The organism is Magnetofaba australis IT-1 (assembly GCF_002109495.1).
Classification (GTDB): domain Bacteria; phylum Pseudomonadota; class Magnetococcia; order Magnetococcales; family Magnetococcaceae; genus Magnetofaba; species Magnetofaba australis.
This window is the reverse complement of record NZ_LVJN01000021.1, coordinates 402,752-460,422: the sequence shown is the minus strand read 5'-3', so window position 1 is coordinate 460,422 and position 57,671 is coordinate 402,752. Positions and strand designations below refer to the sequence as shown.

The 57,671-nt window shown below is 62.0% G+C and carries 47 protein-coding genes, 3 tRNA genes and 1 CRISPR repeat array (1 of these 51 cut by a window edge); of the genes, 40 read left to right on the top strand and 10 right to left on the bottom strand.

From position 1 onward, the window contains the following. Nucleotides 1–216: 216 nt before the first annotated feature. Nucleotides 217–1,203, top strand: coding sequence for an SEL1-like repeat protein (locus tag MAIT1_RS20655; RefSeq protein ID WP_143814991.1), 987 nt, complete (start codon nucleotides 217–219; stop codon nucleotides 1,201–1,203). Nucleotides 1,204–1,611: 408 nt separating this feature from the next. On the opposite strand, the gene argB is transcribed toward MAIT1_RS20655, so the two are convergent. Next, nucleotides 1,612–2,496 (bottom strand): acetylglutamate kinase, encoded by an 885-nt coding sequence (gene argB / locus MAIT1_RS20650; protein WP_085446964.1) that lies wholly within the window; start codon nucleotides 2,494–2,496, stop codon nucleotides 1,612–1,614. Nucleotides 2,497–2,683: 187 nt separating this feature from the next. Here argB and MAIT1_RS20645 point away from each other — a divergent pair, with 187 nt between their 5' ends. From MAIT1_RS20645 to lon, 10 genes are all read left to right on the top strand, one after another. Beyond that, nucleotides 2,684–3,376 carry a TIGR04211 family SH3 domain-containing protein gene (locus MAIT1_RS20645; protein ID WP_085446962.1) on the top strand — a complete coding sequence of 231 codons (693 nt, stop codon included), beginning with the start codon at nucleotides 2,684–2,686 and terminating at the stop codon, nucleotides 3,374–3,376. A 4-nt stretch (nucleotides 3,377–3,380) separates the two neighbouring features. Next, nucleotides 3,381–4,142: a DUF1538 domain-containing protein gene (locus tag MAIT1_RS20640; RefSeq protein ID WP_085446960.1), complete on the top strand. Its 762-nt coding sequence runs from the start codon at nucleotides 3,381–3,383 to the stop codon at nucleotides 4,140–4,142. 1 nt (nucleotide 4,143) lies between these two features. Then, entirely contained in the window at nucleotides 4,144–4,914 is a 771-nt protein-coding gene (locus MAIT1_RS20635; RefSeq protein ID WP_085446958.1) for a DUF1538 domain-containing protein, read from the top strand. A 227-nt stretch (nucleotides 4,915–5,141) separates the two neighbouring features. Further along, nucleotides 5,142–5,486 (top strand): P-II family nitrogen regulator, encoded by a 345-nt coding sequence (locus MAIT1_RS20630; protein ID WP_085446956.1) that lies wholly within the window; start codon nucleotides 5,142–5,144, stop codon nucleotides 5,484–5,486. A gap of 157 nt (nucleotides 5,487–5,643) precedes the next feature. After that, nucleotides 5,644–5,719, top strand: a tRNA-His gene (locus MAIT1_RS20625). Between the two features lie 113 nt (nucleotides 5,720–5,832). Then, nucleotides 5,833–5,917: transfer RNA gene (locus tag MAIT1_RS20620), tRNA-Leu, on the top strand. A 90-nt stretch (nucleotides 5,918–6,007) separates the two neighbouring features. Beyond that, the gene (gene tig, locus MAIT1_RS20615) at nucleotides 6,008–7,345 is read left to right on the top strand and encodes a trigger factor (protein ID WP_085446954.1); all 1,338 of its coding nucleotides are present in this window, start codon (nucleotides 6,008–6,010) and stop codon (nucleotides 7,343–7,345) included. 430 nt (nucleotides 7,346–7,775) lie between these two features. Next, nucleotides 7,776–8,384: an ATP-dependent Clp endopeptidase proteolytic subunit ClpP gene (gene clpP, locus MAIT1_RS20610; RefSeq protein WP_085446952.1), complete on the top strand. Its 609-nt coding sequence runs from the start codon at nucleotides 7,776–7,778 to the stop codon at nucleotides 8,382–8,384. Between the two features lie 90 nt (nucleotides 8,385–8,474). Next, nucleotides 8,475–9,746, top strand: a complete 1,272-nt coding sequence (clpX, locus tag MAIT1_RS20605; protein WP_085446950.1) for an ATP-dependent Clp protease ATP-binding subunit ClpX — start codon at nucleotides 8,475–8,477, stop codon at nucleotides 9,744–9,746. A gap of 102 nt (nucleotides 9,747–9,848) precedes the next feature. Further along, the gene (gene lon / locus MAIT1_RS20600) at nucleotides 9,849–12,290 is read left to right on the top strand and encodes an endopeptidase La (RefSeq protein ID WP_085446948.1); all 2,442 of its coding nucleotides are present in this window, start codon (nucleotides 9,849–9,851) and stop codon (nucleotides 12,288–12,290) included. Nucleotides 12,291–12,681: 391 nt separating this feature from the next. Here the strand turns inward: lon and MAIT1_RS20595 are convergent, their stop codons facing one another. Both MAIT1_RS20595 and MAIT1_RS20590 read right to left on the bottom strand, forming a co-directional pair. Further along, nucleotides 12,682–13,665: an IS3 family transposase gene (locus tag MAIT1_RS20595; protein ID WP_085441294.1), complete on the bottom strand. Its 984-nt coding sequence runs from the start codon at nucleotides 13,663–13,665 to the stop codon at nucleotides 12,682–12,684. An 11-nt stretch (nucleotides 13,666–13,676) separates the two neighbouring features. Then, nucleotides 13,677–13,979 carry a transposase gene (locus tag MAIT1_RS20590; RefSeq protein ID WP_085440078.1) on the bottom strand — a complete coding sequence of 101 codons (303 nt, stop codon included), beginning with the start codon at nucleotides 13,977–13,979 and terminating at the stop codon, nucleotides 13,677–13,679. A 71-nt stretch (nucleotides 13,980–14,050) separates the two neighbouring features. Here MAIT1_RS20590 and MAIT1_RS20585 point away from each other — a divergent pair, with 71 nt between their 5' ends. The 17 genes from MAIT1_RS20585 to cas6e all read left to right on the top strand — a co-directional run bounded on the left by MAIT1_RS20585 (nucleotide 14,051) and on the right by cas6e (nucleotide 33,947). Next, complete coding sequence (locus MAIT1_RS20585) at nucleotides 14,051–14,302, top strand: HU family DNA-binding protein (protein ID WP_275531653.1); 252 nt, start codon at nucleotides 14,051–14,053, stop codon at nucleotides 14,300–14,302. 94 nt (nucleotides 14,303–14,396) lie between these two features. Further along, nucleotides 14,397–14,472 (top strand) — tRNA-Val (locus tag MAIT1_RS20580). 252 nt (nucleotides 14,473–14,724) lie between these two features. Further along, the gene (locus MAIT1_RS20575) at nucleotides 14,725–15,993 is read left to right on the top strand and encodes a hypothetical protein (protein ID WP_085446944.1); all 1,269 of its coding nucleotides are present in this window, start codon (nucleotides 14,725–14,727) and stop codon (nucleotides 15,991–15,993) included. Next, nucleotides 15,990–17,999, top strand: coding sequence for an AAA family ATPase (locus tag MAIT1_RS20570; protein WP_085446942.1), 2,010 nt, complete (start codon nucleotides 15,990–15,992; stop codon nucleotides 17,997–17,999). Before MAIT1_RS20575 ends, MAIT1_RS20570 begins: the two co-directional genes overlap by 4 nt. Next, complete coding sequence (locus MAIT1_RS20565) at nucleotides 17,996–18,664, top strand: 4Fe-4S single cluster domain-containing protein (protein ID WP_085446940.1); 669 nt, start codon at nucleotides 17,996–17,998, stop codon at nucleotides 18,662–18,664. The genes MAIT1_RS20570 and MAIT1_RS20565 overlap by 4 nt, the downstream gene beginning before the upstream one ends. 161 nt (nucleotides 18,665–18,825) lie before the next feature. Continuing rightward, on the top strand, nucleotides 18,826–19,443 hold the full coding sequence (locus MAIT1_RS20560; RefSeq protein ID WP_085446938.1) for an FHA domain-containing protein: 618 nt from the start codon (nucleotides 18,826–18,828) through the stop codon (nucleotides 19,441–19,443). Further along, nucleotides 19,443–20,252, top strand: a complete 810-nt coding sequence (locus MAIT1_RS20555) for a PP2C family protein-serine/threonine phosphatase (protein ID WP_085446936.1) — start codon at nucleotides 19,443–19,445, stop codon at nucleotides 20,250–20,252. Before MAIT1_RS20560 ends, MAIT1_RS20555 begins: the two co-directional genes overlap by 1 nt. Nucleotides 20,253–20,796: 544 nt before the next feature. Then, nucleotides 20,797–23,436 (top strand): serine/threonine protein kinase, encoded by a 2,640-nt coding sequence (locus tag MAIT1_RS20550; RefSeq protein ID WP_085446934.1) that lies wholly within the window; start codon nucleotides 20,797–20,799, stop codon nucleotides 23,434–23,436. A 3-nt stretch (nucleotides 23,437–23,439) separates the two neighbouring features. Continuing rightward, nucleotides 23,440–24,804 (top strand): formylglycine-generating enzyme family protein, encoded by a 1,365-nt coding sequence (locus MAIT1_RS20545; protein WP_085446932.1) that lies wholly within the window; start codon nucleotides 23,440–23,442, stop codon nucleotides 24,802–24,804. Beyond that, nucleotides 24,801–26,108 (top strand): formylglycine-generating enzyme family protein, encoded by a 1,308-nt coding sequence (locus tag MAIT1_RS20540; protein WP_085446930.1) that lies wholly within the window; start codon nucleotides 24,801–24,803, stop codon nucleotides 26,106–26,108. Before MAIT1_RS20545 ends, MAIT1_RS20540 begins: the two co-directional genes overlap by 4 nt. 150 nt (nucleotides 26,109–26,258) lie before the next feature. Then, nucleotides 26,259–26,753 (top strand): CRISPR-associated endonuclease Cas3'', encoded by a 495-nt coding sequence (locus tag MAIT1_RS20535; RefSeq protein WP_085446928.1) that lies wholly within the window; start codon nucleotides 26,259–26,261, stop codon nucleotides 26,751–26,753. Next, nucleotides 26,714–28,843: a CRISPR-associated helicase Cas3' gene (gene cas3 / locus MAIT1_RS20530; RefSeq protein ID WP_158089660.1), complete on the top strand. Its 2,130-nt coding sequence runs from the start codon at nucleotides 26,714–26,716 to the stop codon at nucleotides 28,841–28,843. The genes MAIT1_RS20535 and cas3 overlap by 40 nt, the downstream gene beginning before the upstream one ends. A 113-nt stretch (nucleotides 28,844–28,956) precedes the next feature. Next, entirely contained in the window at nucleotides 28,957–30,492 is a 1,536-nt protein-coding gene (locus MAIT1_RS20525; RefSeq protein ID WP_143814989.1) for a hypothetical protein, read from the top strand. Further along, on the top strand, nucleotides 30,485–31,057 hold the full coding sequence (casB, locus tag MAIT1_RS20520) for a type I-E CRISPR-associated protein Cse2/CasB (RefSeq protein ID WP_085446922.1): 573 nt from the start codon (nucleotides 30,485–30,487) through the stop codon (nucleotides 31,055–31,057). Before MAIT1_RS20525 ends, casB begins: the two co-directional genes overlap by 8 nt. A 22-nt stretch (nucleotides 31,058–31,079) precedes the next feature. Then, a complete protein-coding gene (gene cas7e / locus MAIT1_RS20515; RefSeq protein ID WP_085446921.1) occupies nucleotides 31,080–32,294 on the top strand; it encodes a type I-E CRISPR-associated protein Cas7/Cse4/CasC in 1,215 nt (404 codons plus the stop codon). Between the two features lie 17 nt (nucleotides 32,295–32,311). Further along, complete coding sequence (gene cas5e / locus MAIT1_RS20510; RefSeq protein WP_085446918.1) at nucleotides 32,312–33,028, top strand: type I-E CRISPR-associated protein Cas5/CasD; 717 nt, start codon at nucleotides 32,312–32,314, stop codon at nucleotides 33,026–33,028. 184 nt (nucleotides 33,029–33,212) lie between these two features. Continuing rightward, entirely contained in the window at nucleotides 33,213–33,947 is a 735-nt protein-coding gene (gene cas6e, locus MAIT1_RS20505) for a type I-E CRISPR-associated protein Cas6/Cse3/CasE (protein ID WP_085446916.1), read from the top strand. A 15-nt stretch (nucleotides 33,948–33,962) separates the two neighbouring features. Here cas6e and MAIT1_RS21965 read toward each other — a convergent pair whose 3' ends face one another. Further along, nucleotides 33,963–34,139, bottom strand: a complete 177-nt coding sequence (locus MAIT1_RS21965; protein ID WP_158089659.1) for a hypothetical protein — start codon at nucleotides 34,137–34,139, stop codon at nucleotides 33,963–33,965. A 59-nt stretch (nucleotides 34,140–34,198) separates the two neighbouring features. Here MAIT1_RS21965 and cas1e point away from each other — a divergent pair, with 59 nt between their 5' ends. The 3 genes from cas1e (at nucleotide 34,199) to MAIT1_RS20490 (ending at nucleotide 41,833) form a co-directional block, all read left to right on the top strand. Further along, nucleotides 34,199–35,083, top strand: coding sequence for a type I-E CRISPR-associated endonuclease Cas1e (gene cas1e, locus MAIT1_RS20500; protein ID WP_085446914.1), 885 nt, complete (start codon nucleotides 34,199–34,201; stop codon nucleotides 35,081–35,083). Further along, nucleotides 35,055–35,375, top strand: a complete 321-nt coding sequence (gene cas2e / locus MAIT1_RS20495; RefSeq protein WP_085446912.1) for a type I-E CRISPR-associated endoribonuclease Cas2e — start codon at nucleotides 35,055–35,057, stop codon at nucleotides 35,373–35,375. Before cas1e ends, cas2e begins: the two co-directional genes overlap by 29 nt. Nucleotides 35,376–35,446: 71 nt before the next feature. After that, nucleotides 35,447–40,298: a CRISPR direct-repeat array (repeat unit 28 nt; unit sequence GTTTCCCCCGCCCACGCGGGGATCGACC). Between the two features lie 407 nt (nucleotides 40,299–40,705). Then, nucleotides 40,706–41,833: a PP2C family protein-serine/threonine phosphatase gene (locus MAIT1_RS20490; protein WP_158089658.1), complete on the top strand. Its 1,128-nt coding sequence runs from the start codon at nucleotides 40,706–40,708 to the stop codon at nucleotides 41,831–41,833. Nucleotides 41,834–42,505: 672 nt separating this feature from the next. Here MAIT1_RS20490 and MAIT1_RS22130 read toward each other — a convergent pair. Beyond that, nucleotides 42,506–46,981 carry a zinc-ribbon domain-containing protein gene (locus tag MAIT1_RS22130; RefSeq protein ID WP_198947972.1) on the bottom strand — a complete coding sequence of 1,492 codons (4,476 nt, stop codon included), beginning with the start codon at nucleotides 46,979–46,981 and terminating at the stop codon, nucleotides 42,506–42,508. A gap of 550 nt (nucleotides 46,982–47,531) precedes the next feature. On the opposite strand from MAIT1_RS22130, the gene ftsE reads away from it, so the two are divergent. From ftsE to gcvH, 3 genes are all read left to right on the top strand, one after another. Beyond that, complete coding sequence (gene ftsE / locus MAIT1_RS20470; protein WP_085446908.1) at nucleotides 47,532–48,227, top strand: cell division ATP-binding protein FtsE; 696 nt, start codon at nucleotides 47,532–47,534, stop codon at nucleotides 48,225–48,227. Next, a complete protein-coding gene (ftsX, locus tag MAIT1_RS20465; RefSeq protein WP_085446906.1) occupies nucleotides 48,221–49,252 on the top strand; it encodes a permease-like cell division protein FtsX in 1,032 nt (343 codons plus the stop codon). Before ftsE ends, ftsX begins: the two co-directional genes overlap by 7 nt. A 268-nt stretch (nucleotides 49,253–49,520) precedes the next feature. Further along, on the top strand, nucleotides 49,521–49,898 hold the full coding sequence (gene gcvH / locus MAIT1_RS20460; RefSeq protein WP_085447213.1) for a glycine cleavage system protein GcvH: 378 nt from the start codon (nucleotides 49,521–49,523) through the stop codon (nucleotides 49,896–49,898). Nucleotides 49,899–50,246: 348 nt separating this feature from the next. Here gcvH and larE read toward each other — a convergent pair whose 3' ends face one another. Then, nucleotides 50,247–51,065, bottom strand: a complete 819-nt coding sequence (larE, locus tag MAIT1_RS20455) for an ATP-dependent sacrificial sulfur transferase LarE (RefSeq protein WP_085446904.1) — start codon at nucleotides 51,063–51,065, stop codon at nucleotides 50,247–50,249. 395 nt (nucleotides 51,066–51,460) lie between these two features. After that, nucleotides 51,461–51,862: a M67 family metallopeptidase gene (locus MAIT1_RS20450; RefSeq protein ID WP_085446902.1), complete on the bottom strand. Its 402-nt coding sequence runs from the start codon at nucleotides 51,860–51,862 to the stop codon at nucleotides 51,461–51,463. A gap of 153 nt (nucleotides 51,863–52,015) precedes the next feature. On the opposite strand from MAIT1_RS20450, the gene MAIT1_RS20445 reads away from it, so the two are divergent. The 3 genes from MAIT1_RS20445 (at nucleotide 52,016) to MAIT1_RS20435 (ending at nucleotide 54,047) form a co-directional block, all read left to right on the top strand. Then, nucleotides 52,016–52,285 (top strand): WGR domain-containing protein, encoded by a 270-nt coding sequence (locus MAIT1_RS20445; RefSeq protein ID WP_085446900.1) that lies wholly within the window; start codon nucleotides 52,016–52,018, stop codon nucleotides 52,283–52,285. Nucleotides 52,286–52,749: 464 nt separating this feature from the next. After that, nucleotides 52,750–53,052 (top strand): transposase, encoded by a 303-nt coding sequence (locus tag MAIT1_RS20440; protein ID WP_085440078.1) that lies wholly within the window; start codon nucleotides 52,750–52,752, stop codon nucleotides 53,050–53,052. Between the two features lie 11 nt (nucleotides 53,053–53,063). Next, complete coding sequence (locus tag MAIT1_RS20435; RefSeq protein WP_085441294.1) at nucleotides 53,064–54,047, top strand: IS3 family transposase; 984 nt, start codon at nucleotides 53,064–53,066, stop codon at nucleotides 54,045–54,047. 222 nt (nucleotides 54,048–54,269) lie between these two features. Here the strand turns inward: MAIT1_RS20435 and MAIT1_RS20430 are convergent, their stop codons facing one another. Beyond that, nucleotides 54,270–54,920 (bottom strand): hypothetical protein, encoded by a 651-nt coding sequence (locus MAIT1_RS20430; RefSeq protein WP_085446898.1) that lies wholly within the window; start codon nucleotides 54,918–54,920, stop codon nucleotides 54,270–54,272. Nucleotides 54,921–55,117: 197 nt separating this feature from the next. Here MAIT1_RS20430 and MAIT1_RS20425 point away from each other — a divergent pair, with 197 nt between their 5' ends. The 3 genes from MAIT1_RS20425 to MAIT1_RS20415 all read left to right on the top strand — a co-directional run bounded on the left by MAIT1_RS20425 (nucleotide 55,118) and on the right by MAIT1_RS20415 (nucleotide 56,189). Beyond that, on the top strand, nucleotides 55,118–55,306 hold the full coding sequence (locus MAIT1_RS20425) for a hypothetical protein (RefSeq protein WP_085446896.1): 189 nt from the start codon (nucleotides 55,118–55,120) through the stop codon (nucleotides 55,304–55,306). Nucleotides 55,307–55,627: 321 nt separating this feature from the next. After that, entirely contained in the window at nucleotides 55,628–55,921 is a 294-nt protein-coding gene (locus MAIT1_RS20420; RefSeq protein WP_143814988.1) for a hypothetical protein, read from the top strand. Nucleotides 55,922–55,973: 52 nt separating this feature from the next. Next, entirely contained in the window at nucleotides 55,974–56,189 is a 216-nt protein-coding gene (locus MAIT1_RS20415; protein WP_143814987.1) for a hypothetical protein, read from the top strand. Nucleotides 56,190–56,376: 187 nt separating this feature from the next. Here the strand turns inward: MAIT1_RS20415 and MAIT1_RS20410 are convergent, their stop codons facing one another. Both MAIT1_RS20410 and MAIT1_RS20405 read right to left on the bottom strand, forming a co-directional pair. Beyond that, nucleotides 56,377–56,949, bottom strand: a complete 573-nt coding sequence (locus tag MAIT1_RS20410; protein ID WP_085446890.1) for a hemerythrin domain-containing protein — start codon at nucleotides 56,947–56,949, stop codon at nucleotides 56,377–56,379. Nucleotides 56,950–57,103: 154 nt separating this feature from the next. Then, on the bottom strand, nucleotides 57,104–57,671 hold the 3' portion of the coding sequence (locus tag MAIT1_RS20405) for an NUDIX domain-containing protein (RefSeq protein ID WP_085446888.1). The gene runs 53 nt beyond the window's last position; only the last 568 of its 621 coding nucleotides appear in the window; the start codon falls outside the window, past its right edge — the gene reads right to left on this strand; its stop codon occupies nucleotides 57,104–57,106.

Here is a 57,671-nt window from a genome sequence, read left to right as displayed (position 1 = left end):
TTGGCGGCTCTGTGCTCTCTCCTGCGCTCTGGATAGATACTCTACCAATTCTGATGAGGAATCCTGATCCCCACGGCGGTCTGTGGGCGCGATCTGGCGTTCCAGAGTTGATTTTTCCCCGTCAAACAGGGTGAAATCAAGATGCTGGCGCAGTCATTGCACGGAATTTGTTGTTGGTAACTGTTTGAACATGCAATCTTGCGATTTGGAAAGCTGATGACGTTTGCGGCTCGTTGGACATGGATACTCATGATGTTGGGGGTGCTGCTGGCCCCTCTGCTGGCCCATGGGCAGTCGCTGCATGACCTGACCCATGCCGACGCCGCCTTTGCCCGCGGCGTGCAGGCGTTCCGCGCCCAGGATTGGCCGCGCGCAGCAGCCAGTTTCGATATCGCCGCCGGACAGGGCCACCCCCAGGCGCAATTGACCCTGGGCGCCATGTACGCCACCGGACGCGGCGTCACCCGCGACCCGGTGCGCGCCCATGTGCTGTTCACCCTGGCGGAACGTCTGGCCACCCGCGATGCGCTGCGCAACAAGGCGCGCGCCAATCGTGAGGCCATCGCCAAAACCATGACTCGGGATCAACTCACCGTGGCGCAACGCCGCGCCGCCAATTGGATTCCCGATTTCGACGCCATGGATCTGGATGGCGTGCGTCTGAGCGACATGCGCGATAAGAACACGGCGCCGACTGACGCGCATGAAGAGGGGCCTCCCGCCACGCCCGCCAGAAGCAGGCCTGAGGCGGAGAACACGCCCGAGCCCATGGCGCCGGTGCACGAAGATGAGGCGCATGTTGCGGCGTTGGCTGATACGGCGGCGGATGACGGCGCTTCTTCTTATGTGGCGCAGCAGTTGGCCAAAGGGCGGGAGATGCTCAAACGCAATCGGTTGATGTGGCCAAAGGATGAGAACGCTTGGCTGCACTTCTCCAATGCGCTCAAACGCGACCCCCACAACGCCGAGGCGGTGGCGGGTCTGGAGGAGATCGCCAAGCGTTATATGGATCTGGCGGAGGAGAAGATCGCCTTGAGTCGCAAGAATCCGCACCATGCGGAGAAACACAACGCCCCGGCCAACGCCTTTTTGGGCAATGTGCGGCGGCTGAATTTGGAATCGACGCAGGCGCGTTTGGCGCGCTTGACCGAGGCGCTGCTGGAGGTGTGCGTGAGCTGCCGCAAGCAGTTCCAGCCGGAATAACCGTTACGTCGTAACGTTATGAAGCCGGAACTGCACAGAGCGGCTAATATTTGCGTGATGTAGATTCGGCTTGCGCTGACTATTGGCCGCCGACTGGTCGGCGGCGGGGTCTGGGGGCTGTGCCCCCAGCGGGTGTGGGCGGCGCCCACGGTGTGGTTGTTGATCTTGGGAGCTCGAGGGCGAAGCCCTCGATATCTTTCATTATTCAATTTTGCACAGAGCGGCTAATATTTGCGTGACGTAGATTCGGCTTGCGCTGACTATTGGCCGCCGACTGGTCGGCGGCGGGGTCTGGGGGCTGTGCCCCCAGCGGGTGTGGGCGGCGCCCACGGTGTGGTTGTTGATCTTGGGAGCTCGAGGGCGAAGCCCTCGATATCTTTCATTTCCCCCTGTGTTTCACGCCAACCATCAAATAATAACGGTGCCGATGCCGCGATCGGTAAACACCTCCAACAGCAGGGCGTGTTCGATGCGCCCGTCGATGATGTGGGCGGCGCTCACGCCGTTGTTGCGGGCGTGACGGCAGGTTTCGGTCTTGGGGATCATGCCGCCGCGAATGACGCCGGTCTTGATCAGATGGTTGATGTCGTCCACCGGGGTCTGACTGATGAGATTGCCCTCGGTGTCCAGCACGCCCGGCACGTCGGTGAGCAGAATCAACTTCTCGGCGCCCATGGCCACCGCCAGGTGACCGGCCACCGAGTCGGCGTTGATGTTGTAGGTTTCGCCCTTGGCGCCGACGCCCACCGGGGCCACCACCGGGATGATGTCGGAGGCGCGGAAGCGGTCCAGCAGAGTGGTGTCGATGCGCTCCACATCGCCGACCCAGCCCAGGTCGATGATCTCCGGCACTTTGACTTCCGGGCCGCGCCGCACATGGGTGAGTTTGCGCGCCTGGATGGTGTGGCCATCCTTGCCAGACAAGCCCGCCGCGCGGCCGCCATTGAGATTGATCAGATTGACGATGTCCTTGTTGACCTTGCCGGCCAGCACCATCTCCACCACATTGACGGTCTCTTCGTCGGTGACGCGCAGACCATCGATGAAGTGGGGTTTGAGCCCCATACGGGTCATGATCTGACCGATCTGCGGGCCGCCGCCGTGCACGATCACTGGATTGATGCCCACTTGGCGCATCAGGATGACGTCCATGGCGAAGGCGTTTTTCAGCTGATCGTCCACCATGGCGTTGCCGCCGTACTTGATCACGAAGGTCTTGCCTTCAAAACGGCGCATGTAGGGCAGGGCCTCGATCAGAACTTTGACTTTTTCCACCATCTGGGCCATGGGCATGGCGGCATCCTCACGCTATGGGTCAACAGGTCAGGGGTCAGCAGGGCAGGGATCAGAAACGAAGGGCCCGCGCGCCGCTGGTCGCGGTTGCCGGGCCCGTCTTGCTTAACTATACTGACTAGTCCGAATTTGCCAAGGGCTCGGACCGCGCGTCGGTCTGTTTCCGCCACTCGCATACGGGAATTCCATGAAGAGCTTTCGTCGTTGCTCCATTTTCCTCTCTTTTCGCGGTTTGACTCACGGCAGCGTCTGGCTTGTTGCGCTGGGCCTGTTGATGAGCGCGTCACAAGCGCAGGCGGTGACGCGGTATGTCTCCGACAAACTGCCCATCAACATGCGCACCAAGCCCTCGCCGTCATCGAAGATCATCTCGCAGCCGGTCTCCGGAGAAGCGGTGGATGTGATTCAACAGGGCAGCCGTCAGGATGGCTCGCGCGGCTGGACATTGATCAGCAACAAGCGCGGCGTGCAGGGGTGGGTGTTGAGCCGCTTTCTGATGGAGCAGCCCGCCGCGCGGGATCTGCTGGATCAGGCCCTTAAAGCGCGCGAACGCGCCGAGAACGAGCGTGATCGTCTGCTCGAAGACGTCAAGAAGCTCAAGGCCAATCTGCGCGACCAGCGTGAGCTGGAAGTGAAGCTGGCGCACATTACCAAGACTTCGCAAAACGCCCTGCGGCTGGAGCAGGAGAATCAGGCCTATAAGCGCGAAGTCAGCGATCTGACTACTCAATTGGCGCAAATCACCAGTGAAAACCGTGATTTGGAGAACAATAAGGAGGCTTTGTATTTCTCTGCCGGGGCGGGCGTCCTGGTGTTGGGGATGATCATCGGTTCGATTCTCTCGCGGCGCCGCAAGCGCCCCTATGACGCGCTGAACTGATCCCATGTCCGCACCGCTGCGCCCGTGGCTGGAGATCCTAAGCTGGTTGCGCGACGCCGCGCGGGACCTGCTGCCCATTGTCGCCGTCATCGCGGTGTTCCAACTGCTGATTCTGCGCCAGCCGTTCCCCAATCTGGTGGAGATCCTCGGCGGTCTGGCCATGGTGGTGCTGGGGCTGGCGCTGTTTGTGCGCGGCCTGGAGATGGCGCTGTTTCCCATGGGTGAAGGCATGGCCTACGCCCTGGCGCGGCGCGGCAATCTGTGGATTCTGCTGATCTTCGGTTTTCTGCTGGGGTTCGCCACCACGGTGGCGGAACCGGCCCTGATCGCGGTGGCCAAGGAGGCCGCCCAAGTCGCCGCCGACGCTGGGGCCATCGGCGCCGACAAGGCCGCCCGCGCCAGCTATGCGGCGGGACTGCGCTATTCTGTGGCGTTCTCGGTGGGCTTCGCCATCGCCCTGGGCGTGTTCCGCATCCTCATGGGCTGGCCCATCCACTACATCATCATCGGCGGCTATGTGATTGTGGTGGCGCTGACCCTCATCGCGCCGGAAGCGATCATCGGCATCGCGTTTGACTCCGGCGGCGTCACCACCTCCACCGTCACCGTGCCGCTGGTCACCGCCCTGGGGGTGGGTCTGGCCTCGGTGATCCATGGCCGCAACCCCATGATCGACGGCTTTGGCTTGATCGCCTTCGCCAGTCTGTTCCCCATGATCTTCGTCATGGGCTATGGGGTGTGGGTGTTCGGCGTGGGAGGGGGTTGAGATGGACTTGGCGCTGGAGCTGCTGCGCACTCTGCTCTCCACCATAGGCGATGTATTTCCCATCATCGCGCTGATGGGGGCGTTCCAATTCATCATCCTTAAAGAGCGCCTCAACAACCCCAAAATGGTGGCGGTGGGCCTCATCTACGTGCTGTTGGGGCTGTCGCTGTTCCTCATGGGGCTGGAGCATGCGCTGTTCCCCATCGGCAAACTGATGGCTGAACAGCTCTCCAATCCGCAGTTCGTGTTCGGTCTGGACCACACCCCGGACGCCTTCTCCTGGTCCGATTATGGTTGGGTCTATCTGTTCGCGTTTTTGATCGGCTTCTCCACCACCATCGCCGAGCCGTCGCTGCTGGCGGTGGCGATCAAGGCCAGTGAGGTGTCGCGCGGGGCGATCCAACCGCTGCCGCTGCGCATTGCGGTGGCCATCGGCGTGGCGGTGGGCATCTCCTTGGGCACATTCCGCATCGTCACCGGCACCTCCATCGTGACATACATTGTGGTGGGCTATATCGTGGTGGTGATTCAGACCATGACCGCGCCGAAGATGATTGTGCCATTGGCGTATGATTCCGGCGGCGTGACCACCTCCACGGTGACGGTGCCGCTGGTGGCGGCGCTGGGGTTGGGATTGTCGGCGACGATTCCGGGGCGCAATCCGGCCATTGACGGGTTTGGTTTGATCGCATTTGCCAGTCTGTTCCCCATGATCACGGTGATGGCGTATGCGCAGATCGCCCAGTGGCGGGCGGGACGGGCGTTAAGATAGTCTCTCCCCCCGCGCGAAACGGGAGGGGAGGCAAAGGAGTTTCCAGGTGGAAAATGCGGACATTTATGGCCGCATTTTCCGGGGTCTGGGGGCCGCGCCCCCAGCGGGGTGTGGGGCGGCGCCCCACGGTGTTGCAGTTGGGAGCTCGAGGGCGCAGCCCTCGATATCTTTCATCGTCACGCCTTTACCCCACTCAATTTTGCACTGGCCGAATTGGAGCGCTGGGCATGAAATTCAAAGTGATTGTGGTGACCTCGCGCACCGACCTAACCGACCGCATCGTCGACGCCGCCAAGGCCGCCGGGGCCACCGGGGCCACCATCATCAATGGACGCGGGGCGGGGATTCACGAAGCGCGCACCTTCTTCGGCCTGACTCTGGACGTGCAGCGCGACGTGATTCTGATGCTGCTGGAGCAGCATTTGGTGGAGCCGGTGCTGGCGGCGGCCTCGGAGGCGGGGGAGTTCGCCAAACCGGGCACCGGCATCGCGTTTGTGCTGGACGTGGAGAGCGTGGCGGGTCTGCAGAGCCAGATTCCCAAATTCCAGGAGACGCTGCAAAAAGCGGAGTAGGGGCGGGGGCGCGCTGCTTTGCCGGAGGATTTTTTTTCGGCGTGATTTTTTTCTGGCAAAACGGCGCCATTGGCGCTAGTATCCCGAATCCACTTCAGTGGCGGGTCTGAGGAGTCATTAACGCCCCCGGGCGTTGTGTTGGACAAGACCCCATGTGGCGGAGGTAGCTCAGTCGGTAGAGCCCCGGATTGTGGCTCCGGTGGTCGCGGGTTCGAACCCCGTCCTTCGCCCCATTTTTATACAGCCCACGCTCTGAATGACCACTCAGGCCGCGTGTTGCTTGGCATCAGATCCCGGCCCCAGGCCGGGTTCTTTGTATGGGGCGTCGTCGTTTGTCGACGCCTGCGCGAAAGTGGCGGAATTGGTAGACGCACCGGATTTAGGATCCGGCGCCGCAAGGCGTGGGGGTTCGAGTCCCCCCTTTCGCACCAAAACCGTCTCATCACTGCTGTAAGACCCGCCGGGCGGCAACGCTGCGGGCCTTGCCGTCATTCAGTCAACCACACCACGGAAATTCACCCATGCAAGTCACCGTCGAAGAAAAAGGCGCTTTTGATCGCGACGTGATCATCACTGTGCCCGCCGAGCAAGTCAACGCCATGCTGGACGCCGAGCTGAGCAAACTGGCCATGCAGGCCAAACTGCCCGGCTTCCGCCCCGGTCGCGTGCCGCGCAAAGTCATCGAGCAGCGCTTCGGCCACGCGGTGAAGAACGATGTGGCCGAGCGTCTGTTCCAGACCACCTATCCCCAGGCGCTCTCCGAGCAGTCCCTGCGTCCGGTGGGCATGCCCACCCTGAAGGTGGGCGACGTCACCAAAGACGCGGACTTCACCTACACCGCTTCGATCCAGATCTTCCCCACCATTGAGCCCCAGGGCTACACCGGCCTGAAGCTGACCCGCGCCAATGTGGAGATCGGCGGCGAGGACGTGGAGCGGGTGATCCAGAAGATCCAGCAGCACCACGCCGAATACCAGCCTTCCGAAGAGGCTGCGGAAATGGGCGACCAGGTGCGCATGAGCTTCTCCGGCTCGATTGACGGCGAACTGTTCCCCGGCGGTCAGGCCGACGACTACGTCCTCGACCTGGGCTCCAACCGCTTCATCCCTGGCTTTGAAGAGCAGCTGGTGGGCGTTAAAGCGGGCGAAGAGAAGGATGTGACCGTCAGCTTCCCCGCCGACTACCACAGCCAAGAGCTGGCGGGTAAGGAAGCGGTGTTCAAGTGCGGTATTAAAGAGGTCAAGAAGGCCAATATGCCGGCGGTGGACGACGAGCTGGCGAAGAAGGCGGGCATCGCCGACGGCGGTGTGGAGAAGCTGCGCGAAGAGATCGAAAAACGCCTCAAGCAGGACGCCCAGCAGACCATTCAGAACGACCTCAAACAGCAGATCATGCGCCAACTGCTGGAAGCCAACCCCGTGGATCTGCCCAGCCAGTTGGTGGAGCAGGAGATCGATGGTCTGGTGGAGGGCATGAAGGCCCAGTACAAGCAGCAGGGCATCGACCCCGATCAGCTCAACATCCCCGAAGAGGAGATGCGCGCCGAGTTCCAGGACAAGGGCCGCGAGCGCGTCACCCTGGGCCTGCTGATGGGCTCCATCACCCGCAAAGAGGAGCTGAAGGTGGACGACGCCGCCATCGAGGCGCGTCTGGACGCCCTGGTCTCCTCCTATGTGCAGGGCGAGCAGGCCGAGCAGATCAAGAAGATGTTCCGCGAAGATCCCAAGCGCATGGAAGAGATCCAAGGCGGCGCTCTGGAAGAGAAAGTGATCGACTGGCTCATCAAGCAGGCCGAAGTGAGCGACGAATCGCTCTCCTTTGAGGCGCTGATGGAGCGTCAAGAGGGTCAGTCGGCGTAATCCGCGCGCAAATTTTTTGCAAACGACGGGCATGCAAGGCCCGGCAGGGGTTGCCCCTTGCCGGGCCTTTTGCGCATCATGGGAGTCTTGGTTGAGTGCGCCCACACGACAAAATGTGGCGTTGTCATCAATTTTGTCGATTTGTCGACACCTTTTGATGACCTCTCTGTCTCAACACTGGTGGGCGTAAAATCCCCCAAGAGGCGCGGTTTTGCAGGTGTTGGGCCGATTGGGGCGCACGCCGACGCCGCTGGCGGCGTAGAAATTGCACGATGACTATTGCACAATTACTGGGGGAAAAATGCTGGCCGGAGTGGCGGCAGACAATGTGATTCAAGCGCGTGCCACGGCGCCGCGCTGACGCCAAACACCCCGCATGGAGTGGCGGGATGAGGCAACCAAAAGGCCAATGTAACCCAAAGGAGTCTGTATGAGTTTGGTGCCTATGGTGGTGGAATCCACCAACCGCGGTGAGCGGGCTTATGATATCTACTCCCGCCTGCTCAAGGAGCGGGTGGTGTTTCTGGTGGGTCAGGTGGAAGAGCACATGGCCAACCTGGTGGTGGCGCAGCTGCTGTTCCTGGAGTCGGAGAACCCGGACAAGGATATCCACCTCTATATTAATAGCCCCGGCGGCTCGGTGACGGCGGGCATGGCGATTTACGACACCATGCAGTTCATCCGCCCCCAGGTGAGCACCCTGTGCATCGGCCAGGCCGCCAGCATGGGCGCGGTGCTGCTCACCGCCGGCGCCGAAGGCAAGCGTCTGGCCCTGCCCAATGCGCGGGTGATGATCCACCAACCTCTGGGCGGCTTCCAGGGTCAGGCCAGCGACATCCAGATTCATGCGCAGGAGATCCTGCGCATTCGCCAAACCCTCAACCAGGTGCTCGCCGACCACACCGGCAAACCGCTGGAGACCATCGAGCGCGACACCGAGCGGGACTACTTCCTCTCCGCCGAAGAGTCCAAGGCGTACGGTCTGATCGACCAGGTGATTGAGAAACGCGAAGTCGCAGCCAAAGAAGACGGCGAGTAATTTCCCAGCAATTTGAGTCGCCGCGTATTACGGAGACGCGCCGGACACAACCGCCCACCGGCGCGCATCCGTCAAACAGGAGTTTCACACATGTCCAATTCAACCTCGGATTCCAATAGCGTTCTGCACTGCTCCTTCTGCGGCAAGAGCCAGCATGAGGCGCGCAAACTCATCGCCGGCCCGTCGGTGTTCATCTGTGATGAGTGCGTGGATCTGTGCATGGAGATCATCCGCGAAGACAAGAGCGGTCAGATCGAAACCAAACGCACCGGAGTCCCCACCCCCGCCGAGATCAAACAGACCCTCGACGAATACGTCATTGGCCAGAGCCAGGCCAAGAAGGTGCTATCGGTGGCGGTGTACAACCATTACAAGCGCTTGGAAAATCAGGAAGGCTCCGCCGACAACGCGGTGGAGATCGCCAAATCCAACGTGCTCATGATCGGCCCCACCGGCAGCGGCAAAACCCTGCTGGCGCAGACCCTGGCGCGCATTCTGGACGTGCCCTTCACCATCACCGACGCCACCACCCTCACCGAGGCCGGTTACGTGGGCGAAGATGTGGAGAACATCATCCTGCGTCTGCTGCAGGCCGCCGATAACGATGTGGAGAAGGCCCAGCGCGGCATCGTCTTCATCGACGAAATCGACAAGATCTCGCGCAAGTCCGACAACCCCTCCATCACCCGCGACGTCTCCGGCGAAGGGGTGCAGCAGGCGCTGCTGAAGATCATCGAAGGCACCATCGCCTCGGTGCCGCCCCAGGGCGGGCGCAAGCATCCGCAGCAGGAGTATCTGCAAGTGGACACCACCAACATCCTGGTGGTGTGCGGCGGCGCCTTCAACGGTCTGGAGAAGGTGATTGAGCGCCGCTCCACCAAGCACCACGGCATCGGCTTCGGCGCCACCGTGGGCGGCGGCGAGAGCGATGAGGCCAAAATCAACGAGCTGCTGGCCGACCTGGAGCCGGAGGATCTGCTGCAATATGGTCTGATCCCCGAATTCGTCGGCCGTCTGCCGGTGGTGGCCACCCTGGAGGAACTCGACAAGGCGGCGTTGATCAAAATCCTCACCGAGCCCAAGAACGCGCTGGTCAAGCAGTATCAAAAGCTGCTGGAGATGGAGAATGTGCGCCTGACCTTTACCGACAACGCCCTGGAGGCGCTGGCGGAGAAGGCCATCGAGCGCAAAACCGGCGCCCGCGGCCTGCGCGCCCTGCTCGAAACCACCCTGCTGGACGTGATGTTCGAAGTGCCCAGCAAGGAGAGCGTGCGCGAGGTGGTGATCAACCGCGAAGTGGTGGAGAAGCAGACCGAGCCGCTGTTGATCTACGCCGACGAACCCATGGAAGCCAAGGCGTAAGCCGCAACCCCTTTCAAACCCCTATGCCGCAGGCGGTCGCCTGGGCGCCCATGATGGCGCGCCCAGGCCGCGTGCTGGCGGCAGCGAGAGCGACCCCCCCTTATGAGCCACTTTATCGACCAATTCGCCGACGCCATCCGCATGCCGGTGTTGCCCTTGCGGGACATTGTGGTGTTTCCCCACATGATCGTGCCGCTGTTCGTCGGTCGGGAGCGTTCGATTCAGGCATTGGACGCCGTCACCGCCGGTCGCGAAGAGGATCGCCGCATCCTGCTGGTGTCGCAAAAGGACGCCTCCACCGACAACCCCACCCCCGAAGATGTCTACGAAGTGGGCGTGGAGGGCTCCATTCTGCAACTGCTGAAACTCCCCGACGGCACCGTCAAGGTGTTGGTGGAGGGGATGCGGCGGCTGCGCATCGACCGCTTCACCCAGACCGAGCCCTTCTTTGAAGCCGAAGCCTCACCCATGGTGGCCCCGCCCTACAGCGACGCCGAAGCGCGCGCGCTGATGCGCTCGGTGATCACCCAGTTCGAGGCCTACGCAAAGCTCAACAAGAAGGTGCCGCCGGAAGTGTTGATGACCTTCCAGTCCATCGACGATCCCGCGCGTCTGGCCGACACCGCCGCCTCCCACCTGACCCTGAAAGTGGCTGACAAACAGGCCCTGCTGGAGGTGGATTCGGTCATCGAGCAGCTGGAGCGTCTGTACGTCTCCCTGGAGCAGGAGATCGAAGTCTTCCAGGTGGAGAAGCGCATTCGCGGCCGCGTCAAGCGTCAGATGGAGAAGTCGCATCGCGACTACTATCTGAACGAGCAGATGAAGGCGATCCAGAAGGAGCTGGGCGAAAAGGATGACGAAAAGGACGAATTGACCGAACTGGCGGAGAAGATCCAAGAGTGCGGCATGTCCGAAGAGGCCCAGAAAAAGGCCGAAAGCGAGCTTAAGAAGCTCAAGCAGATGTCGCCCATGTCCGCCGAAGCCACGGTGGTGCGCAACTACATCGACTGGCTGGTCTCCATCCCCTGGGCCCAGGCCAGCGAACTCAAGCACGACCTGCGAGAGGCCGAGCGCATCCTCGATGAGGACCACGACGGCCTGCAGAAGGTCAAGGAGCGCATCATCGAGCATCTGGCGGTGCAGCAGAAGGTGGAGAAGATCAAAGGCCCCATTCTGTGTCTGGTGGGCCCTCCGGGGGTGGGTAAGACCTCCCTGGCCAAATCCATCGCCCGCGCCACCGGCCGCGAGTATGTGCGCATCTCCCTGGGCGGAGTGCGCGACGAAGCCGAAATTCGCGGCCACCGCCGCACCTACATCGGCTCCATGCCGGGCAAGATCATTCAGTCGATGAAGAAGGCGGGGACGAAAAATCCGCTGTTCCTGCTCGACGAGATCGACAAGGTGGGCAACGACTACCGCGGCGACCCCTCGTCGGCGCTGCTGGAGGTGCTGGATCCGGAGCAGAACAGCGCGTTTAACGATCACTATATGGAGGTCGATTACGACCTCTCCAATGTGCTGTTCCTCACCACCGCCAACAGTCTGAACATCCCGCGGCCACTGCTGGACCGCATGGAGGTGATCCGTCTGGCCGGTTACACCGAGGAGGAGAAGACCCGCATCGCCACCCGCTATCTGGTTCCGCGGCAGATGGAGAACCACGGTCTGGACGCCAAGGAGTTCTCCCTCTCCAGCTCGGCGCTGCTGGATATCATCCGCTACTACACCCGCGAATCCGGCGTGCGCAATCTGGAGCGCGAGATCGCCAGTCTGAACCGTAAGGCCGCGCGCATCCTGCTTACTGAGAAAGCGCGCAAAAAGGTGGCGATCACCGCGCAAAATCTGGAAAAACATCTGGGCGTGCGCAAATACCGCTTCGGTCTGGCCGAAGAGCATGACCATGTGGGGGTGACCACCGGTCTGGCCTGGACTGAGGTGGGCGGCGAGCTGCTCACCATCGAGGCGATCACCCTGGAGGGCAAAGGCAAGGTCACCATCACCGGCAAGTTGGGCGACGTGATGCAGGAGTCGGCACAGGCCGCGCTGACCTATGCGCGCTCCCGCGCCCGGGAGTGGGGCATCAGCGCCGACTTCTTCCAGGAGAACGATATCCACATCCACGTGCCCGAGGGCGCCACGCCCAAGGATGGCCCGTCGGCGGGCATCGCCATGTGCACCACCCTGTGCAGCGCCCTGACCGGCATTCCGGTGCGTAAAGACGTGGCCATGACCGGTGAGATCACTCTGCGCGGCCGCGCGCTGATCATCGGCGGCCTCAAGGAGAAGCTGCTGGCGGCCCATCGCGGCGGCATCAAACATGTGCTGATCCCCGAAGAGAACGTCAAAGACCTCAAAGAGGTCGCTCAAAGCGTGCTCAAGGATCTGGAGATTCATCCGGTCAGCCACATGGATCAGGTGTTGGAACTGGCGCTGACCCAGTCGCCCAGCCGACCCCTGGCCGACGGCGACGAAGAGACGACGGCGGCGCCGCCGACTCCGGCGGAAAAGAAATTGGGCGATGAGTCGCCCACTCTGCCGCACTGAGCACATGACCAAAATCAGCCCGGAAACGCTGTAAATCCTGCTCTTTAACAGCGATTCCGGGCTGTTTTGCGTCTAAAAGCCGGGTTTTACCCTATTGCGACGCTCTTTGCGCAGGTTGGCGACGGGGTGAAAATCACGAAAAAAAAGACAAACCCAGCATTTGCGCGCGTCCACGTGGGTTGACACAGGGGCGTCAGAGTCGATATAAGCACAAATCGCCCGTATTTTTGCGGGTGCGCCAGAGCTGACTGAACAAGCGCAATCCCGAGGGGGATGCGACTTGAAAATCCAACCGCATTCCAGGAGGGCGGAATAGTGAACAAGACTGAGCTGGTTGACCAAGTGTGCTGGTTCAGCGGAAACATGACAACCGTCTAAACCAAAATATCAGTTAGCTGTTCGCCTTTTCAGCCATTTTTTGGGATGGCTGAAAAGACTGCTTTTGGTGCGTCGTCCGACGCCGTTCTCTGGCCGCCTCAAGCTTTTGATCTCGTTCGGCCAGGATCTGCACATGCCGCCCTTCCAGGCGATCCTGTGGGGTGACGTAGTCGATGGCGCTATGGAGCCGCCGGGTGTTGTAATGCTCGACGTACTTTCCCACAACCCGCTGGGCATCTTCCAGCGATAATGGCGTCTGAGGCCGAATGCACTCACGCTTCAAACTACCGTGAAAACGCTCCAGCTTTCCGTTGCTCTGCGGATAGTAAGGCGAAGTCCTCACATGCGTCATGCCGGATTCCCGGATGAACGCCTTAAAATCGTTGGCAACGAACTGCGGCCCATTGTCTGAGATCAGCCGCGGCTTAGCTTCCGGATAGGCCTCCTGAGCTCGGAGCAGGACCACTTCAACCTCATCTTCCTTCATCGACTCACGAATCTCCCAGTGGAGGATAAACCTGCTACATCCATCCAGGACACTGCACAGATAGTAGAACGTCCCCTGGATATTCAGATAGGAGATGTCCACATGCCAGTGTTTATGCGGCTCCGAAGGCTGTTTGAACCCTGTGCCCTTCTGCGAGGGCGGTGGGCTCCAACGACGCATCAGCCCGGCAGTTCTGAGCACACGCAGCACTGAAGAGGGGCTGACCGCCACCACGCCTGCATCCAGCATCATGTAGGTCAGGCGCCGATAGCCCTCTGACGGATGTTCATGGAAAAAGGCGACAATCGCTTCCCTTTCCCAATCGTCCAGCCAAAAATCTCGGGGAATACGGCCATTGTGGTCGTTAACCATTCCATAGCGCTTGCGCCATGAATAGAACTTGCCCCTTTGCACGCCTATCCAGTTGATAATTCGGCTCGTGTCGATTTCGCTCTTGTCTGACCAAAACGCCACGAAATCCACCACCGAATCCCGTATGTCCGGCTCCACCCAGCAGCCGTTCAGCTCACCCCAAGACTTTTTTTTAGCGCAACATGCGCCTCAAGAAGCTCGGACATAACTTCATTTTTGGTTGCCAACTTCGCTTCTAGTTCGGCAATCTGTCGGTCACAAGCCTTTTGGCCGCGTTTGTCAGACAAGGCCGCTTCGCCGTTCTCAAACAAAGCCTTTTGCCAGCGATAGTACTGGCTGGGCTGAATGCCCGCCTCGTCACACAGATCCGAGAGAACCACCTTCTCGACCAGGTGACGGCGCACATAGCCTACCTTCTGCTCAGCCGTAAATCTCCGCTTCTTCCGTTCCATACAAACCTCCGCTTATTATCTACACATTATAAACGGCTTGTTTGTCATTTTCCAACTGAACCGAAACACAAGTGGCGTCCAAAGCGGACATGACCAAAGCCGCCGCCACCGCCGCGGTGGACGCCGTGGTGGCGAGCATCACCGAAGCGCTGAAATCCGGCGACGCCGTGAGCCTGATCGGTTTCGGCACCTTCAGCGTCTCCGAGCGCGCCGCGCGCACCGGTCGCAACCCCCGCACCGGCAAAGAGATCAAAATCGCTGCGGCCAAGCTGCCCAAATTCAAGCCCGGCAAGGGTCTGAAGGACGCTGTGGACGGCAAGTAAGCCGACCGCCGCCGCGATTGGTCAGCATTGCGCTGAGGCAAAGCGGATTTGATAAACCGGCGTACGTATTTTGCGTACCGCCGGTTTATCTTTTGGGCGGGTAGCTCAGCTGGGAGAGCATCGGCCTTACAAGCCGAGGGTCGCAGGTTCGATCCCTGTCCCGCCTACCATAGAATTCAAACATTTACGCCACCCCTTGGGGTGGCGTTTTTGTTGTTGGCGGGAGCAACTTTGGATATTGCGCGCGGGAGATGGTGTTTCAATGACTTGCCCAAACAAGCGCGCATCTGCAGGATGAAAAAGGCGTTTTTTCGCACAAAATGGTTGTTATTTGCGTAAAGTCATCAAATAATTTGCAAGTTTGTTTACATATTATTGCCGCTGCCTGAACGCATTCGGTTTTCTTCATCAGGAGCCAATTCATGAGCGCTGAAGCCATTGTCGCCCCCTTGATTCCTCTGGCCGCCCTGGCCCAGGCCGCCGCCGAGTCCGGCGCGCTCTCCCAGCAAGACGCCCACAGCGCGCAGGCGCTGGCGGGCGCCATCCGCGCGCAGATCGACGTCCGCCTGCAACAAGCGCAGGAAGCGGCGCAAGCGCAGCGGCAGGAGCGCCAGCAGTGGCGCCAGTCGCATCATAAGCATCAAGCGGAACTGGCCGAGCTGGACGCCGCCCGTCAGGCCATTGAGGTGGCGCAACAGGCGCTGGCGCAGAACATCCACAACGCCGCCGCTCAGGATCAACACGAATCCGCCGCGCCCGAGAACAGGCTGGATCAGCTTTGGGATGAGTTGCGTGGATTCGTGACCGAGGTGGACGCCATTCTGGCCGCCGCGCCCGCGCAACTGCTCAGTGACGGCAAGACCCCGTTTGTCAAACTCCGCGCCCAGGTGGAGGCGTGGCGGCAAATCATTCAGGACAAATCCGCGCCGCCCCGCGCAGAGGAGCTGGACGCCTTCAAGCAGATGCTGCAACGCACCCTGGCCGACCATGTGGAGCGGCTGCGCAATACCCTGCGCCATCAGCAGCAGATCCGCGATAATCTGCTCACCATTCTCAATGAAGTCACTCAATATGAGCGCCTGAATGGCATTCAGGAGCGCCATCAACAGCCGTTGGCGCAGTTGCGGGAGTGGCTGCTCGAACAGCTGCACGCCGATCCGCTGACGCTGTGGATGGAGACCGAAGCCAATACCCGCTTTGGCCCCATCAAACGCGCCATCGACCAGGAGTTGGCGCTGGATGTGGCGCGCGATGCGCTGTCGCAGCGTCTGGCCGATCACTTGAGCGAGATGGGCTACGCCATCACCGAGCCGCTGGCGGAGACAGTGGAGGGCAACACCCTCTCCGGCGCGTTCGCCGTGCCCGGCGGAACCGGTCTGCATGCGGTGGTGCACGCCGATGGCCGCATCGGGTTTCAACTCTATCTGGAGCGAACGTTCCACTCCGATGCACCCGCCAGCGCCGAAGAGCTGGAACTCTTGCGGCGGCAGGAGCGGGTCTGGTGCCAGGATCTGCCGGAGGTGATGCGGCGACTGAGCGCCGATGGCTTCGCCAGCGAAGTGCGCTTCAAACGCGAAAACCAGGTGGAGAATCTGCCCATCGTCACAGTGCAGAGCGCCGAGGAGATCAATCGCGCGCAGCAGCGCAATGAGCAGTCGGCTCCGCGCTATCAGGAGATGACCTTTTCATGATTGTCATCAATGGCGACTCGCCCCGGTGGCAAAAGGAGCTGGCGCGCTTTATTCCCCTCAAAGGGATGATCTTTCTACACGGCAATGTGCTGGATCTGGTCTCCTATGGCGTCAAACGCGACGGCGCCGAGGGGGAGACGCGCTGGGTGACGGGCAATCTGTCGGGTTTTCTTCAACGCTTCATGCTCGATCAGGGCTACCAGATCGTCGGTCTACACGACAGTGTGGATGGTCTGCAATATTCCGACTCCTGGATGGCTGAAGCGGTCAAGCGCATCGGTCAGGGCAAGGAGCCGCCCGCGCGCGAAGAGGAGACGGAGACCCACGCCGCGCAACAGAGCGCCGCCGCCGCATCCGGCCCGCGCAAGCCGCTCTCGTTTGGCGCCGCCCCGCGCGCCGACAAACACCATCTGGCGGGCGCCATGAACGCCCTGCGACCGGTGCTGGCCAACAATGTCACCTCAGCGGTGTTCATATTTGACAACGCCTCGCGTCTGTTCAGCGCCAACGACGGCGGCAGCGGCGTGGGGCTGGATGTGTTCACCCGTCTGCTCAAAGCCACCCTGGAGAGCCGCGAAGCCATCGATGGCGATACCCGGCGCAACAATCTGTGCATTGTGGTGTGCGACAAACTCAACGATCTGCCCGCATTCCTCTATGTGGACAATCCGCGCACCCGCGCCATTCACATCGACAAGCCCGACAGCGAGGCGCGCGAACGCTTTATCCGCTCCGCCTATCGCGCCTTCCACAGCGAGCAAGCCGACGCCAAACAGCCCTCTGACGAACTGGTGTCGCGCTTTACCGTCTCCACCGAGGGCATGGCCTATTACGAACTGATGAGTCTGGTGGCGCTGTCGCGGGAGGAGCGCATCCCGGTCGAATCCATTAGCGACCTGACCAAGCAGTTCAAATATGGCGTCAAAGTGAGCGCCTGGGACACCCTGGACCGGGAGCGTCTGCGCCAGGCGCCTGCGTTGATCGGTCGCCGCGTCAAGGGGCAGGAGGTGGCCATGGCGCGGGTGTTGGACATCATCCGTCGCGCCCGCGTGGGGTTGTCGCTGGACACCGGCGGCGGCAATCAACGGCCGCGCGGGGTGCTGTTCTTCGCCGGGCCCACCGGTGTGGGCAAAACCGAAATGGCCAAGGGGCTGGCGGAGCTGCTGTTTGGCTCCGAAGAGCGGCTGCTGCGCTTTGATATGAGTGAATACTCCGCCGCCCACGCCGATCAGCGTCTGCTGGGGGCGCCGCCGGGCTATGTGGGTTATGAGCAGGGCGGGCAGCTCACCGGCGCGTTGCAGAAGAACCCCTTCTCGGTGGTGCTGTTCGACGAAATCGAAAAGGCGCACCCGTCGATCTTCGATAAATTCCTGCAGATTCTCGACGATGGCCGCCTCACCGACGGCAAGGGCGAGACCACCTACTTCTCCGAATGCATCATCATCTTCACCAGCAATCTGGGGGTGATGTCGCCTTCGACGGGCGCCGACGGCGAGTCGGGCCAATCCGCGCCGCTGCTGTTCTCCTCTGGGGCGCAGGTTGAAGAGAACCAGATGGTGACGCCGCAGATGCCCTACAGTCTGGTGCGCGAATCCATCCTGCAGGCCATTCGCGACCACTTCAATCTGAAGCTGGGCCGCCCGGAGCTGCTCAATCGCATCGGCGACAATTTTGTGGTGTTCGATTTCATCCGGCCGCCGCTGGATGAGGAGATTCTCGACATGCTGCTGGCGCGGGCGCAGCAGGTATTGAGCCGGGAGCAGGGCATTGACCTGACCATCGCCGAGGCGGTGCGGGCGCAACTGATCACCCTGGCGCGGGGCAATCTGCAGCACGGCGGACGCGGCATTCGCAACATGCTGGATTCGGCGTTGATCAATCCGTTGGCGCGCTGGCTGTTTGAGTTCGGCATGGAGGCGCGCGGCGGGTTTGAACTGATCGAACTGCGCGACCATGGCGAAGCTGCCCCCTACCGCTTCGAGACCGTTCTGGAGCGCCGGGCGTGAACACCGGGCGCGTGCGTTTGAGCCACATCGCCCAGCCGGTGACGGCGCTGGGGCCGGGGCGACGCGCGGCGCTGTGGACAGCGGGGTGCGCGTTGGCCTGCCCGGGGTGCGTCACCCCGCAGTTGCAAGCGCGCGATAGCGGACAGTGGGTGGCGACGGCGGATCTGGCGGCGCATCTGTTGGATCTGCCGGAGGCGTTGGATGGGCTGACCCTCAGCGGCGGCGAGCCGTTTGATCAGGCCGCTGCGCTGGCGGCGCTGCTGCAGAGGGTGCGGGCGGCGCGTCCGGCGTGGACGGTGATGGCGTTCAGCGGCTACACCCATGCGCAACTGCTGGAGGCGGGCGCGGCGCAGCGGGCGCTGTTGGCGCAGACGGATCTGTTGATTGATGGCCCATTTCGGCGCGATCAGCCCAGCTGGGAGCCGCTGGCGGGCAGCGCCAATCAGCGCTTGATCGCGCTCACGGCGCGGGGGCGGATAGTAAAACGCCAGGTTTTGAGCGAATCGCCGCCACTGGCCAATCTGGGGGTGGGGGAGAACGGCGCGGCGTGGTTGATCGGCGTGCTATCGCCAACGCAGCGCGAGGCGTATCACCAGATGCTGCCAAAGGATTCCACGTCTCAAAGCAAAGCGACAAACGCCACGCCAACGCCGAACGAAAACTAACGAGGGTCCAGGGAAATCATTTCCCTGGCGGGTGCAGGGCGGAGCCCTGCCGGGTCCAGGGCGGAGCCCTGGCGGGTTGAGGGCGGAGCCCTCATGGGGTCTGGGGCGAAGCCCCAGTCTCTTTCATCATCCCAAATAACTGACTTAAAGAATAAAAACCGATGCGCTATATCAAAATCTGTCCCAAATGCGGTCATGAGAATCCCGAGGAGGCCGACCTGTGCGAGGTTGACGCCGAATTCCTTGGCGCGGTGCCGCCCACCAGCGCGCCGGATCGCCCGCCGCCGGAGCCGGAAGCGGAATCCGCCGCCGCCGCGCCGCCGTCCGTTGCCGCCGAAGCGTCGCCGAGCGCCCCCGTTGATGCGCCGCCTGTTGTTGTCGCCGCATCAGACCCCGCGCCGCAACTCTCCTCCGCCAGCGGCGTCACCACCCGCTTTGAACCGCGACCGGACCTGATTCTGGAGCTGCTGGAGAGCGGCGAACGCTATACGGTGCGCGATGGCTGGATCGTGGGCCAGGAGCACGACTCCCGCGCCGCCCACATCCGCCTGCCGCTGTCGCTGCCCGGCGTCAAACACGTGCACCGCAACCACTGCCGCTTTGTGTATGAGGCGGACCAGTGGCGGGTGACCGCCATCGATCAAGCCCTGTTCGGCGGCGCCTTCACCAACCCCACCTTCGTCAATAACGACAAGGCGGCGCCGGGGGCGACGCTGCCTCTGAGCAATGGCGACAAACTCACCCTCTCGGGGGTGACGCTGCATGTGAGAATCCTCTGATGGCGCGCTTTGAAGCGTATGGCCATACCGCCACCGGACCGGTGCGCGAACACAATGAGGACCATCTGCTGCTGGATCGCTACGTCAAAAATCGGGGCCGCATGACGCTGTGGCTGGATGCGGATGACGAGGCGTTGCAGAGCGTCGGCGTGCTGCTGGCGGTGGCCGACGGCATCGGCGGGGCGTCGGCGGGGGAGGTGGCCAGTCAGTTGGCCCTGCGCACGCTGGAGCGCCACTTTCACGGCGTCACCAAGGCCGCGCCGGAGGCGTTTGTGGAGACCCTGCGCGACGCCATTCAGCGCGCCAACGACACCGTGTTGCAAGCGGCGGCCAGCCGTCCCGAGTGGGCGCGCATGGGTTGCACCCTGAGCGGGGCGTGCCTCACCCCTCACGGCTATTGGGTGTTCAACGCCGGCGACAGCCGCGTCTACCGTCTGCGCAACGGTCTGTTGCGTCTGCTCACGCTGGATGATTCGGCCACCCGCATGGCCATGGACGCCGGCCAGCTCTCCCAGGATCAGGCCGAGCAGTCGGGCCAGCGCCATGTGCTCACCAACCATGTGGGGTTGGCGTCGTTTCAGTGTCGCATCGAGCCGGGGCCGGAGCTGCGTGGGGGCGATGTGCTGCTGGTCTGCTCGGACGGCGTGCACGACCTGTTGGGCGAGAGTCGCATGGAGGCGTTGTGCGCCGCAGACGACGCGCCCTTGGAGCGGATGGGGCAAGCGCTGCTGGACGCCGCCACAGCGGCGGGTGGGCATGACAATCAATCGGTGATTCTGCTGCGTCTGCACGAAGATTCAGCGGGCTGAACAGTTTACCTACTTGGTTAAAATCAAACACTGATGGCAGGGAAAAGAGGCTGGGGCTTTGCCCCAGACCCCACGAGGGCGCCGCCCTCGACCCGCCAGGGCTTTGCCCTGGACCCACCAGGGGAATGATTCCCCTGGACCCCCATTAGTTTGGTTTTGTGCGCTGACAAAATTTATGCGCATATTCAACTATTTATGAGCGAATATTAATAGTGAGTCAAAACCAAAATTGACAGAACGATCAATGTTTGCGTGATGTCGGTGGAGCTTGTGCTGACTATTGGCCGCCGACTGGTCGGCGGCGGGGTGATTCGGGCCATCCATGGCCCTCACCCTTCGGGCTCGCTTGCGCGAGTCCGATTTGGCAATCCTGCCAAATCGTCTGGGGGCCGCGCCCCCTGCGGGGTGTGGGGCGGCGCCCCACGGTTTGGCTTTTGATCTTGAGAGCTCGAGGGCGTAGCCCTCGATATCTTACAGCTCCCCAGGTTTCACTTTTGAATGCCAACGGCTATGGCAGGACCTATTTGGCGGATGGGACGAACGAATGAGCGAGAGCGACAAGCAATCCCCACAAGTCACCCAACGCTTCGATGACGCCGCGCAGCCATCCGCCGCCAAATCCGTCACCGAGCGATTTGACCCGCCGCAACACGCCAGCGTCACCGAGCGGTTTGACGCCGCCGAGCCCGCCAAGATCGACCCTGCGGCGCTGGCCGAGGTCACCGAGCGGTTTGACGCCGCCGAACCCACCCTGGAGGCGCTGCAACTGAAGATCGGCGATCTGGTGGATGACAAATACCAGGTCGAGGCCGGACCGCTGGGGGTGGGCTCGGGCGAGGCGGAGATCTACCGCTGTCGCAACGCCCTGACCGGCGAGACGGTGATTCTCAAATTCTACCGTTTCCACATCTCGCCCAAACGCGCGGTGCTCGAACAACTGCTGGGTCTGACCCACCCGGGGGTGGTGAGCCTGCAGGCGTTCGGCGCCTGGGGCGGACGCTTCTTCGAGGTGATGGAGTACTGTCGCGGCGGCGAACTCAAGGCGCTGGCGCCGGTGGATGAAACGCGCCTGTTGGAGCAGTGGCTGCCCAATCTGGTGGAGGGGCTGCGCTACTGCCATACCCAGAACATCGTCCATCGCGACATCAAACCGGGCAACCTCTTCTTCCGCGACGCCGAGCGCACCGAAGCGGTGATCGCCGATTTCGGCATCAGCTCGATTCTGGAGGAGGAGGCCGATGGCGCCCACAAAACCCGCGCCTTCCACTTCACCCTGGACTACGCCGCGCCGGAGATGCTCAGTCGCAACGAGGTGGGGCCGCCCACCGACTTCTACGCCCTGGGCATCTCCCTGCTGCACCTGGTGCTGGGCGCCTCGCCGTTTGACGGCATGCACCCGTTGCAGATCTCGGTGGCCCATGTGGAGGGGCGCGTCCCCATTTCAGAAACCGGGCTGTCGGAACGTTTCCGCACCCTGCTCAGTGGTCTGTTGCAGGTGGATCCGGGCAATCGCTGGGGTTATGCGCAACTGCGCCAGTGGCTGGGCGGCGAGGCGGTGTTGGACAACCAGGGCCGCCCCTGGAAGCCGGATCTGCTGGCGGGCAAATCCCACCCCTATCCGGGCTATCCCCAAGCCACCAATCTCAAGGAGCTGGCCGCCAGTCTGGACGCCTTCGACGCCGCGCGCCATCTGTTCCGCGGCGACGTGCGGCGCTGGATCTTCGACCACTTCAGCCCCGAGCTGGCCGCCGAAGTGGAGGAGATCCAGGAGAACGACACCGAGCAGCCGGAACTGGGAGTGTGGCGGCTCAAACTGATGCTGGACCCGACCACGCCGCTGCCGGTGGGCAAGCGGGCGCTCCACTCCCTGGGCGAACTCATCGACCTGCTGCGCCAGGAGCAGCAGACCGACGCCATTGTCACGCTGTTCAATAGCGGCAAACTGGCGGCGTGGGTCGCCGCTTCGCAACTGACCGGACACAATGCCGCGCTGGCGGCGCGACTGCGCGATCTGCACAGACGCATCGCTGATGGCGGGCCGCGCATGCAGCAGGTGGCGCTGCGCTTTCTGCTCGATGAAACGTTTACCGCACTGACCCTGGGACGACATCGCATCGAACAGCCCGCTGATCTGGGGCGCGCGCTGCACAAGGATCCGGCGTTTGAACCGCTGTTAAGCGAGTGCGTGCGCGATGGCGTGCTGGCGGCGTGGCTGGCGGTGGCGCAGTTCCCCAATTGGGAGGCGGATGCGGCGTTCCTGGAGGCGCTGATCGCCCAGGCGCCGCCGGACAAGCAGTTGGCCTACGGCGCGGCGTGGCGCTTCTATCCCGAGCTACCGTTCCCCTTCATCAAGCAGCCCATCAGCGAACCCAAAGCGCTGGCGGCGTGGATCGATCAGGACGCGCAAACCACCGAACAGGGACGGGGTTGGTTGCAGGAGGGGTGGATTCGCGCCTGGCTGGCGGCCACCGGCAAAATGGATCTGGCCGCGCTGGACGAGATTCTCGACAACCCGGACTTCTCCGCTGCGGTGAAGTTGGAGATTCTGCTGGGCGCATTGGACCCGGATCTGCCGCCGCCGCAACTGCGCTGTTCGGTGCAGGAGCTGAAGTTTGGCCGCGTGCATGGGGAGCAGCGCAAAATCCTGCGGGTTACCCTGCGCAATGTGGCGCGGGGCTATCTGTTTGGCTCGGTGCTGCTGGACGACCCCAACCGCGTGGTGTCGGTGAATCACAAAACCGTGGAGGGGGAGGGGGAGATCGCGGTGGCGGTGGAGCCGCGCCATCTGCCCATGGATGCCGAATACAGCGCCAAACTCCGCTTCAACCTCAATGGCGGCGTTGTGGTGATTCCCATTTCCTATCGCGTGGTTCCGCCCTGGCGCAACATGCTCATCCGCAGCCTCAAGGGGGGCTTTGTGGTGGGCGCCGCCATGGGCTTGCTGCGCGGCGCGCTGTGGTTGGCGGAGGTCACTCTGCTGCCCAACTCCGACCACGACATGCTGCTGCACGCCAGCCTCACCGGCTTTCTCAAAGCTGTGGGCTACAATCAGTCGATATTCGCCAACACCCCCCTTAACTGGGCCAGCCTGGGATTGGCGGTTGTGCTGAGTTTCTTCATCGCTCAGGCGATGCAGCGGGCGCAGAAAAAGCGCGATGAAGCGGCCTTCTCCGATGAGGCGTAAGCCATGAAGCGTCTGGCGTTACTGGCGCTGCTCATGGTGGTGATGGCGCTGCTGTCCAAGCTCCTGCTGGGCCTGCTGCTGTGGGCGCTGCTGCAACTGAGCCCGCTGTTCGATTCGCTGGCGCGCGCGGCCCCGCCGCTCTCCTGGTTCGTGCATGGCGTGGTGATCGGCATGGGCGGCTATCTGGCGTTTCGCGAACTGCCGCGCGCGCAATCCCAACGCTTCGTCCTGATTCTCTTCTCCGGCTATATCCTGTGGCTGGGATCGACCCTCTACCTGAGCGCCTATCTGCCCTGGAACCAGGGTGAGTTCATGCAACAGGCGCGTCTGCAGCTGCCTGCTCTGAACAAAAAGCCCCAGCCTGCCAGCGGGCCCCCGGCGCAAAACCATGCGCCCGCCAAGGACGCCAACACCTGGGTGGATCCCATCAGCGACGCCGTGTTTGTGAAGATCCCCGGCGGCTGCTTCCAGATGGGCAGTCCCGCAGACGAGAATGGGCGCAAAATGGATGAGGGTCCGCGCACCCGCACCTGCGTGGATGGGTTCTGGATGGCCAAGTTCGAAACCACCGTGGGGCAGTTCAAACGCTACATGGATGAGCGCGCGCAATTTGGCAGGCGCGCGCTCACTTCGGCGGAGACGCGCGGCGGATGCCGAGTCTATCAGGTGGCGCAACACTATTTTGATTACCAAAATGGGACCAGTTGGCGCGCGCCGGGCTTTGATCAGCAGGCTGATCACCCCGTAACCTGCATCAGTTGGCATGACGCCAGCGCCTATGTGCACTGGCTCAACCAGCGCAACACGGGAGTGACCTACGCGCTGCCCAGCGAAGCGCAGTGGGAGTACGCCGCCCGCGCTGGCTCGCCGCTGCGGCGGGTGTGGGACAAAGCCAGCCGCGCATGTGGCTATGAAAACGTGCTGGACCAGAGCTTCATCTACGCCACCGGTTGGCAAGGCTCCAGCGGGCGTCGTCACAACTGCGAAGATGGCGCAGTGTGGACGCAAGGGGTGGGACGCTACCGCGCCAACGCTTTTGGTCTGCATGACATGTTGGGCAATGTTTCCGAATGGACCAGCGACTTCTATGCGGTCTACCCCGACGCCGAGGCCATCGGCTGGATCAACGACGCTTTGCTGCGCGACGCCGAACCTGCCGATAAGGCGCGCTATGCAGCGTATCTGCAAGCGGGGCCTGCGCGCATCAACCCGCGCCAGACGCGCGGACGCATGAATGTGACGCGCGGCGGCTGTTGGCGCTGTTATCCCAAAGGGGTGCGCGCGGCGCGGCGCGGCGTGGATTATCCCAACCACAGCGACAGCACCTTGGGCATGCGGCTGGTGATGACCCGGAGGACGGCGCCGTGATCGTGCGTCAGCTCATTCTTGTTATTCTGATTTTCGGCCTCTATGTGCCGGCGCGCATTCTGGTGCTGGCGCTGTTTTGGGGAGAGTTGCAGCTCTCCGCCTATTTCGACCAGATTGTTCCCGGGTATGCGCTGCTGGCCTGGTTTCTCAATGGGCTCGCGCTGGGCGCGGTGGGGCTGTTCCTGCTGCGCGAACGCTCCTCCCTGAAGACGGCGCACAAAATCCTGCTGGCGGGCGGCTTTGCTGCGCTCTGGCTGGCGGCGCCGGTTTGGATCGGCGCGCTGTTTTCCCCTACCGAGCCATTTCCGCATTTGGTCGCCGCACAACCCGGCGCGGCGACAGACAACGCCCTGCAGCTCACCAGCGCGCCGGGGGCCTTGCCGCAACAGACCCCGCGCAAATCGACCGATTGCCCGCCGCCCACAGGTCTGCCCCCGGGCGCCAGCGGCTGGATTGAACCGCACACCGACATGGCGTTGGTGGATATCCCCGGCGGCTGCTTCCAGATGGGCGCCGACAGCGGCAAGTGGCATCACTCCGATGAGGGGCCGCCGCACACGGTGTGCGTCAGCCCCTTCCGCATGGCCGCCCGCGAAGTGACCGTGGCGCAGTACCGCCAGTTTGTGCGCGAAACCGGGGGCGAAGAGGAGTCGGCTGGGTGCTATTTCTTGCGCATCAGTTCAAACAACACCCATTACGATTATCGAGATGGCCTGAGTTGGCGGAATCCAGGTTTTGCGCAGGCGGAGACACACCCGGTGACCTGTATCAGCCAAGCACAGGCCAAAGCTTTCGCCCGCTGGCTCAGCGCAAAGAGCGGACAACAGTTCACTCTGCCCAGCGAAGCGCAGTGGGAGTATGTGGCCAGCCAAAGCCCGGTAAAGCCCTATCAGGATCCCAACGCGGCGGCGGTGTGTCAGGGCGAGAATCTGGCCGACCGGGCGCTCAATATCGCTCTCAATGAGAATTTTCAGTCGTTTTTCCAATGTGACGACGGTTTCGGCCATACCGCGCCAGCCGGTTGCTTTGCCCCCAACTCCCTGGGCGTCTACGATATAATCGGCAATGTCAGCGAATGGGCGCAGGATTGGTACACCCCCTATTTGGAAACCACGCCCACGCCGCTGCAGGATCCCCAGGGGCCGCCCGTGGGTCGCTACGCCGTCTTCCGCGGCGCCAGTTGGTATGCCTGGCACATTATGACCCGCGCCAGCATGCGCTCCCCGCGTTGGCCGAAAAGGCGCTACAATTTTGTCGGCTTCCGTCTGGTGATGGAGGCGCCGCAAGCGGCGCAAGCGGAGTGATTGCGCCTGTTCAATTGAGATCCTGACGCAATAATAAAAATTATCTGCAACAGATCTGTTCATCCGGCGACTGATTGACAAGACCACACGATACATCAATAATCCTATACACCTCCTTTGCATAGCAATATGACTTGGAAAGTCCAGTCTATGTTGGAAGATAATCACTTAAAGAATATCCCCTGGGGCAAATTGACCCGCGATGCGAGCGGCAAGGTCAGCGCCACCCTCTCCATCGCCGACCACAGCGCCGATGTGGCCGCAACGCTGGAGGCGATGTTGCGCCGCGCCGCCATCCGCCAGGGGCTGGCGCAATTGGCGGGCTGGGACGATCTAACGCCGGTCCACTGCGCGCGTCTGGCGCTGCTGGCGGGGCTACACGATATCGGCAAGTTCAACCGCGGCTTTCAGAATAAGGCGACGGGTCGGGGATCGCTGAGGGGTCACGTGGCGGAGGGGATGTGGGGACTCATCGAGCATGCGGGCCAGATTCTTCAGTCGTTGTCTGTTCGCATGGGCAACTGGTGTGAATCGGAAGCCGGGCTGCTCGAGTTGATTTTTGCCAGCATCAGCCACCATGGCCAAACTCCTCCGAAATGGAAAGCGTGCGATATTGGAAACCTGATCAAGGCTATGACCCGATAGCGTCGGCGCGGGCGCTGGTCGATGTCTTACCGGGTTGGTTTCCGCAAGCGTTTGACGCCGTGCCGCCGCTGCCTGCTGCGCCGTCATTTTGCCACGGTTTTATGGGTCTGGTGAGCGCCGCGGACTGGATCGCTTCCGATACGCAGTTCTTCCCCTATCCCCACACCGACGAAACCCCGCGCATTGCCTGGGCGCGGCAACGGGCGTCGCACGCGCTGGCCAATGTCGGGCTGGAACATACCCTGTCCGCAGTGCTGCAAACGGGAGCGCCGTTGGAATTCTCCGCCTGGTTCGACGGCCATGCGCCGCGTCCGGCGCAGGCGGCGCTGTTGGATCTGCCCACGCCGCCGGGCTCGCTGGTTCTGCTGGAGTCGCAAACCGGCTCCGGCAAGACCGAAGCGGCGCTGTGGCGCTTTGCCCAACTGCTCAAGGCGGGCGCCTGCGACGGCCTCTATTTCGCCCTGCCCACCCGCGCCGCCGCCGTGCAGCTGCATGGGCGGGTGGACAGGGCGATGCGGGCGCTGTTGGGCGACAACGCCCCGCTCACCGTGCTGGCGCTGCCCGGCTATCTGCGCGCCGGGGAGATGCAAGGGCGCAAACTCTCCCGTTTCGAAACCCTGTGGGATGATGAACAACAGGCCCCGCGCGCCTGGGCGGCGGAGCATCCCAAGCGCTTTCTGGCCGCCACCGTGGCGGTGGGCAGCGTGGATCAGGCGCTGCTCTCCATGTTGCGGGTCAAGCACGCCGCCATGCGCGGGGCGCTGCTCAGTCGGCTGTTGCTGGTGATCGATGAGGTGCACGCCTCGGACTTCTACATGCGCGCCTTGCTCGCCGCGCTGCTCAAGCGCCACCGCGCCGCCGGGGGGCATGCGCTGCTGATGTCGGCCACGCTGGGGGCGGGGTTCCGCGCGCAGCTGTTCGGCGAAGAGGCGCCGACGCTGGAGGCCGCCGTCGCCGCGCCCTATCCGTTGATCACCTGGTGTGGGACAGGGGAAGCGGCGCAGACTCGGGCTCCAGAAGCCGCAAGTCAACAGAAGGCGGTGCAGGTGGAGAGTCTGCCGCTGGCCGATGAGGCGGCGACCATCGTGGAGCAAGCGCTGGCGGCGGCGCGGCAGGGGGCGCGGGTGCTGATTTTGCGCAACACCGTGGGCGATGCGGTGGCCACGCAGCAGGCGTTGGAGGCGCTGGCGTGGGAGGGGAGTCCGCTCCTGCTGCGTTGTGGCGAGCTTCCCGCGCTGTGCCACAGTCGCTTCTCCCCCGAGGATCGCCGCGCGCTGGATGGGGCGTTGGAGCAGGCGTTCCGTCCCAAGCAGCGCGGCGCATCCGGCGTGGTCGCCGTCACCACGCAAACCGCCGAGCAGAGCTTGGATATCGACGCCGATTGGCTCATGACCGATCTGTGCCCCATGGATGTGCTGTTGCAACGCATCGGGCGGCTGCATCGCCACGCCGATCGCGCCCGCCCCGCAGGATTCACCCAGGCGCGGGCATCCATCCTGATGACGCCTCAGCCGGATTGGGCGGGGTGGGCCGCCGCGCTCAATGGCGCCGGATCGCGCGGACCCCATGGCTGGGGCACGGTGTATGAAGATCTGCGCGTGTTGCGCCTGACCGCCGAATTGATCGACCAGCGGCCACATTGGAATATCCCGGCGGATAATCGTCTGCTGGTGGAGTCGGCCATGCACCAGCAGGCGTTGGATCAACTTCAAGCACGCGCGCCCGACATGGCGGAGGTTGATCGCTTTATCGCCGGGCAAAACTATACCGATTCCGGCATGGCGCGGATCGCTCTGCTCAAAGTGGACAAGCCGCTCATGGACGACGATGCGCAGGCGCTGCCCACGCAGAATAGAGCCGCCACCCGCCTGGGTTCCGATGACCGTATGGCGCTGTTCGCCGAACCCCACCCCATGAGCCCGTTAGCCAACCCGGTGGCGCAACTACGGCTGCCGGAGAGCCTCGTCCGAGGATGCCAGTTCCAGGCGGAGGAGAATCCCCGCGTGATTCAACAGGATGACGCCGGGTTTGCCTTCGCCTGGGGCGGAAAAACTTTTCTGTATGATCGCTATGGCGTCAGGCGGGCATAACGGTTTATAACATTTTGTATAACCCAAACCCCTCATTGCACGGACAATCTATGAATATTCTTGTTGATCCGGTGTTTTCCGTCCGCTCTTGCGACGTGACTTTGACATTATCCTTGCCGGAAGTTTTGGCGGCGTTGTGTGCAGACAACATTGAGGACTTTCCCGCCCTGCGCATCCATCAGGGCCACCCCTGGCATGCGTTCCTGGCGCAACTGGCCACACTGGCGCTATTGGCGGCGGGGCGCGACGACCTGCCGACCACAGCGGACGAGTGGCGCGAACTGCTGCGGGGATTAACGCTCGGCTTCCCCGATGATGAGCCGTGGACGCTGGCGGTGGCGGACTTGGCCAAACCGGCGTTTCTGCAACCGCCCATGCCCGGGGAGAAGCCGGAGGGGTTCAAGAATCAACTGCGCGCCGCCGACGCGCTGGACATCCTGGTCACCGCCAAGAGCCATGACGTCAAACAAGCCACCATCATCCATCCACAACCGCAGCACTGGATCTTCTCGCTCATTACCTTGCAAACCTTCCAGGGCTTTTTGGGCGCGGGCAACTACGGCGTCGCGCGCATGAACGGCGGTTTCGCCTCGCGCCCGGGGGTGGGGTATCAACCCATGCGGCGTTGGGGCGCGGCCTTTATGCGGGATGTGACGCAACTGCTCAAACAGGACGTTGCGCCGACCGCCTCCAAGCATCCGCCGCTGCTGTGGCTGTTGCCATGGAGCGGCGAAAAGGGCGGCGCCCTGCCGCTGCACGAATTGCCGCCGCTGTTTATTGAGATCTGCCGCCGCGTGCGTCTGCGCCCGGAAGAAGACGCCTATGTCGCCGCCATGGGCACATCCAAAGCCGCGCGGATTGTCACGCCAGACGACTATCTGGGCGTGGCCGACGACCCCTGGACGCCCCTCAATCACGGCAAAAAGGGAATCTCTGCTCTGAACGTTTCCGAGCGCGGTTGGCGCTATGACGCCGCGCAACAAGTGCTGTTTGATTCAAGCAAAGTGGAAAAAGCCCCATTGCAGCGGACGCAAAAGGGGGAGGCGGGCGCTCAAGGGGGCTATCTGCTGCGCGCCCTGACCCGGGGTCAGGGGCGCACCGACGGCTATCACGAACGCTGGATTCCCTGTCCGGCGGAGATCGCCGCCAGCTTAGGCTCCACCAGCGCCGCCAGTGAGCGATTGCGCACACTCTCCACCGCCATGGTGGAGGATGCGGGAACAGCGATCGGCAAAGTGCTGCGTCCGGCGCTGTTGGCGCTGGGGCAGAGCTATCCGCTGGATCCCACTGGCAAGCTCAGTCTCGATTACCAGGACAACATGCCCGAGCCGTGGTGCAACCGTCTGCGTGATCGCGTGGATGGCGAGTTCTTCCCCTTTCTCTGGGAGAGCGTGGCGCAGGAGGACGCCGCCCAGGATGAAGAGGCGCGTCTCCTCTGGCAGGGGCGGCTGATCGGCTGGGGCCTGGAGATTCTGGAGCTGGCGTTTGCCCGCACCGCCGTGCGCAACGCGCGCTATTTCAAAGTGACCGCCAAGGCGAAGGGGATCTACAACAGCTGCGCCCACAAACAGTTCGCCAACTATTATGAGACCAAGCGCATGCACAACGCGCAGTCTGAACAAGTCGCTGTAGGAGAGACTCATGAGTGATTTCCCCTCTGCTGAAAATTATTGGAAAGAGTTGAAAGAGCGCTATGACAAGTTGCGCTGGGCGCTCTCGGATCCCGCCAGCAAAGAGCCGGGGCGTTTCTCCGCCGGCGAGTTGGCGGAGCTGCGGAGCTGCTGGCGCAATGGCGATTTCCAGCCCAACGCCGCCTTCTTCCGCGCCCTGGGCATGCTGCATCCGGATGCTCCGCCCAGTGAGATGCTCATGCGCCAATGGGGCGTGATTCTGGCGGGGTTGGGTTACATGGCGGCGCAGATGCCGGGCCATTTCCATGATGGCCAGATCAAACCGGGACACGCTCTGCACAAGGCCGGGTTGAGCGAGTTGCGCCTGGAGAAGTGGCTGCAGAGCGATGACGAAACCTTCCTGCATCAGAGCGGCGCGGTATTCCGCTATCTGGCCACGAAGGGGGAGGCCTGCAACACCTGGTCGCTGGCTTCGTTGATTCTGCAACAGAAGGATTCCAGACCCCGCCACCGTCTGGCCGGGGATTTCTATTACAGCAGCGGCAAAGCCGCTGCCGAAGCTGACAAACAGACCGCCGCCTAATTGCGCGCAAGGAGAGCCATTGATGGACGCCCGTTTTCTGCAAATTCATTTTCTCACCCCCTATCCGGCGGCGCTGCTCAACCGCGACGACGTGGGCGCGGCCAAGCGCATGCCGTTTGGCGGAACGTCGCGCATTCGCGTCAGTTCGCAATGTTTGAAGCGCCACTGGCGCATGGCCGATGATGACCGCGCCCTGTCCACGCTGGTGGGCGGCGAAAGCGGCATGAGCCTGCGCAGCCGCCGCAGTTTTGAGGAGTATCTGGTCAAGCCGTTGGTGGCGGCGGGCCACCCGGAGAAGGCGGTCAACCACGTGGTGTTGGAGTTGGCCAATGCCCTGGTGGGGGCCAATAAGAAGAAGGCCAAGAAGGGTGAAGAGGCCGACGGCGAACCCATCGAAACCGGACAGGTGGTGGTGATCGGCCACCAGGAGTTGACCTACCTGAAAGGGGTAGCGGAGCAGTTCCTGGCCGCTGGCGAGGAGATGAACGACGCCAAGAAGGCCAATAAAGCGGTCACCGACTACCTGAAGGCGCATAAGGATCTGAAAGAGAACCTCAAAGCGTTGGGGCAGAGCGGCACGCCCGCCTGTGGCCTGGATGGGGCGCTGTTTGGCCGCATGATCACCTCCGACGCCTTCGCCCGCGTCGATGCGTCGATTCATGTAGCCCACGCCTTCACCGTGCAGGCGGAGGAGACGGAGTCCGACTACTTCACCGCAGTGGATGATCTGGTGGCCGACTCCGGCGAGCTGGGCAGCGGCATGATCGGCAACGCCGATCTTACCTCCGGCCTCTACTACGGCTATGTGGTGGTGGATCTGCCCCTGCTGGTGAGCAACCTCACCGGCTGCGCGCCCACCGAGTGGCAAGCGGCTTCGCGGGAGCTGGCGGGTAGTGTGGTGGAGAACCTCATCCATCTCATCGCCAGCGTCACCCCCGGGGCCAAGAAGGGCTCCACCGCGCCCTACGCCCGCGCCGAGATGCTCCTGGTGGAGGCGGGCAGTCAACAACCGCGCACCCTGGCCAACGCCTTCTACAAGCCATTGGAGAAACATGGCGACGCCGCAGACGCCATTGCGCGATTGGGCGGCTATCTGAACAAGCTGGACGCCATGTATGAAAAAGAGACCCGTCGCGCCGCCGCGCTGCATGATCTGCCCGACGAACTGGGCGAGAATGCGGGCTCTTTGGCAAAACTGGCCGCGTGGGCGGGCGACGTGGCGGCGGGTCGCGCCTGATGCGGGAGGAGCGTCCCATGGAGATTCTCCTCATGCGCCTGGAGGGGCCGCTGATGAGTTTCGGCGGCGCCCGGGTGGACCACCATAACCATACTGAACGCTTTCCCGGCGTCTCTTTGCTCACCGGCCTGTTCGGCAACGCATTGGGCTTGCGCCATGACCAGCCCGAGGCGCTGCAGGCGTTGCAGAGTCGCTTACTGTATGCGGCGCGGTTGGATCGTCCCGGCGAGGAGTTGCGGGATTATCAGACCGTGGATCTGGGCCAGCCGCATCTGTGTCAACCGGGCTGGACCACCCAGCATCGGGTGGAGAAGCGCGGCTCCGGCGAGGCCACGCGCGGCACCCACATTCGTTATCGTTTCTATCGCGCGGAAACCAGCGTCACCGTGGCGGTGCGCCTCACCGATGACGACGCGCCCACTGTGGCGGATCTGGCGGCGGCGCTGGCGCGTCCGGCCAGGCCGCTGTTTCTGGGCCGCAAGGGGTGTCCGCCCAGCGCGCCGCTGCTGATCGGGGTGAAGCAGGCGGACTCCCTGCACGCGGCGTTGTGCGCCGAGCCGCTGGCGGAGCATGCCGAGGCGGGGCCGTATGCTGCGTTATGGCCGGATCGGCAGGGGGAGCCGCCGGGCGAGTTCACCGAGCTGCTGGCCGATACTCGCGACTGGCGCAACAACGTGCATACGGGCAGGAGGTCCATGCGCCGGGGCGAAATCGAGGTGAAGCCCCTCGTGTAAGCACAAAAGAAAAAGGTGGAAAAGTCGGACATTTATTGGCCGACTTTTCCGGGGTCTGGGGGCCGCGCCCCCAGCGGGGTGTGGGGCGGAGCCCCACGGTGTGGCTGTTGGGGAGTTTGGGGGGCAAAGCCCCTCAATATCTCAAATATTCCCACACGCCAGAGAAAGATAAAGAACCAAATCCATGAGCAAAAGCGTGCATTTATGGCGACTGCATTTACACCCGGCGGAGCTCAGCGGCTTCGCCAATCAACAGGGCTTGCCGCCCAGCGATGTGGGCTACCATGTGCATGCGGCGCTATATGCGCTGTTTGGTAAAGAGCATGCGCCGCGTCCGTTTGACTGGCGCCACCTGCGTCCCCATGGCGGTGGGGTGGGAACCCTACAAATACTCGGTTATGCGCCCCATGAGGCCAAAGCGGCGGAGGCGCATCGCCAATGGGCCGAGCCCGGAATCGAACGTCTGTTGGTCGATGACCGGGTGGAGAGTAAGCCCCTGCCGTCGCTCTCGGCGGGCTTGCGACTGGCGTTTGAGCTGCGCGCCTGCCCGGTGCGGCGCACGCGCGAAGGGCGCGGTTCCAAAACCCACGAACGCGACGTGTTCAAGCTCGCCCAGGTGAGTAACCCGCAGATTCAACGCCATGAAGCCTATCTTAAGTGGCTGGCGGAGCGTCTGGCGCACGCCAACGCCGCGCGTTTGGATCACGCCGAACTCACCGGGCGCATCAATCAAAAGCTCCTCTATCGACGGGATGAGAACCGGCGCATGAATCAAGAGCCCATGGAGCATCCGCAGATCGACTTTGCCGGGGTGTTGGAGATCAGCGATCCGGCGGCGTTTTCTGATCTGCTGCTGGGCGGGGTGGGACGGCATACCGGCTTCGGCTTCGGCATGCTGCGTCTGAAACCGGCTCGATAGTCGCGCTTTATCCAATCAAAACTGCACAGAACGACTAATGTTTGCATGACGCAGGGTGAGCTTGCGCTGACTATTGGCCGCCGACTGGTCGGCGGCGGGGTCTGGGGGCTGCGCCCCCAGCGGGGTGTGGGGCGGCGCCCCACGGTTTGGCCGTGAGGGGAGTTTGAGGGCGCAGCCCTCAATATCTTTCATTTCCCCCTATTCTTAAGTCCAATTTTGAATTCGACTCAGTCTATAGCGAGTAGGCCGCCATGTTTGGTCGTTTGGGTCTGGAAACCGCGCGCATTCCCCATGTGGATCGCCAAGGGCTGCTGTGGCTGGGCCGGGGCAAACTCCACGTCCATGAGGGCTCGTTACTGTTCGACGCCGCCACTGGGCCGCGCTTCGAGGCCGGACGCTATCAGATTCCCTTCCAGAATCTCTCCCTCATTCTGCTGGAGCCCGGCGCCACGGTGAGCCACGACGCCCTGCGGCTGATGGCCCGCCACGGCGTGGGCATGATCGCCGTGGGCGAGGAGGGGGTGCGGCTCTATTCCGCGCCGCCCCAAGGCCCCGGCGACTCCGCCCTGGCGCGGCGTCACGCCACGCTGTGGGCCGAGGGCGCGCAATCCCGCATTCAAGTGGCGCGACAGATGTACGCCTGGCGCTTTGGCGAAGAGACTCCCGACAAACGCGACATCGCCATTCTGCGCGGCATTGAAGGCGCTCACATGCGCACCGCCTACGAGCGCATCGCCAGACAGTACAGCGTCACCTGGCGCGGACGTCGCTACGATCGCGCCAATCCCAACGCCGCCGATCTGCCCAATCAAGCCATCAATCACGCCGCCACCGCCATTGAAGGCGCCGCCGAAGTGGCCGTGGCCGCCGTGGGGGCGATTCCCGCATTGGGCTTTATCCACGAAGACTCCGCCAACGCCTTCTGTCTGGATATCGCCGACCTCTATCGCACCGAAGTGACGCTGCCAGTCGCCTTTGGCGCGGTGAAAGAGTGTCAACGCAACCCCAAACTCGACATAGAACGCCAAGTGCGCAAGCAGGCGGCGCAGGCGTTCCGGCAACACAAACTCATTCCCGCCATGATCGACCGCATCAAGGAGTTGTTCAATGCCCATGACGGTGGTGGCGACTCGTAACGCCTTGCCTCGCTGCCGGGGATTCCTCGCCTCCTGCATGTTGGAGGCGGCCCCCGGGCTCTATGTGGCGCCACGTTTGAGCGCCGCTGTGCGCGGGCGCATCTGGGCGGTGTTGAGCGACTGGTTCAATCCGCAATCCGACGCCGGATATGTGATGATTTGGGCCGACGGCGCCCAGCCCACTGGAGTGAGCATCCAAACATTGGGCGAACCGCCGGTGGATTTGGTGGATTATGATGGCGTGATTCTGGCCCGCCGCCCGCCATTGGGCGAGGAGGAGGGGCAGGAATAGAGTGGATTTATTCTGACATAAATCCATATGATCTTTGACAATTGAGTAAAAACAGGGTTTTATAACCTAGAGTTTCCCCCGCCCACGCGGGGATCGACCTGATTTTAATGCCGGGGTTCGTGACGCCGCTGGGTTTCCCCCGCCCACGCGGGGATCGACCTCTGGATTTCCAGGATTTGCGCATTCAGCGATGGTTTCCCCCGCCCACGCGGGGATCGACCGACCACCCCCACGCCGCATCCCCTGGCCGCCCTGTTTCCCCCGCCCACGCGGGGATCGACCTATATCTTTGAGTTGCCGAGGAGCGCCCGCCTGGTTTCCCCCGCCCACGCGGGGATCGACCTATCCTGCCACGCTATGCCCCAGTTTCCACGGGGTTTCCCCCGCCCACGCGGGGATCGACCGCGGCCAAGCGCCGCCAGGAAGTTGCGGTTGTAGTTTCCCCCGCCCACGCGGGGATCGACCTGTTCTCGAATACGGGCGCACCGATCAACGCGGGTTTCCCCCGCCCACGCGGGGATCGACCCTATTTTTGCGCGTTATGGCAATGGAACAATCTGTTTCCCCCGCCCACGCGGGGATCGACCCGATGCCGTATCCGATAGCGGCCACGCCGCCCCGTTTCCCCCGCCCACGCGGGGATCGACCTCTCCAGGCTCTGACCCGGCATCATACTGGTGAGTTTCCCCCGCCCACGCGGGGATCGACCTGGGAGGACGTCGCCACATGTCGGGGTGACGGTGTTTCCCCCGCCCACGCGGGGATCGACCCCCCGGGCGCGCACCGATCACCAGCTGTGTGAAGTTTCCCCCGCCCACGCGGGGATCGACCGCGGCGACTCGAAGCCCCCCGGTAGACCAGCCTGTTTCCCCCGCCCACGCGGGGATCGACCAGGTTTTGCCTGTCGCGGCGCTGGGGCTGGGCTCAAGCGTTTCCCCCGCCCACGCGGGGATCGACCTGTGGCGGTGATGGGTCAGGCGGTATGGTCCAAGTTTCCCCCGCCCACGCGGGGATCGACCTTAGCAACGGCGCGATCTTCGCCGGGTTTATCGGTTTCCCCCGCCCACGCGGGGATCGACCTGCGGCAGATGTCGCGGCGGCGGTCTTGGGGTAGTTTCCCCCGCCCACGCGGGGATCGACCGTTGAGACGTTATCCCCAAAAGATAGGAATTTCGTTTCCCCCGCCCACGCGGGGATCGACCCGACTGGCCGACCCTGGGGACGCCGACGCTGTCGTTTCCCCCGCCCACGCGGGGATCGACCGACGGCCTCGCGCGCCCCGTCCGGCCACCCCTCGTTTCCCCCGCCCACGCGGGGATCGACCCATCACCGCTGATCCTGCGTTTGGCGCGATATAGTTTCCCCCGCCCACGCGGGGATCGACCACGCATTGCCGCGCGCGCTGGCATCGACGCCAGGTTTCCCCCGCCCACGCGGGGATCGACCGCTCAGAGAGGAAGCCAGACCCCGCACAGGGTAGTTTCCCCCGCCCACGCGGGGATCGACCTTTCTTCAGATGGCGCGCCATGTTGCTGGTGTCGTTTCCCCCGCCCACGCGGGGATCGACCGTCCTTTGAATGCCGCCATCGGAGACAGGTCAAGTTTCCCCCGCCCACGCGGGGATCGACCCTGCTTGATATCAGCGTGCATATCAACGGCGTTGTTTCCCCCGCCCACGCGGGGATCGACCCAGGCGAAAAAGAGCCGTCCGAAGACTGGCCGAGTTTCCCCCGCCCACGCGGGGATCGACCTTTACAAAGGGGAAGCTGTTTTCTTCAGGTTTCGTTTCCCCCGCCCACGCGGGGATCGACCAGGGAGTGGGATCTTGAAAAGGAGGTGCGCGTTGTTTCCCCCGCCCACGCGGGGATCGACCGCTCAGACGGCATATTCCCGCCCCATAGATCGCGTTTCCCCCGCCCACGCGGGGATCGACCCCAATGAAGGACATCAAGCTTGAATCGATCATTGTTTCCCCCGCCCACGCGGGGATCGACCCGCAGCATGGTCGATTGAGGACAGCAGCACCGGGTTTCCCCCGCCCACGCGGGGATCGACCGCGCTTATCTGTGATCCTGCCTTGGTCTCTCTGGTTTCCCCCGCCCACGCGGGGATCGACCGCGGGAAAGACGCGGCAACTGCGTCAACAGGAGGTTTCCCCCGCCCACGCGGGGATCGACCCTTGGGTTTGTCCCCAAAACGGATCTTCCAGGTGTTTCCCCCGCCCACGCGGGGATCGACCTCAAAACCCTCTGCGCCCCCATCGACGTATGGGGTTTCCCCCGCCCACGCGGGGATCGACCCCTCGTGTTGGAGCTGAACACCTCGACGCAGTCGTTTCCCCCGCCCACGCGGGGATCGACCTGGCCGCATCGAACTGGCCGGGTTCTGGGCTCGGTTTCCCCCGCCCACGCGGGGATCGACCCTCGCGTTGCCACTCCTGGCGTTTCTTGGCGTCGTTTCCCCCGCCCACGCGGGGATCGACCGCGCGGCGCGATCTGCTTGCGTCGCCCCACCTGGTTTCCCCCGCCCACGCGGGGATCGACCGCCCCGTGGCCTGGACAGACGGCGATCCGCGACGTTTCCCCCGCCCACGCGGGGATCGACCCGGCGCGCGCATCCATCTGGAGCAGCCGGTCAAGTTTCCCCCGCCCACGCGGGGATCGACCCGCGCCGCCAAACAGGGTGGCGCGGGTCTCGTCGTTTCCCCCGCCCACGCGGGGATCGACCTCTGAATCTCTCCCGCCAGGATGGCGGGCAAGCGTTTCCCCCGCCCACGCGGGGATCGACCTCGACGGATCAAAAAGCCCACCTGCCAGCGACAGTTTCCCCCGCCCACGCGGGGATCGACCCGCTGGAATACGTGGGGCGACCGTGAAACAGGCGTTTCCCCCGCCCACGCGGGGATCGACCGCCGCCCCAGCGCGTACGTTGCGCTCAATCTCAGTTTCCCCCGCCCACGCGGGGATCGACCGCGATAGCCGTACTGCTGGGAGTGGGCTTTGACGTTTCCCCCGCCCACGCGGGGATCGACCTCGACGGCCTTGATGCGCCGTTGCGGCCTTTGAGTTTCCCCCGCCCACGCGGGGATCGACCCGGTTTGATTGAGAAGTTGACCGACGCCGAAGGGTTTCCCCCGCCCACGCGGGGATCGACCTATTTCCAGCCTGCTTGCCGCTAGCGTCCGGCTGTTTCCCCCGCCCACGCGGGGATCGACCCGCCGCCAGTGGGCAGCACGGCGCGTCCGCCCAGTTTCCCCCGCCCACGCGGGGATCGACCTGGAAAGATCACCGCGGCGAAGATAGTCGATCAGTTTCCCCCGCCCACGCGGGGATCGACCTAGACACCGCACCGCGCCGCCCAGGGATACATAGTTTCCCCCGCCCACGCGGGGATCGACCCCGACATCACCCCTGTCGAGGCGGTCTTGCGCGGTTTCCCCCGCCCACGCGGGGATCGACCTTTGGGCGAGCCCACCCGCACCGCCAAGATTATGTTTCCCCCGCCCACGCGGGGATCGACCGTCATCATCAGGGACAACGGCAAGCGCGGTGCTGTTTCCCCCGCCCACGCGGGGATCGACCTCTCCTTGGAGCTTCTTAAGGAGCGTTACGAGGGTTTCCCCCGCCCACGCGGGGATCGACCCTGGGCGGCTTCGGCGTGGAGCGCGCGGGCTTCGTTTCCCCCGCCCACGCGGGGATCGACCCTTGATCTGCTCGCGCTCACCAAACATTGAGCAGTTTCCCCCGCCCACGCGGGGATCGACCGCGGGCGCGTCACCTGCGACCTCAAAGGGGCCAGTTTCCCCCGCCCACGCGGGGATCGACCCGCCGCCAGTGGGCAGCACGGCGCGTCCGCCCAGTTTCCCCCGCCCACGCGTGGATCGACCGCTGACCACTTTGCGCACGTCGGCCATGGCCGAGTTTCCCCCGCCCACGCGGGGATCGACCCACGGTCACCGACTGGGCGGGCAGCGCGGAGAGGTTTCCCCCGCCCACGCGGGGATCGACCGTCACACAACTGCAACAGGACGTTGGCGATCTTGTTTCCCCCGCCCACGCGGGGATCGACCCCGCAATATCTAGCGATCGACCCGGTTTAATGAGTTTCCCCCGCCCACGCGGGGATCGACCTCGCGCCTCGATGCGCACCAGATACCCCACGCCGTTTCCCCCGCCCACGCGGGGATCGACCATCTACGCCCACTTCGGCGGCGCCAAGGCGTTGGTTTCCCCCGCCCACGCGGGGATCGACCCCCACGGTGTATCATTGGTAGTATCGGGGAACGGTTTCCCCCGCCCACGCGGGGATCGACCTTTCCACGAATGGGCCACCGGCACTGTGCTGGAGTTTCCCCCGCCCACGCGGGGATCGACCTGACAGGGGGCCAAGATTTCTTGGCGCCAGTTTGTTTCCCCCGCCCACGCGGGGATCGACCCGCCAACTCCATCGGTGTCTGCCTGGTGGGAATGTTTCCCCCGCCCACGCGGGGATCGACCCAGGCGCGGTTTGACGAAGGCCAGCCAGTCCAGGTTTCCCCCGCCCACGCGGGGATCGACCGCGCCCGCTGTTTTTGGTCGGGTTGCCGAAGGCGTTTCCCCCGCCCACGCGGGGATCGACCCGCCCGTGCGGCCTCAGCCAGGACGGAAGCGTCGTTTCCCCCGCCCACGCGGGGATCGACCAAAGACCCTCGCCACCGTCGCGCCCGGCGTGGCGTTTCCCCCGCCCACGCGGGGATCGACCGCCTATCGGGCCTGTGGTGGTGAGAAAAGCGCGGTTTCCCCCGCCCACGCGGGGATCGACCGGCGTCATCGCGGTGCGTCCCGGCTACGACGACGTTTCCCCCGCCCACGCGGGGATCGACCTTCAATGGCGCTAACGCCCTTCATCAGCGCCAGGTTTCCCCCGCCCACGCGGGGATCGACCCGCCGATGCGGCATATGTGCGCGCGCTGTTCAAGTTTCCCCCGCCCACGCGGGGAATCCAGGGAGCTCGCCCCCACCTCGTCGTCTCCCCCTTCCACACAACCAACGCTTCGTCGGATTGGGGGAGGGGAGGGGCGAAGATTGCCACAACTTGCCTGATTTCCCCATTTTGCCCTATAATTTTCGCTTTATTTGCGTTTGATAAAATTTATTGGCTCACATAAGACCCTGCACAACTCCTCCTCATACTTCCCCTGATCCATGCAAAATCACTCACAGACGATGCTCGACGTTAGCTTTGGCTCCTATATCCAGAGTCTTGGCAATTCAGAGACTTGTGACTCTCAACCTTGGCCGCATGGTTTGCCGCGCCATCTGAATATGTTCCAGGACGTGCCGGAGCAAGAGATGCTGCGTGTGCTGGCGCCCTGTCGTCTCATGACGGTGGAGCCCGATGCGGTGATTCTCCAACGCGGCGAAATCAATGACGCGCTCTATGTCATCCTCGATGGCGCATTGCGAGTGTTGTTGGATGCGTCGGATCCTGAACTGTTTATTCCCATTGAGGCGGGGCAGTGTGTGGGAGATATGTCAATTTTGGAGAAATCGCCAGTCTCCGCGCAGGTGATTGCAGAGCAAAAATCGACGCTTCTGATTCTTCCTGAAGAGCATTTTTGGCGTTATGTGATGACGGTTCCCATGGTGGCGCGCAACTTGATGCGAGCGTTGTCAGCGCGAGTGCGCAAGCAAGATGCGCAACTCCTGGCCAAGCGCGAACAGGAGATGAAACTGCGTCAGTACGAACGCGAACTGGGCACCGCCAGACAGATTCAAGCCAGCGTTCTGCCGACGGTGTTTCCCTGTTTGGCACAGTGGCCCACGTTGCGCGTGAAAGCGCGTATGGAGCCAGCGCGGGAAGTGGGCGGCGATCTGTATGATCTGTTTGCGCTGGATGAGGAGCGCATGTTTTTTGTCATTGGCGATGTCTCTGGCAAAGGCGCCCCCGCCGCGCTATTCATGATGCGCGCCGTCACCCTGTTCCGCACCGCTGCGCGCACCCACATGACGCCCATGCAGATGATGCAGTGGGTGAGTGATCAGTTGCGCAAACAGAATGCGGCTTATCTATTCATTACCGCTATTTGCGGTGTCTATTATCCGCGTAGTGGGGCTATGGAGTTGGCCAATGCCGGCCATCTGTCGCCTCTGTTGAAGGACGCTGACGGAGATGTGCGTTATGTAGAGATGGAGCCCGGTTCGTTGGCGGGGATCCTCCCCAATGCGGAGTTCTCTACAGTGCGTCTGACGCTCAAGCCTGGGGAGACCATGGCGCTGTATACCGATGGGGTGACGGAGGGGATGGATCCGGAGGGGGCGCTGTTTGGGGAGGAGCATCTGCAGCGCACGGCGCGAATCACGGAGGGTAATGCGCCCGAGGCTTTGCTGGAGCGGATCTATGGGGAGTTGGCGGATTATACGCAATTCGCCGTGCAGACCGACGATATCACCATGGTGGCGATCCAGCGGGCGGAGTGATTGAGTTTATCGTCAATCGAAACCAAGATGCACAGAACGCCAAATGTTTGCGTGACATAGGTTTGGCTTGCGCTGACTATTGGCCGCCGACTGGTCGGCGGCGGGGTCTGGGGTCCGCGACCCCAGCGGCCAAAGGTGTGTAATTCAGGGCAGCGCCCCACGATTTGGCAGGATTGCCAAATCGGACTCGCGTAGCGAGCCCGAAGGGTGAGGGCCATGGATGGCCCGAATCACGGTTTGGTCGTTGGGAGCTCGAGGGCGAAGCCCTCGATATCTTCCAGCGCCCATATGTTCACTTTTGGATGCTAGCGACTATAGCCCGCGATATCTTCCATCATCGAAAATCGCCACTGTCCAATTTTGAATTCGACTGAATATTGTCAGTTGAAATCAGAATCGGACAGTTTGGATATTGGTCATGAAAGATATCGAGGGCTTTGCCCTCGAGCTCCCAAGATCAACAACCAAACCGTGGTCTCCGCCCACATCCGCTAGGGGCGCGGCCCCCAGACCCCGCCGCCGACCAGTCGGCGGCCAATAGTCAACGCAAGCTCCACCTGCGTCACGTAAAAATTGGACGCTCTGTGCAGTTTTGGTTTTGATTGACTATAGATAATAAAAAGCCGCTTTACAGTTTCCTGTAAAGCGGCTTTTTGCGTGAGTATGTAACGCTTAGAAGCTGCGTCCCAGCACCTTGGTGCCGCCGCCTTTCAGTTCGCCGCCAGCGCTCCAACGCGATGCTTTGGAGGTGCCGCCCAATGGCGTGAAGCTCAAACGATAGCGCACCGCTTCGGGGGGCGGATCCAGGAAGATCGCCTGGAAACGCTTTTCGCCGCCCACGCCGTCGATGTCATCCTGTTGCGTGATCAACTCCATATCGGCGATCTTTTTGGTCACTTCCGGCATATATTTGGGATCGATGGCCAGATCCTCTTCAGCCAATACGCGACCGGCCACCGCCACCGCTTCGCCCACCACGACGTTGTTTTCATCCATCAAGACGGCTTTCACCGCCATGCGTTTGGTCTGACGCGTGGGATTGACCACATCCCCTTCGAGCAGGAGGAGTTGATGGCCTTTGTGCTCACGCCACTTGCCCTCGACGCTCTTGAGTTGGAATTCGCTGCTCTGTTCGCTGGCTAACAGGTCACGGGCGGCGTCGGAGAAGGCGAACAGGCCGCCCAACAGAGTCAATAACAGCACCGCCGCGCTTAACCAGCCGATGGTCATGCGCTGTTTGTCCGCGTCGGTCAATTCGTCGGCGGCGACCTCCTCTTCATACCCCTCATCCAAACCTTCCGGCTCGTCATCCAAATCATCCGAGGGGGTGAGATCGAAAGCATCCTCTTGTGCGGGCGCCTCTTCGTTCATCAAGCCAAAGTCGGGCGCCTGGCCGTTTTCGTCCTCCATATAGCTGGGCGCTTCATCGAAGATCTCTTCCGCCAGCGTCTCTTCACTGCCAACCAGAGTTTCGCCATCCAGATCGATCACCGTGCTGTCTGGCGTGGCGAGGATGGTGCTCTCTTCATCCTCCTCTTCCAGCAGCGACTCTTCCAGATCCAGCGGGCCGTCTTCCAGATCGCTCAACTCTTCAGAGGGCGTTTCCCATGGTTCGGTGGTGGAGCCGCCCAGCGTGGTGGGGGCTTCATCCTCATCATCCAACGCCAGCGGCTCTTCGCCCTCTAGGTCAAGCTCTTCAAGAGCATCGCCGCTGAATGCGTCGTCCAGGGGCTCCCCGGCGCTTTCGGTCTCATCGAAGGACTCCAACGCTTGCAGCTCTTCGGCGCTGACGGCGACATCCGAGTCATCGCCATCCTCTCCAGCCAACTCCTGGAAACTCTCATCCAGCTCCAACGGCTCCAGGGCGTCTTCGCCATGGGGCGCGTCGTCGGAGATCACATCAGAGAGCCCATCGAGGTCGAGCTCATCCTCCTCGTCGCTTGCTTCCAGAGTTGACTCCGCTTCCAGCGGCTCTGCGTCACTCTCTGGAGCGGTTTCCGCCAGCGCGTCCTCCTCCTCCTCAGTCACTTCTGCGAGGTCGGCTTCCTCATCGAGTTCCAGCTCATCGCTTGCGGTATCGGCATCGTCGGATTCATCCGCTTCCGGCGCAACTTCGGGTTCACTCTCCTCATCATCCTCTGCGCCGATCTCTTCGGCGTCATCGAAGAGGGACTCATCCAGCTCTTCGTCTTCCAGCGCAGCGGCGGCGGCGTCATCCAGCTCCAGAGCGGGTTCAGCCTCTTCGTCTTCGGTCGCGGTCTGTTCAGCTGGGGTTTCAGCCGAATCAGACTCTTCCACAGAGAGTTCCGCCTCTTCAGCAGCCGGTTCTTCAACAGGCTCTTCAAGGGCCTCTTCAGAGAGCTCGGCGTCCTCCTCATCCTGGGCGGTCTCATCGGCCTCTACGGAAGCGGGCTCCTCTAAGGGCTCCTCAGCCGATGCGTCGTCAAGTTCGAGCTCTTCTTCCAGCGCGGACTCTTCGGAAACAGCATCTTCAGAGGCGGGCTCTTCAAGGGCGTCATCTTCAGAGAGTTCGGCGGCCTCTTCATCGATGGCGATCTCATCGGTCTCTACGGAAGCGGGTTCCTCTAAGGGCTCCTCAGCAGACTCGTCGTCGAGTTCGAGTTCCTCTTCAGGCTCGGACTCTTCGGAAACAGCCTCTTCCGAGGCGGGCTCTTCAACCGGTTCCTCAGCAGGCTCCTCAAGAGCCTCTTCAGAGAGATCATCCTCTTCGTCATCGATGGCGATCTCATCGGTCTCTACGGAAGCGGGTTCCTCTAAGGGCTCCTCAGCAGATTCGTCGTCGAGTTCGAGTTCCTCTTCAGGCTCGGACTCTTCGGAAACAGCCTCTTCAGAGACAGGCTCTTCAACAGACTCCTCAAGGGCTTCTTCAGAGAGCTCGGCGGCCTCTTCATCGATGGCGATCTCATCAGCCTCTTCGGAAGCGGGTTCCTCTAGGGCCTCTTCAGAGGCGGGCTCGTCGTCGAGTTCGAGCTCTTCTTCCAGCGCGGCCTCTTCGGAAACAGCGTCTTCAGAGGCGAGCTCATCGTCGAGTTCAATGCCTTCCTCAAGTGCAGTCTCTTCGGAAACAGCCTCTTCAGAAGCGGGCTCTTCAACAGGCTCTTCAAGGGCTTCATCTTCAGAGAGTTCGGCGGCCTCTTCATCGATGGCGATCTCATCGGCCTCTACAGAAACGGGCTCCTCTAAGGGCTCTTCAGCCGATTCGTCGTCAAGTTCGAGCTCTTCATCCAGCCCGGCCTCTTCGGAAACAGTCTCTTCAGAAGCGGGCTCTTCAACAGGCTCTTCAAGGGCTTCATCTTCAGAGAGTTCGGCGGTCTCTTCATCGATGGCGATCTCATCGGCCTCTACAGAAACGGGCTCCTCTAAGGGCTCTTCAGCCGATTCGTCGTCAAGTTCGAGCTCTTCATCCAGCCCGGCCTCTTCGGAAACAGTCTCTTCAGAAGCGGGCACTTCAAGGGCGTCATCATCAGAGAGTTCGGCGGCCTCTTCAGAAGCGGGCTCTTCAACAGGCTCTTCAAAGGCGGCCTCTTCATCGATGGCGATCTCGTCAGCCTCTTCAGAAGTGGGTTCCTCTAAGGACTCTTCAGTAGGCTCGTCATGCAAAGATCCGATGGCATCAGCAATATCGTCATCCAAATCGCCTTCGATATCAGCAGCTTCACTTAATGCTTGAAGGGCGTCCTCCAAGGATGCTTCGTCTTCGGCGTTCTCATCCGTTTCCGCTTCGATCTCTTCAAGAGCGGCTTCCAGAGGCGAGACCTCTACGGCGGATTCACCCAACGCGTCATCCGAGGCGTCAGTTTCCTCTTGCTGCGGCTCATCAACTTCGGAAGGCTCGGCTTCGGCTTCGGCTTCGGCTTCGGCTTCGGCTTCGGCTTCGGCTTCGGCTTCGGCTTCGGCTTCGGCTTCGGCTTCGGCTTCGGCTTCGGCTTCGGCTTCGGCTTCGGCTTCGTCGATAGCGTCGACTTCGGCTTCGGGCTCGTCGATAGCGTCGACTTCGGCTTCGGGCTCGTCGATAGCTTCGGGTTCGGCTTCGGGCTCGTCGATAGCGTCGACTTCGGGTTCGGCTTCGGGCTCGTCGATAGCCTCGGGTTCGGCTTCGGGCCCGTCGATAGCTTCGGGCTCGTCGATAGCCTCGGGTTCGGCTTCGGGCCCGTCGATAGCTTCGGGCTCGTCGATAGCCTCGGGTTCGGCTTCAGGCTCGTCGATAGCCTCGGGTTCGGCTTCGGGCTCGTCGATAGCGTCGACTTCGGGTTCGGCTTCGGGCTCGTCGATAGCTTCAGGCTCGTCGATAGCCTCGGGTTCGGCTTCGGGCTCGTCGATAGCGTCGACTTCGGGTTCGGCTTCGGGCTCGTCGATAGCTTCGGGCTCGTCGATAGCCTCGGGTTCGGGTTCGGGCTCGTCGATAGCTTTGGGTTCGGGTTCGACTTCGGCTTCGGGCTCGTCGATAGCGTCGACTTCGGGTTCGGCTTCGGGCTCGTCGATAGCTTCGGGTTCGGCTTCGGGCTCGTCGATAGCCTCGGGTTCGGCTTCGGGCTCATCGATCACCTCAGGCTCAGGCTCCGCAATGGGCTCCAGCTCTTCGGCCACCGGCTCCGCCACGGCCTCTTGCGCCGCTTGTTCCGCCGCCAACTCCTTCTTGGACTTCTTCTTCTTTTTCTTCTTCTTGGCGGGCTTGGACTCCGCCTCGGGGGCGGCATTGCGCAGACCCGCATCCGCTTCAATCTGACGAATCAACGCTTCCGCCGAAGCATCGTCCACCACATCCTCCAGATTGCTGAAGTCCACCTCCTCCAGCTGCTCCGGATCATCACTCATGGGCGCCAACAATTCGGCATCGCTGTACTGTTCGGTCTCTTCCGGCGTCAACGGATCGTCAGCGCTCAACTCATCAGCCAAAGCCTTGGCTTCCGCCAACAGCGCCGCCGCATCCAACTCCTCATCCACCGCCTCCAGCGGCGGGTCGTCATTGCTCTGGGGATCGAACGCGCTGGTCTGCCCGCCATCGCTCATGGGCGACTGAAAAAAGACGTGGCCACAGTGCGAGCAGCGCAGGTTACGCCCCTGCGGCTCCAGTAGATGGTCATCCACGTCAAATCGGGTGTCGCACTGTTCGCACGTTACGATCACGATGCACTCCGCCTCATTACGAGGGTTCGATTTCCGCTGGGAGCCTGCGGCTGGGCAGGCTCAAAAACCACCCTGTCGCGCACAGTGGCGCAACCTCCTTATGGCGCGGTTTGGACAGGGTATCACGCCTGCTGCGATGCAGGAACCATTCCAGCATGACTGACGTTCTATAGTCGCTTGAATTCAGAATGACACATATCCAAACACTCAAATGTTTGCGTGACGTAGGCCCGGCTTGCGCTGACTATTGTCCGCCGACTGGTCGGCGGCGGGGTCTGGGGGCGGAGCCCCCAGCGCCATAGGCGAAGCCGTATCAACAACAATGGGCGGAGCCCACGATTTGGCAGGATTGCCGAATCACGATTTGGTTTTGACCTTGGGAGCTCGAGGGCAAAGCCCTCGATATCTTTCAACACCCATGTGTTCACTTTTGAATGCTAGCGACTCTATATGCCGCCGCCCGCTCAACCGAGCCGCTCTTGCGCGCCGCGCCTTGGCGCCGCTACCATGGCGATCAACTCTTTGCCTTCCCCGCCCGGTGGATACGCGGATGATTCGATTCCATAACGTCAGCATGCGCTATCCCGGCGGCCGTGAGGCGCTGCATCAGCTCACCTTTCACGCCGCGCCGGGCACGTTCCATTTTCTCATCGGCCACTCCGGGGCCGGCAAAAGCACCGTACTCAAATTGATCTATCGCGCCGAACAGCCCGCCGAGGGCACGGTGGTGATCAACGGACGCAATGTCGAACGCATGAACCGGGCGCAACTGCCCGCGCTGCGGCGCGATATTGGCGTGGTGTTTCAGGATTATAAACTGCTCTACGACCGCAGTGTGTTCGATAATGTCGCCTTGGCGCTGGAGATCAGCCGCTTCGACCCCAGCAAGATCGAAGGGCAGACCACCCGTATTCTCGATTATGTGGGCCTCAAAGAGCGTATGTATGAGAACCCCATTGCGCTCTCCGGCGGCGAACAGCAGCGTGTGGCCATCGCCCGCGCCATCGTCAATCGCCCCGCATTGGTGATCGCCGACGAACCCACCGGCAACCTGGATCGCGATATGGCGCGGCGTATTCTGGCGCTGTTCGACGCCCTGCATCGGCAGGGAACCACCGTGCTGGTGGCGACCCACGATCTGTCGCTGGCGCGGGAGTTGGGCCACCCTTGCTTCCCGCTGCGGGATGGACGTCTGCTCACCCCTGAGGAGCTGCGTGAGAATCCCCTGGAGGAGACCGCATGTTGAAGAAGCGGCGCCCCCATCCGCGCGCGCCGCGCCACTTGACCGCCCGTGTGCGCGCGGCGCCCGCTGTGCGGATGAAGCGCAATCGCGTCAAAGGCGAGGGGGAGACGCCGACCATGCCACGCGGCGGCGGCGTCCACTCCCGCGCGTTGCGGCGCGCATTGGGCCGCTTCGCCTTCCGCGGCGATGCGCTCTCCCACTGGACCGCCACCGTGGTGATCGCCCTGACGCTGACCCTCTATGGCGTGTTCGCCCTGGGCCTCTCCAACGCCAGCTCGTTGCTGGAGCGTTGGCGTGGGGATAATGTGGTGACGGTGTTTCTGGAGCCGCAGATCACCCCCGAAGCATTGGCCAAACTGCGCGAAAAGTTGGCCCGCCTGCCCGGCGTGATGGCCCTCACCGAGGTGTCGCCGGACCAGGCGCTGGGCCGCATGCGCGATATTCTCGGCGCCGAAGCGGGTCTGTTGGATGGTTTGGAGGAGAACCCGCTACCGTTCTCTCTGGAGTTCCAACTGGGCGCCGCGCATCAGGAGCGGGCCGGGGAGGTGGCGCGGGAGATCACTGTCTGGCCCGGCGTGGATGCGGTGTCGTACGATCGCCAATGGGTGGAGAAGCTGCGCGCTTTGGTGGATGCGGCGCGCAGCATCGGTTCGGCGTTGGCGGCATTGCTGCTGCTGGCGGTGGCGCTCATCGTCTCCAGCGCCATCAAGCTCACCATCTTCTCGCGCCGCGATGAGATTGAAGTGATGCGCTTTCTGGGCGCCTCCGATGGCTTCATTCGTGCGCCGTTTCTGTATGAAGGGGCGTTGCAGGGGATCATTGGCGCGCTCTCGGCGTTGGCGTTGACGCAGCTTCTACAGTGGGGCGCGCAGCAGCGCATTGGCGAGTTGGCGCAAGCCTTCGGGCTGCGCGTGGTGATCGAACCCCTGCCGCTGACCCAATTGGGTCTGCTATTGGGATTAGGGCTGCTGTTGGGATTGGGCGGCGCGCTGTTGGCCGTCTCGCGCTTTCTGCGCGCCGTGAATTGACTTTCCCGCACGCTTTGCGCAGCATATTGCTGGGTCTTCAAGATAGGGGAAGATGAAAGATATTGGGGCGTTGCCCCAAACCCCACCAGGGCGTTGCCCTGGACCCACGAGGGCGCCGCCCTCGACCCGCACGGGCTCTGCCCGTGACCCGCCAGGGAAATGATTTCCCTGGACCCTCGTTAGTTTTGGTGTGTGCGGGCCATCATTTTCATCGCCTCCAACCAGCCATTACTAGCCTGACTTCAACATGTTTTTCAAAGGGTTCACCATGTCCATCCCCGCCGATCTGCGTTATACCAAAGAGCACGAATGGGTGCGTATGGAAGGCGACGAAGCCGTCGTCGGCATCACCGCCTTCGCCGCCGAACAACTCGGCGACGTGGTGTTCGTGGAGCTGCCCGAAGTGGGCGCCTCTCTGGAAGCCAACGGCACGTTCGGCGTGGTGGAGTCGGTCAAATCCGTCTCCGACCTCTACGTGCCCATCAGCGGCGAAGTGGTCGCCATCAACGAAGCCCTGAGCGACTCCCCCGAGCAGGTCAATGAAGCCCCCTACGGCGATGGTTGGATGATCCGCATCAAAGTCGCCAACCCCGCCGATGTGGAATCCCTGCTCGATGCCGCCGCTTATGGTGACGTTACATCGTAACGGTATCTATTGTGTGAGTGCATAACGGAAAAGCCGCCCCATATGGGGCGGCTTTTCCGTTGGTGATAAAAGATATTGGGGCTCCGCCCCAAACCCCGTTTACACCATGCTGATCCTGACATTCCGCCCGTTTGGGCGATGAAAGATATTGGGGCTTCGCCCCAAACCCCACCAGGGCGCTGCCCTGGACCCGGCAGGGCTTTGCCCTGCACCCACGGGGCTCCGCTCTGGACCCGCTGGGGTCACAGACCCCAGACCCCGCCGTCGACCAGTCGACGGCCAATAGTCAGCGCCAGCTCAGCCTGCGTCACGCAAGCATTATATAGTTTGTGCTTGAATGACTGCTGTTTATTGTTTGTTGGCGCCGCCTTGGCGATAGCCATTCGGGTCGAAGTACGCTCTGCGGAATCCCGCCGCCTCTATGCTGGCAATCAACTTCTGCTGCAACGAGGCATCGTTCAGCACCCTCGGCAGCTCCTCCACGCCCAGCTCAACCCGCGCTTCATCGCCCAGAAAACGCACCCGGAACAGATTGAATCCCGCCGCGCGCAACGCCTCTTCCGCCAGCTCCACCCGTCTTAAACCATCCAGATGAATCGGCGTGTGAGTGGGGAATCGCGACGACAGACAGGCGAACGCCGCCTTCTCCGCCGTGGGCAGTCCCAACTCTCGCGAGCGCGCGCGAATCTCCGCTTTGCCCCATCCAGCGTCCAGCAACGGCGCGGCGATACCGCGCTCGGCGGCGGCCTGCATGCCGGGTCGATGGTCGCCCAGATCGTCCTGATTGGCGCCGTAGGCGATGCGCCAGCGTTGGGGTTCGGATTGTTCGGCGACGACGGCTTCGCACAGGGTGAACAGGGCGCTCTTGCAGTGATAGCAGCGTTGGCCGTCATTAGCGACGAAGGCGGGGTTGGCCAGTTCGTCGGTGGGGCGTTGAATCCAGGTTGCGCCCAGTTGCGCGGCGAGATCGGCGCAGGCTTGGAACTCCCGTTGCGGCAGGGTGGGGGAGACGGCGGTGACGGCGAGGACGCGGGCAGGGCCAAGGACGTTCAACGCTTCGGCTAGGAGCAGGGCGGAGTCGACGCCGCCGGAGAAGGCGACCAAAAGGGCGTCATATTGACTGAGTTGCTGAGTCAGAGCGTTTGTAGAAGCAGGTAGAAGAGTCATGCAACAGGCCGAGTGGAGGCACGGAGTAAAAGGTGGAAAATCGCGACATTTATGGCGTGATTTTCCGGGGTCTGGGGGCCGCTGCCCCCAGCGGGTCGAGGGCGGCGCCCCGCGGGTGCAGGGCAGAGCCCTGCCGGGTCCAGGGCGGCGCCCTGGCGGGTTGAGGGCGGAGCCCTCATGGGGTTTGGGGCGAAGCCCCAATATCTTTCATTGTCCAAACGCCCCAGCGTATTGATAGGCGCAAACGGGGTTTGGGGCGAAGCCCCAATATCTTTCATTGCCCAAACGTTCAGAAGTTCAGGTCCGATATGGTTAAAACGGGGTTTGGGGCGGAGCCCCAATATCTTTCATCGCCCAAAACGCATTACGACAAATCAGACACTCTCCAAACCAATTCATTCCGTAATGGCGATCTCCACTTCCTGGGGCTGACCGTTTTCAAAACGGAATCCATGCATGTCCAGGCAGCCATTCACCCCGAGGGAGACAATCAGATAGAGGGCGTCGGGATAGTTGGCCTGTTCGATGTCGGCTTGGGAGAGCATGGCCGGGCCGGTGGGATGGCTGTGATAGATGGCCATCAACTCGCGGCTCTCCTCCCGCAATGTGCGCATGGCGTCGATCAAGGCTTGAGGGTCGGCGAAGAAGCGGCGTTCGTCATCCAACACGTTGGGTAGCGGCTTCCAGCCGTCGATGCGGCCATCGGCGCCGCTCAGAAGGCCGACGCACTCCTTGGGCAGGGCGCGTTGGGCGTGGGTCAGCATTTTGTTGACGATGACGCGGGGAATCTCCGTCATGATCCATACTCTCCAAACTGGGGTGCAACTGCGGTCAAGCGCTTTTGCCTGTGGCGCGTTTTCGTGTCATGATGCGGCCTATTCCATCGACAGGCAAGCCGAGGCGCGCGACCCGTTCGGGATTTCCGCCTCGCAGGGAGACGACTGCGCTTCATGAAAGCCTATCTGCAACGGGTCAATCCGCAAAACGGCGCGGTGTGGTACTACTCCATTCAGGTGCAGCGCGATCTGCTGGGGCGCTGGCATGTGATCAAGGAGTGGGGGCGCCTGGGTTCGCCCGGCACCATGCGGCAGTCGCCCCATGACAGCATGGATGCGGCGCTCAATGCGCTGTCGGCTCTGCGCGATGAGTTGGTCAACAAAGGCTATAAGGTGGTGATGCAGGAGGGGCTGCATCTGTCCAATCTGCACAAGCCGAAATAAGCATTTGTCTATTTTGGAAGATGAAAGATATTGGGGCTTCGCCCCAAACCCCGGTAAGCATTTATCTATTTGGAAGATGAAAGATATTGGGGCGTTGCCCCAAACCCCATGAGGGCTCCGCCCTCAACCCGCCAGGGCGTTGCCCTGGACCCACGGGGCTCCGCCCTCGACCCACGGGGCTCCGCCCTCGACCCGCTGGGGGCAGCGGCCCCCAGACCCCGCCGCCGACCAGTCGGCGGCCAATAGTCAGCGCAAGCTCGGCCTGCATCACGCAAACATTCGCCATTCTGTGCAGGTTTGGTTTTATAGTCGCTTGAATCCAGAATGACATACATTCAAAGCGCCCAATGTTTGCGTGATGCAGGCCGAGCTTGCGCTGACTATGGGACAAATTTCTGTTTCGGTTCAGTTGGAAAATGACAAACAAGCCGTTTATAATGTGTAGATAATAAGCGGAGGTTTGTATGGAACGGAAGAAGCGGAGATTTACGGCTGAGCAGAAGGTAGGCTATGTGCGCCGTCACCTGGTCGAGAAGGTGGTTCTCTCGGATCTGTGTGACGAGGCGGGCATTCAGCCCAGCCAGTACTATCGCTGGCAAAAGGCTTTGTTTGAGAACGGCGAAGCGGCCTTGTCTGACAAACGCGGCCAAAAGGCTTGTGACCGACAGATTGCCGAACTAGAAGCGAAGTTGGCAACCAAAAATGAAGTTATGTCCGAGCTTCTTGAGGCGCATGTTGCGCTAAAAAAAAGTCTTGGGGTGAGCTGAACGGCTGCTGGGTGGAGCCGGACATACGGGATTCGGTGGTGGATTTCGTGGCGTTTTGGTCAGACAAGAGCGAAATCGACACGAGCCGAATTATCAACTGGATAGGCGTGCAAAGGGGCAAGTTCTATTCATGGCGCAAGCGCTATGGAATGGTTAACGACCACAATGGCCGTATTCCCCGAGATTTTTGGCTGGACGATTGGGAAAGGGAAGCGATTGTCGCCTTTTTCCATGAACATCCGTCAGAGGGCTATCGGCGCCTGACCTACATGATGCTGGATGCAGGCGTGGTGGCGGTCAGCCCCTCTTCAGTGCTGCGTGTGCTCAGAACTGCCGGGCTGATGCGTCGTTGGAGCCCACCGCCCTCGCAGAAGGGCACAGGGTTCAAACAGCCTTCGGAGCCGCATAAACACTGGCATGTGGACATCTCCTATCTGAATATCCAGGGGACGTTCTACTATCTGTGCAGTGTCCTGGATGGATGTAGCAGGTTTATCCTCCACTGGGAGATTCGTGAGTCGATGAAGGAAGATGAGGTTGAAGTGGTCCTGCTCCGAGCTCAGGAGGCCTATCCGGAAGCTAAGCCGCGGCTGATCTCAGACAATGGGCCGCAGTTCGTTGCCAACGATTTTAAGGCGTTCATCCGGGAATCCGGCATGACGCATGTGAGGACTTCGCCTTACTATCCGCAGAGCAACGGAAAGCTGGAGCGTTTTCACGGTAGTTTGAAGCGTGAGTGCATTCGGCCTCAGACGCCATTATCGCTGGAAGATGCCCAGCGGGTTGTGGGAAAGTACGTCGAGCATTACAACACCCGGCGGCTCCATAGCGCCATCGACTACGTCACCCCACAGGATCGCCTGGAAGGGCGGCATGTGCAGATCCTGGCCGAACGAGATCAAAAGCTTGAGGCGGCCAGAGAACGGCGTCGGACGACGCACCAAAAGCAGTCTTTTCAGCCATCCCAAAAAATGGCTGAAAAGGCGAACAGCTAACTGATATTTTGGTTTAGACGGTTGTCATGTTTCCGCTGAACCAGCACATTTCCAACAGAAATTTGTCGGGATTCTTAAGGGTCTGTGACCCTTAAGCGGGTGTGGGCAGAGCCCACGGTTTGGATGTTGACCTTGGGAGCTCGAGGGCAAAGCCCTCGATATCTTTTAGCGCCCATATGTTCACTTTTGAATGCTAGCGACTATAACTCGCTATAGCTTCGCCTATTTCTCTTCCAATGCAGGCAACTCTTTGCGGATTTCCACAAACGCCTGCATCAGCGCGTCGCGTGTCGCAAACTCCGCCTGCGTCGCCAGATTCAACATCTCATCGGCAATCCGGTCATCCGGCGCGCGCCCATCAATGGAGCCGTCATCGCCGCCATAATTGCCCAATCCCGATAACGTGTCGCTGGAACCCCGCGTAACCGTCTGGCCACTCAGTTGCGCCCGCCCGGCGGCGTCCTCAATCACATATTCGGTCTCCAATGTGATGTCGGTGCGGCGCTGCCGATAGACCCGCCGACCCTCCCAGCGCGTCACCGTCATGCGCAGCCGCCAATCCCCCCGCACATGCCCCGCCAACGCCGGTTGCGCCATCCACTCGAACGCCTTGCGCACCGCCCTCTCCGCGCGCGGCAGCTCATCGGCCAACTCGTTGCTCTCCAACAAGTCCGGTTGATAGACGTCAAACACCGTCTGCTTCATCAAATCCAGAAACGGCGCCAACTTCGCCTCGGCCAACTGCGCGCCGTCGGGATGCGCCGACGGCGGGTAGGGCAGATTGGTCTGGCTGAACTGACATCCGCCCAATCCCAGCATCAAAGCCAGGGCCAGAATCGCCCGCCGCCACGGTGTGAAAATGAAGCTGTTCATGCTCTTCCTCCCTGGCGCGTTTTGCCGCGCAGCGCCGGGCAGATCCTGCCCCATATGCGCGCACTCTCGCCATCCGTGTCAATTATAGACTAATTATTACAAAGAGATAGAAAAATTTCCCCGATTGGCCCGCTTCTTGTTGAATAGCATCCCGTTCACCGAATTCAAACCGCCATCCATCCGCGAAGGGAAAACCTATGAGCATCACGCAGTTTGAAGCGACTCTGGCGCGCAAAGAGATCTTTTTGCAACTGACCGATCCCGAATTGCTGGATCTGGAGGAGAAGGCGCTCAATGGCGAGTTGGACGATAACGAGATGCGTCGTCTGGATCGCCTGCTCAATATGCTCTACGACCGCGCCATGTTCAGCGTGGGTTTGATCTAAACGCGACCTGTGCGGTTTGCCGTCGGAGCGCATCGCTCCGGCGGCGAAACGGGCGTGTCAAAGCGCCGTCAAATCCCCGCTGAGAAGCGTGGCGCCGCGCCATGAAGCGCCTGCATAGTCGGAGATTGATAGATTCATTGATGAGCAAAATCAGATAAATGGCGTTCATCTGCTGATTGGAAAAAGGAAATGGCCGAAAAGTTGCTATTCCAATTTTCAGGTGAACGAACAGAGCGCGCCACAAGGGCGCTCGTACAGAATTCGCGCCGGAAAACCTTATGGAAGAGGCCAGGGCGGCGGATGGGTTGGAGGTTTGACATCGTGAAGACGATGACGGATTTGCCATTGGTGGATCCCACCTGTATGGAGTTGGAAGCCGAAGAGTTCTTTGCATTGGACGAGTGGCGCGCGCCGCTGGAGTCCATGCTGGCGGACGCTGAGGAGCAGATGCGCGTGGAGGAGGGGGCCTATTGCGCCCTGCGCAGTCCGGCGTATGACTACATCCAGGAGCGCTTGGAGCAGGAGAGCGAAGGGAGTTTTGAGGAGGGTCGCATGGAGGCGACAGCGATGTTGATTGCCGAAGCGCATGATGTGCGCATGGATCAACGCAGGTAACGGCGGCCTACGCATCGCGATGCGCGACGCGCGCCAGATGAGGAGCGCCACCATGGCGATGACATTAAATACGCAAAAGCGCGACGACCAGTCTCACGCGCAGGAGCCGTCGCAAGAGGGCGAGCAGACGCTGGTGATGCTCACGCGCAAGGATCTGCTCAAATGGATGGTGGGCGGACACGCCAAGGATTACCGCCAGGAGCAGCCGATTAAGCGTCCGTTGACGTTGGATGATATTGATGGCATGAGTGACCAAGAGGCTAGATAAGCGCATTGTTTGACGTTACGGCGTAACGCAGATACAGGGATGTGTTTTGTGTTATGGCGTGACGTATTGATGAGGGTGTTTCCGCGCCCAACATGGATGTTCAAAAGGCATAAACACATAACGCCGGACAGGTGACTGTCCGGCGTTATGTGTTGGCGCTATGATAACGTTATGGCGTGCTGCTATTTTATTCGCCGACCTGATCCTGATCCTGATCCTGATCTTGCTCCAGCTCCAGCTCCTGCTCCACAATGGGCGGCTCGCCGGGCGGGATGTAGGTTTCGTTGCGGAAGGTGTGATAGTCGATGGTGTTGATGTGGTTCACCAACCATGACTTCAAGAAGTCCTTCACATTGGCCGATTCGGCCACATGCCCCATGTTGAACACCCGCTTGTAGTTGCTGACCATGGCCAGAAACTCTTCGTGGCGCATGCGCTGCAGGCGATAGTTGGGCAGATTGTTGCGTTCGATGTAGCGCTCTTCGCGGGTGAAGTGGGTGTTGGTGTAATCCAGCAGTTTGCCAAACACGTCGTTGATGCGGGTCAGGGTGCTGCGGTCGGCCACGCCGCCGGGCATGCTCTCTACCAGGGCGTGAATCTCTTCGCAATAGCCTACCAGTTTCAGATGGTCGTCGTCCAACTGATCAACATTGGTGCTCTTCAGATCAATCTCCACCAGCCTGCGTTGATTATCCAGCGCGGCGGGGGTCGTCTCTTGAGGGGCTTCGTCGTGTTCCTTGCTGCGTGAGAACCAGGTCATCGCGTCGTCTCTACTGAAATCCGTCAATCCAGAGGGGTTGATCCGCCAGCAGTTGCGCTGACGTTGTCATCACGATCCTTGTGTAGCCAATGGGGAACAAATCCGTACCATACAATAGCATGGAAATCCATTGGCCAGGAGATCTTTTGATCGGTCAATCAATTTCCCTTGCTGCGCCAGCCACTCCGGCGTCGCGTTGCAAGCGCTCGCGATAGCGCGCCAACCAGTACAGCGCCAGCACCGGCGAGAGCGAATCGATGCGCCCCTCTTCCATCATCGTCCATGCAGCGTCAAAGGTTAAGAGTTCAACGCCGATATCCTCATTTTCCGCCGCCAGGCCGCCGCCGCCGTTGGGCGTTTGGCGGCTGTCGAACAGTCCCAGATAGAAGTGCGTGCGTTCGCTGCTGTAGCTGGGGCTGACAAACAGCTTTTGCACATGAATCAACTCGCTGAGTTGATAGCCGGTCTCCTCCAGCACTTCACGCCGGGCGGTGGCGTCGGGGTCGGGGCCATCGCACACCCCGGCGGGAAACTCCCAGGTCCAGCCGCCCGATTGGGTCGGTAGCCACGCGCCGACGCGGAACTGCCGCACCATCAGCACCACGTCGGCGGCAGGGTCATACATCAGCACCGCCGCCGCCTCGCCGCGCTCCAGGCACTCCCACGGTTTTTGTTTGCTCCAGTCGCCATCGAAGCGCTCATAGCGCAGCAGCGCCCGCACC

Coding starts and splice junctions, on each gene's coding strand:
- cas6e (WP_085446916.1), top strand. CDS start 33,213: ATGAGCAAAAGCGTGCATTTATGGCGACTGCATTTACACCCGGCGGAG.
- MAIT1_RS20640 (WP_085446960.1), top strand. CDS start 3,381: ATGTCCGCACCGCTGCGCCCGTGGCTGGAGATCCTAAGCTGGTTGCGC.
- ftsE (WP_085446908.1), top strand. CDS start 47,532: ATGATTCGATTCCATAACGTCAGCATGCGCTATCCCGGCGGCCGTGAG.
- MAIT1_RS20445 (WP_085446900.1), top strand. CDS start 52,016: ATGAAAGCCTATCTGCAACGGGTCAATCCGCAAAACGGCGCGGTGTGG.
- MAIT1_RS20550 (WP_085446934.1), top strand. CDS start 20,797: ATGAGCGAGAGCGACAAGCAATCCCCACAAGTCACCCAACGCTTCGAT.
- MAIT1_RS20425 (WP_085446896.1), top strand. CDS start 55,118: ATGAGCATCACGCAGTTTGAAGCGACTCTGGCGCGCAAAGAGATCTTT.
- MAIT1_RS21965 (WP_158089659.1), bottom strand. CDS start 34,139: ATGAAAGATATTGAGGGCTGCGCCCTCAAACTCCCCTCACGGCCAAAC.
- MAIT1_RS20635 (WP_085446958.1), top strand. CDS start 4,144: ATGGACTTGGCGCTGGAGCTGCTGCGCACTCTGCTCTCCACCATAGGC.
- ftsX (WP_085446906.1), top strand. CDS start 48,221: ATGTTGAAGAAGCGGCGCCCCCATCCGCGCGCGCCGCGCCACTTGACC.
- MAIT1_RS20560 (WP_085446938.1), top strand. CDS start 18,826: ATGCGCTATATCAAAATCTGTCCCAAATGCGGTCATGAGAATCCCGAG.
- MAIT1_RS20535 (WP_085446928.1), top strand. CDS start 26,259: ATGTTGGAAGATAATCACTTAAAGAATATCCCCTGGGGCAAATTGACC.
- MAIT1_RS20410 (WP_085446890.1), bottom strand. CDS start 56,949: ATGACCTGGTTCTCACGCAGCAAGGAACACGACGAAGCCCCTCAAGAG.
- MAIT1_RS20545 (WP_085446932.1), top strand. CDS start 23,440: ATGAAGCGTCTGGCGTTACTGGCGCTGCTCATGGTGGTGATGGCGCTG.
- MAIT1_RS20555 (WP_085446936.1), top strand. CDS start 19,443: ATGGCGCGCTTTGAAGCGTATGGCCATACCGCCACCGGACCGGTGCGC.
- casB (WP_085446922.1), top strand. CDS start 30,485: ATGAGTGATTTCCCCTCTGCTGAAAATTATTGGAAAGAGTTGAAAGAG.
- MAIT1_RS20630 (WP_085446956.1), top strand. CDS start 5,142: ATGAAATTCAAAGTGATTGTGGTGACCTCGCGCACCGACCTAACCGAC.
- cas2e (WP_085446912.1), top strand. CDS start 35,055: ATGCCCATGACGGTGGTGGCGACTCGTAACGCCTTGCCTCGCTGCCGG.
- MAIT1_RS20575 (WP_085446944.1), top strand. CDS start 14,725: ATGAGCGCTGAAGCCATTGTCGCCCCCTTGATTCCTCTGGCCGCCCTG.
- MAIT1_RS20430 (WP_085446898.1), bottom strand. CDS start 54,920: ATGAACAGCTTCATTTTCACACCGTGGCGGCGGGCGATTCTGGCCCTG.
- MAIT1_RS20490 (WP_158089658.1), top strand. CDS start 40,706: ATGCTGCGTGTGCTGGCGCCCTGTCGTCTCATGACGGTGGAGCCCGAT.
- MAIT1_RS20440 (WP_085440078.1), top strand. CDS start 52,750: ATGGAACGGAAGAAGCGGAGATTTACGGCTGAGCAGAAGGTAGGCTAT.
- tig (WP_085446954.1), top strand. CDS start 6,008: ATGCAAGTCACCGTCGAAGAAAAAGGCGCTTTTGATCGCGACGTGATC.
- cas5e (WP_085446918.1), top strand. CDS start 32,312: ATGGAGATTCTCCTCATGCGCCTGGAGGGGCCGCTGATGAGTTTCGGC.
- lon (WP_085446948.1), top strand. CDS start 9,849: ATGAGCCACTTTATCGACCAATTCGCCGACGCCATCCGCATGCCGGTG.
- MAIT1_RS20450 (WP_085446902.1), bottom strand. CDS start 51,862: ATGACGGAGATTCCCCGCGTCATCGTCAACAAAATGCTGACCCACGCC.
- clpX (WP_085446950.1), top strand. CDS start 8,475: ATGTCCAATTCAACCTCGGATTCCAATAGCGTTCTGCACTGCTCCTTC.
- gcvH (WP_085447213.1), top strand. CDS start 49,521: ATGTCCATCCCCGCCGATCTGCGTTATACCAAAGAGCACGAATGGGTG.
- MAIT1_RS20590 (WP_085440078.1), bottom strand. CDS start 13,979: ATGGAACGGAAGAAGCGGAGATTTACGGCTGAGCAGAAGGTAGGCTAT.
- cas1e (WP_085446914.1), top strand. CDS start 34,199: ATGTTTGGTCGTTTGGGTCTGGAAACCGCGCGCATTCCCCATGTGGAT.
- clpP (WP_085446952.1), top strand. CDS start 7,776: ATGAGTTTGGTGCCTATGGTGGTGGAATCCACCAACCGCGGTGAGCGG.
- argB (WP_085446964.1), bottom strand. CDS start 2,496: ATGCCCATGGCCCAGATGGTGGAAAAAGTCAAAGTTCTGATCGAGGCC.
- MAIT1_RS20645 (WP_085446962.1), top strand. CDS start 2,684: ATGAAGAGCTTTCGTCGTTGCTCCATTTTCCTCTCTTTTCGCGGTTTG.
- MAIT1_RS20570 (WP_085446942.1), top strand. CDS start 15,990: ATGATTGTCATCAATGGCGACTCGCCCCGGTGGCAAAAGGAGCTGGCG.
- MAIT1_RS20415 (WP_143814987.1), top strand. CDS start 55,974: ATGGCGATGACATTAAATACGCAAAAGCGCGACGACCAGTCTCACGCG.
- cas7e (WP_085446921.1), top strand. CDS start 31,080: ATGGACGCCCGTTTTCTGCAAATTCATTTTCTCACCCCCTATCCGGCG.
- larE (WP_085446904.1), bottom strand. CDS start 51,065: ATGACTCTTCTACCTGCTTCTACAAACGCTCTGACTCAGCAACTCAGT.
- MAIT1_RS20655 (WP_143814991.1), top strand. CDS start 217: ATGACGTTTGCGGCTCGTTGGACATGGATACTCATGATGTTGGGGGTG.